Raw genomic sequence first — 42,514 nt, forward strand, 5'->3', positions numbered from 1 at the left:
GATATACCCTTTTTTTGCTATCTTTGATAGCTTTGGAGAAGTTAATCGAATAACTTCTCTCTTCTCTGAAAGGAGGTGATCCAACCGCAGGTTCTCCTACGGTTACCTTGTTACGACTTCACCCCAGTCGCTGAATCCACTGTGGAGGGTAGCTATCTTAGCATCCCCGCTTCGAATGAGTTCAACTCCCATGGTGTGACGGGCGGTGAGTACAAGACCCGGGAACGTATTCACCGTAGCATTGCTGATCTACGATTACTAGCGATTCCAACTTCAAGTAGTCGAGTTGCAGACTACTATCCGAACTGGGAGATATTTTTGAGATTTGCTCCACGTCACCGTATCGCTGCTCTTTGTATACCCCATTGTAGCACGTGTGTAGCCCTGGACGTAAGGGCCATGATGACTTGACGTCGTCCTCACCTTCCTCCTGGTTACCCAGGCAGTCTGTTTAGAGTTCTCAGCCGAACTGTTAGCAACTAAACACGAGGGTTGCGCTCGTTGCGGGACTTAACCCAACATCTCACGACACGAGCTGACGACAGCCGTGCAGCACCTGTATATAAGCTTCTGCAAGCAGACACCTTCTAATCTCTTAAAAGTTCTTACTATGTCAAGTCCAGGTAAGGTTCTTCGCGTATCGTCGAATTAAACCACATGCTCCACCGCTTGTGCGGGTCCCCGTCTATTCCTTTGAGTTTTAATCTTGCGACCGTACTCCCCAGGCGGTACACTTAATGTGTTTACTGCATTACTGCAAGGTCTAGCCTCACAACAACTAGTGTACATCGTTTAGGGCGTGGACTACCAGGGTATCTAATCCTGTTTGCTCCCCACGCTTTCGCGTCTCAGCGTCAATAATGTTCCAGTAGATCGCCTTCGCAATCGGTATTCCTTCTGATCTCTACGGATTTTACCCCTACACCAGAAATTCCATCTACCTCTCCCATATTCTAGGTGAACAGTTTTCAAAGCAGTTCTATAGTTGAGCTATAGGATTTCACTTCAAACTTATTCACCCGCCTACACGCTCTTTACGCCCAGTGATTCCGAGTAACGCTTGCGCCCTCCGTATTACCGCGGCTGCTGGCACGGAGTTAGCCGGCGCTTATTCATATAGTACCGTCATTATCTTCCTATATAAAAGGAGTTTACGCACCGAAATGTGTCATCCTCCACGCGGCGTTGCTGCATCAGGGTTTCCCCCATTGTGCAATATTCCCCACTGCTGCCTCCCGTAGGAGTCTGGACCGTGTCTCAGTTCCAGTGTGACTGATCATCCTCTCAAACCAGTTAGGCGTCATTGTCTTGGTGAGCCATTACCTCACCAACTAACTGATACCGTACAGGCCGATCCTAGAGCTATAAATATTTCCCTTGCAGACTTCTGTCTTAAAGGCATATAGAGTCTTAGCAGTCGTTTCCAACTGTTATCCTCTTCTCTAGGGCACATTACCTATATATTACTCACCCGTGCGCCACTTAGCTGACAAACTAGCAAGCTAGTTCCGTTCTCGTTCGACTTGCATGTGTTAAGCACGCCGCCAGCGTTCACTCTGAGCCAGGATCAAACTCTCCATAATTGAAAAATCTGAAACTGACAATTTTTATTAATTGTTACATTAACAAAACTATCACTCAAAATGTTTTTATAATCTTTTGATTGTAAAAAACTTAAATAGACAAGAATTGTTCTTCTTGTTTTTATATCGTTTATTCTATATTCGGTTTATAAAAATTACTTCTTATTAACCTTCGTTTTTAAAGATCTTAATCTCTTTAGAACTTTGTGTCGTTCCTCTGAAATTGGACGGGAATTATAGACAAATTTCTTCCCTTTGTCAAGAAGTTTTCCTAAATATTAACTTAAATTGCTCAATTTGTAATCCTTTTGTCTTTTTTTCTGCTTTTTACTATGCTTTTATTGGGTTTTTACTTCTCTTTTTGGTTTTTATTTAACTTTTTTTTGTTTGTTAAAGATTATATGCTGAAAGGTTATTATTACTAAAGAAAAAAATAAGAGTCCATAACCAATATTTTTAAGATTGGTTATGGGATTATTGATAACTAGTCTATTAACTTATCAACAATTTTTATCATATAATTTGCAGAGTTAACTGCTGATGATTTTAAAAACTCATCAAAATCAATATCAGCTCCACCGTCTGCTGTATCAGAAATAGCTCTTAATACAAAGAAAGGAATATTTAATGCATCACATACAACTGCAACACTTGCCCCTTCCATTTCTAAGGCATCAGCTTTAAAAGTAGTTTCTATAAATTCTTTTCGATCATTTGAATGTACAAATTGATCACCTGTAGCAATTGTACCTTCTATAACTCTTAAATCATTTTCTTTAGCTACTTTTTTAGCAATAGTTCTTAGTTTTTCAGATGTCTCAACAAAAACACTTCCCCCTGGAACGTATCCATTTGGATGTCCAAATGCAGTAATGTCTAAGTCATGTTGACATAATTTATCAGCAATTATTAAATCACCTATTTTTAATTCAGGGTTAATCCCTCCTGCAACACCAGAAAAAAGAAGTGCATTACATCCAAATTTTTCAATCATTGTTGCAGCTGTTAAACTTGCAAAAACTTTTCCTATTTTAGAATAAGCAATAACTATATCTATACCTTTATAGTTTACTTCATAATATTTATTATCAGCAAACTCTACAATATTTACATTTTCAAAATGAGCTAAAAGAGGTTCTATTTCTTCTTCCATAGCTCCCATAATTGCAATTTTAGTCATTTAAATCCTCAATTGTCTTTTCTAAAGACTTCATATCACTTACATTTAAAGTAGGTACTACTTTAACAATTTTTCTATTTAATCCTTTTAATACTATTCCATTTCCAAATTCTATAAAGGCATCAACATTTTTATGAGCTAAAATTGACTGCTTATATTTTACTGGTTTAACAAGTTGTGAAGCCAGAAGTTCTATTGCTTCATCTTTTGTAGTATAAACTTCTGTAGTAACATTTGAAACAACAGGAGAAAATTCATCTTTTAAATATTCTTCTAAATATGGTTTTAAATTCTCAACAGCACTTTCTAATAATTCACAATGACTTGCAACAGACATATCTAATACAATAGCTCTTTTTGCACCTGCTTCTTTGAAAGTATCTACTAAACTTTCTAAATCAGATTTAATTCCTGCTAAAACTAATTGTCCATCCATATTATAGTTCGCAGGCCATATTTGTTTACCTGCTTTTCTTTGTTCTTCACAAATATTTTCAACTATACTATCATCTAAACCAACTAAAGCCATCATTCCAGCACCTCCACCAGAACAAGCTTCAGTCATAAATAAACCTCTTCTATGTACTAATTCAATAGCGTCTAAATAATCAATTGCTCCCGCACTAACTAATGCTGAAAATTCTCCAAGAGAATGTCCTAAAACAAATTCTGGTTTAATATCACAATTTTCTTTAAAAATCGCATTGGCAATTGAACTTACTAATAAAATTGCAGGTTGTGTATATTCAGTTTTACCTAAGTTGTCATTCTCTTCAAATAAAAGCTCTTCAAAATTAACTCCTAATCTTTCACTAGCTTTTGAAATCATATCTTTTGCAATATCACTATTTTCAAAGAAATCTTTTCCCATTCCAATACTTTGACTTCCTTGTCCTGGAAAAATAAAAGCAACTTTTTTCATTGTAAATACCTTTTTATTTAAAATAATTAGTTTATAAAAACTATTTGTTAAAGTTTATAAAAAACAAACCTTAAGAAATAGTTTTGCCCAAGCGTAAAAAACACTTGGGCAAGAAATGATTTGTTATAATCAATTTACAAGTTAAACTTGTAGAATATTTTGCTAACCTAGCAACTATTAATTACAACCACAACCACCAGTAGATTGTTGCTGGCTTCCACCACCACAACATCCACCACTCATTGCAGCCATACCACCAACAACACCTGTTTGCATTTCTTCTTCTGTAGCAGCTCTCATTGAAGTAACTAATACTGAGAACATTAAAGTTTTTCCAGCCATTGGGTGATTATAATCAATAGTAACATCAGAATCAGTGAAAGATTTAACTACAACTTGTACAGTCTCACCATTTTCACCAGTTCCGTATAAAGACATTCCTTCTGTTAATTCAATACCAGCAAATTGCTCTTTTGGTAAAACTTGTATTGCTTCTTCATTGTACTCACCGTACCCATCTTTTGCTTCAACTAAAACATCTGCTTTATCATTTTCAGCCATTTCTACTAATTTAGATTCTAATCCTGGAATAATTTGACCTTTTCCAGCAATAAATTCTAAAGGAGCTTGCCCAACATTAGTGTCTAATTGTTCACCACTGTTAGCGTCTTTTAAAGTATATTCAATACCAATAACTTTTGACATATTTTTTCCTTATTAAGATTTATAATTTATTTAAATTTTTTTGAGCTATTTTTTTCTCATTTGAATTTGGATAAAGATCAATTAAAGTACTATAAAAACTTTTTGCATTTTCTTTATTTCCTATGTGTTCAAATGAAATAGCACTGTGCAATAATAATGATGGCATATAAGCTGCTTTATCATTTAGAATAGCAGATTTTTTAAAATGACTTATTGCAAGATCATATTTCTTTCTTACATACCACATTTCACCTAAGTAATAATTACTTTCAGCAGGTTTATAATTTAATGAAATTAACTTTTCAAATTTGGGAATAGCATATTTAAAATATTTTTTAGAATATTGCTCTTTTGCTTCCTTCATTATCTTAGCTTTTTGGGCTGTTGATAATTTTTTTGAAGAGTTTTCACTTTTTGAAGTTTTCTTAGAAACTTCTTCTATTACCTTTGAAGAATTTGAAACGCCTAGAGCTTTCTTTAAATTTTCAAATTCTGCACGAGTAATAAATTGATCCATATTTTTTCTAAGTTCACTTGCAGAAACATACTCTTTGTTTATTTTGTTAACAAGTTTTGATATTTTTGAAACTGCTTTTTTTAGAGTAACAATACTAGCTCTAACTTCTTTATCAGTTTCTTCTTTCATTGTTAAAAGTTGTTCAGAAACTGATTTTATTTCTGCTGTTTCAGTACTATTTTTAGAAGCTAATTCAGAAGACATTTCTACTTTTTTCATTAGTTCATTCATTCTTAATACAGTTGCATTAAGCTTTGATGAATCTCCTTCATAAATAGACTCTAGACCTTCTAATCTTTTCTTTAAAGAATCAATAAGTAAATTAACATCATTAATCTTAGAATTAATGCTATTTAATTTTTTTTGATTCTTTAATATATGTTTCTCAGCAGAGTTAAGACCGTATGGATTTTTTGAATTTAAATCACCTGCTCCAAAAACAGAAACCTCTTGGGCTCCTGCTATTGAAACTGTGATCAAAAAAGATGCAAGATATTTATTCATAGAATTATTTAACTAGAGTATGTTCAACTCTTCTATTTTTTGACCAACAATTTTTATTCTTCTCAGAACAAACAGGATTACTTTCACCTAATGTTACTAAAGCAATATTTGCTTCAACACCATTGTTTTCTAATACATTTTTTACAGATTTTGCTCTTTTTAAACCTAATGCATAGTTATATTCATCAGTTCCCCATTCATCTGTGTTACCAGTTACTTTGATTGTAGTTGATGAATTTAAAGCAGATAATTTAGAAGCATTAGACATTGCTTTTTCTTTCATATCAGCAGTTAAATTATACTTATCAAATCCAAAATAAATGTTTTCAATAAATACTTTTTTCCCATTAATCATGTAGTAAGCACCATTTTCTGCTTTTTCAATCATTGAAAAGCTACCGTCCATTACTTGTTCTACATTTGTATCAGGAATTGTATTTAACACTGTTTCTGAATTTTGTTCAGGTTCATTATTTACATTCATGTCTACATTTTTTTCACTACAACCTGTAAATAAAACAGATGCAATTAAGAAAGAGTAAATGCTAATTTTTTTCATAAATTTGTCCTTAGAATTAAAAATTTACTTTGATTTTACAAAATCAAAACTTAATTAATCATTATTCGTTACCAATCAATAGATTGTATTTTCCCATTATATAGTGGGAAAAGATACGATTTATTAAAATTGAGCCTTATAATTCCTACTGAACTTTGTCCATTTAAATTTTTTATAAATAACAAAGATTCTCCATTTTGAGAAAACTTAGGAAATTGATTAATTCCACTTGAAGTTAATCTTTTCAAATTATCTGATTTTGTTGACATTAAATATAAATTAAATGTCCTGTCTGCAAATTCATTTTCATTTTCTCTACTAACATAAACAATATTATCTTTATAAGAAGTAGCAGAAGAATTATTTCTACTATGGTAAACTAATCTTTCAACACCCCTTGAATTAAAAGATTTAGCAAAAACATTAGGATAACCTAATCTATCAGAAATAAATACCATTCTAGATTCATCATCAATAAATTGTGCACCCACATCAATACCACTATAATTTGTAACTTGTTTTGCTTTTTTACTCAATGTATTATATAAATAAATATCAGGTTGGTTATTTGGGGAAGCAGTAATTAAAACTTTTGAGCCATCTTTACTTACATCAGAAGCAACAATCATACCATCAGATTGCATAATTACATTTTTTTGTTGTGTATATATATTTAGCTTAACTAATGTAGGTTTTTCGTAATTATAAGAAGTGTAGTAAATAGATTTTTGTTTTGGATCTGCCCATTTAGGAAAAACATTTAAACCTCCTCTAATAATAGTTTTTTTATAAGTTAAAGTATAATCACCTATCATTATATTAGCTTTTTTACTTCCTACATAATTTGAAAATACTACAAATTTATCCATCCATGAAATACTTGGAGCTTTAAAATGATCATTTACACTAATTGCTGTTCTATGTGCCAAAAATGGATATCTATTCTCTTTTAAAGTAGTATAACTCTTTTGTAAAGTCAATGTTTTTGCATTAATATCATAAAGTTTTGTAAAAAGAGTATATGAACCATCTAAGTTCTTTTTTGCACTAAGACTAAGATATAAGTCTAAACTCTCATTAGCTAATCTAATAACATCAGGTTCATCTTCAAATTTAAGTTCATTATTTGATAAAGCAACATCAAAATGACCACTAATTATAAAATCTTTTACTAATATTTCTTTTATTTTACTTAATGTAGCAATTTCAGCTGAATCACTAGCAATATTAACTGCTATACTAGGTAGCGTTTTAGTTTTTTTTATAATTTCTAAGTTTGCATCTATTTGTGCAAATAAAAAAGTTGTTAAAATAAAAATTAAAGCTAAAATTTTTTTCATATATTATCCTTCTGATCTAAAGTTAACACTGATTGTAACAGTTTTACCTTTTTTAGGTTTAGGATATATTATACTTTTTTGTTCTTCTAAAAAAGCTTTTAAAGATTGATCAAAGCTGATATTTTCAGAAAATTTTATAAATCTATAACTAAATTCTCCACTAGGTGAAATATTAATAATAATTGTAGCAATTAAATTTTCTTCTCTTGTTGTAGGAGTCCATACTGAAAGCATTTCATTAATTTTTGAAAAATATTCATCACTCTCATCATTTTTACTTAAATTTTTTGAACTAACATTTGTAGTTGTAAGTTTATCATCTAAAATTTTATCTATTTTTACATTTGATGATTTTTTTTCTCTTTCAAATTTTGCTTTAAACCTTTTTGGATCAACAGATTTTTTAACATTATTTACTTCTTCTTTCTTAACTTTTATATCTTTTGTTTTAACATTACCAAATAGAGATTTTAAATCAGGCCTTTTTTTATTTGAAATAGATGCTGATTTATCAACATCTTTTTTAGGTTTATTTTCTTTTATTTTTTCTTTTTTAGCAACTCTTTTTTTATTACTTTTTTCAATTATCATATCTAATTGAATAACTGTTTGCTTAGTTTTAATATTAAAAGTTTTAGTTTTTGGACTTACTATATAGTAAATAAAAATAAAGCAAATAAAAATATAAATAAAAAAAGAGATTATTCCTGAAATAAATAAAAATGATTTCTTTTGCATAAATTAACCATCAGTGACTAATGAGACTTTATAAAACCCTGCTTCTTTTACAGATTTCAATATAAATATAACATCATTATAAATCAAGTCTTTATCAGCTCTAATATGAATTGGAGTTTTCTGATCTTTTCCATTTGAAAACAATAAAAAATTATCAGCAAATTCTTCAATACGAATAGTTTTTTGCTTATTAATTTTCACAATTCTATCTTTAGTAATAAAAATATTAATCTTTTTAAAATCTTGAATTTGTTTTGATTTACTTCCTTTAGGAAGATTAACAGGTTCTTCAAACTCTATTACAGGTGCAGTTACCATTAATATAGCTAGAAGAACTAACATAATATCAACTAAAGGTGTTATGTTTAAATCAGGTTTTTGGTTAAAATCGTACAAAATTAACCTTTAGCAATTAAAATTTCAGCTTGTGCCTTAATATAAGTATTTAATTCATATACTTTTCTAGTTAACACTTGATGGAATGTATAAGCAAAAATAGCCACAAAAATTCCAGCAGCAGTTGCAACAAGTGCTTCTGAAATAGCAGGTGCAATTAAAGAGAATCCAACTTTTGAATGTCCTGAAAATTTAGCAAATGACTCAAGGATTCCAACAACAGTACCAAATAAACCAATAAATGGAGATGTTGAAGAAATAATTGCTAACCAAGAAATACCAGCACTTGCTTCTTTAATAATATTAATTTCACAAGCATGAAGTAATTCTCTTGAAGAACTATTATTTGAACATTTATTTAAAGACGAAAAAGGAGAAAATGTAGCATCTCTTGAAGTTAAAGATTCAAGGGATTTTTCTTCATTAATTATTAAGCCTTTTAAAGAAACATATCTATAAATAAAAATCCAAAAAGTAATAAATAAGTACAATGACAATAGTGCTAAAACTATATAAGTTATAGCACTACTATTTGCCAAATAATTTAGTATTGTGTTTGTCATAAGCTATTATGCAAATGAATTAATTTTTGCTTCAACTGCAGCAACAGAAACGTTAGAATCTTTAACAGAATTAACTAATTCTTTTGCAGCATCTATATTTTTAGAGATTTCAGAATCAGCACCTTGAGTTAATGCGATTGCTCCATCTACTAAAACATCTACAGATTTTTCATCTACTTTAACATGTCCCCAGTTAATAGCAACAGCTTCAGTAGAGTCGTCTTTTTCAATTACGATTACTCCAACAGTTAAAGATGAAACTAATGATGCATGACCTGCTAAAACACCGAACTCTCCCTCTTTTCCGGGAAGAGTTACAGTTTTAACATCATCATTAAATATCTCACCGTTTGGACTAACGATTGATAGTTTAATTGTATCCATGTTATACCTTATGGTTATTATTTCATATTTTCAGCTTTTGCTAAAGCCTCATCCATTCCACCAACCATATAGAACGCCATTTCAGGGATATCATCATATTTACCTTCTAAAATCCCTTTAAATCCAGCAATAGTATCTTTTAATTCAACATATTTACCAGGAGAACCTGTAAATACCTCTGCTACGAAGAATGGTTGAGATAAGAATCTCTCAATTTTTCTTGCTCTTGCAACAACAAGTTTATCTTCTTCAGATAACTCATCCATACCAAGAATTGCAATAATATCTTGTAAATCTTTGTATTTTTGAAGAACTGATTGAACACCTCTTGCAACATCATAATGCTCTTGACCTATAACGTCTGCACTTAAGATTCTTGAAGTAGAGTCTAATGGATCAACTGCTGGGTAAATACCTTTTTCAGCAATTTTTCTGTTAAGTACTGTAGTTGCATCTAAGTGAGCGAATACAGAAGCAGGAGCTGGATCTGTTAAGTCATCCGCAGGTACATATACAGCTTGAACAGAAGTAATTGAACCTTTATTAGTTGAAGTAATTCTCTCTTGTAATTTACCCATTTCTGAAGCAAGTGTTGGTTGGTAACCAACAGCTGAAGGAATTCTTCCTAATAAAGCTGACATCTCAGAACCTGATTGTGCAAATCTAAAGATGTTATCAACGAACATTAGTACGTCAAGACCTTTTTCATCTCTAAAGTACTCAGCCATAGTAAGACCAGTTAATGCAATTCTATTTCTTGCACCTGGAGGCTCACTCATTTGACCATAACATAATGCAACTTTGTCAAGTACGTTAGAGTCTTTCATTTCGTAATAAAGGTCATTACCTTCTCTTGTTCTCTCACCAACACCAGCAAATACTGAATAACCAGAGTGTTTGAACGCAACATTATGGATTAATTCCATGATAATAACTGTTTTACCAACACCAGCACCACCGAATAGTCCAACTTTACCACCTTTTGAATATGGTGCTAATAAGTCAACTACTTTGATACCAGTTTCAAACATTTCTGTTTTAGTTGATTGCTCTTCAAAAGAAGGAGCAGATCTATGAATAGACCATCTTGGAGCATCTTCTGAAATTGCTTCACCTTCATCAACAGGGTCACCAATAACGTTAAAGATTCTTCCTAAAACATCTTCACCAACAGGAACCTTAATTGGTCCTCCTGTAGCAGTACACTCTTGACCTCTTGTTAAACCTTCAGTCATATCCATTGCAATAGTTCTAACTCTACTATCACCAATGTGTGCAGCAACTTCTAATACTAATCTATCAGCATTAGCATCTGCTAATGTAACTTCAATAGCTTCATTAATTTCTGGTAAGTATCCGTCGAATTCAACATCAACAACAGGACCCATTACCTGAATAATTTTACCTTTCATACGGGTAGCTCCTTTAAATTATTTTAACGATTCAACACCACTGATAATTTCTATCAGCTCTGTTGTAATTGCAGCTTGTCTAGCTTTATTATATTCAACTGTTAAAGAATCAACTTTTTCTTTTGCATTCTTTGTTGCAGCTTCCATTGCTTGCATTCTTGCAGAATGTTCAGCAGCTAAAGAATCAATTAAACCGTAATACATATTGAAATCAATATATTTACCTGTTAATTCATCTAACACTTCTTCATCATCATCTGGCTCAATATCTAACATAGATTCTGTATCACTTGATTCAACATTCTCTAAGCTAATTGGTAACAATTCTCTTACTCTAATTTCCTGAGTAAGCATGTTTAAGAATCCATTATAAACAACAATAACTTTATCTGTTTTCTCATTTTTAAAGTCTTCTACAACATCTTTAATAAAATCAGCCGCTCTGTCATAATCAGGAGCAGAAGAAAGGTCATTAACTGTTTGGTCTAATTCTACACCTTGGAAGTTAAAGAAATCAATTCCCTTTCTTCCAACAGCTCTTAATCTAACTGTAGCACCTTTTGCTTCTTGCTCAGCTTTAATTTTACTAACAGTTTTAATTGTTGCCATATTAAAACCACCACAAAGTCCTTTGTCAGCAGTAACAAAAACAATATCAACTGTTTTTGGGTTATCATTTGGAACAAATGCTCTACCGATATTTCCTTCATCTTGAACTTTGCTAACTCTAGCAGCAATATCAGAAAGTACATCATTTATCTTATTTGCGTAACTTTTAGCTTGCTCAGACAATTGTCTAGTTCTAGTAAGTTTCGCAGAAGATACAAGCTTCATAGCTTTAGTTGTTTTCTGAGTATTTTTTACACTACCAATTTGTAATTTAATTTCTTTTAAGTTAGCCATTAACTAATCCTTAGTTTGCACTAAATACTGTTTTAAACTCTTCTAAAGCAGCTTTTAACTCAGCTTCAGTCTCATCATCAATTTTTTTCTTAGCTTTAATTGCCTCTAAGATATTAGAGTATTTTTGTTCAAAGAATGCATGTAATTCAGCTTCAAATCTAACAACATCACCAACAGCAACATCATTTAAATAACCTTTTGTACCTGCATAAATAATTACAATTTGTTTTTCAATTACTAATGGAGCATTAACACCTTGTTTTAATACTTCAACCATTCTTTGACCAAGTTCAAGTTCTTTTCTTGTTGACTCATCTAGGTCTGATGCGAATTGAGCAAACGCTTCTAACTCTCTAAACTGTGCTAATGATAATTTTAAAGTACCAGCAACTTGCTTAGTAGCTTTAATTTGTGCAGCACCACCAACTCTTGATACTGATAAACCAACGTTAATTGCCGGTCTAATACCTGAATTGAAAAGGTTAGTTTCTAAGAAAATTTGTCCGTCTGTAATAGAAATAACGTTTGTTGGAATATATGCCGCAACGTCACCTGCTTGTGTTTCAATGATTGGTAATGCAGTCATAGAACCAGCACCCTTCTCATCTGACATTTTAGCAGCTCTTTCTAATAATCTTGAGTGTAGATAGAATACATCCCCTGGGAATGCCTCTCTACCTGGAGGTCTTCTTAATAATAATGACATTTCTCTATATGCAACTGCGTGCTTAGTTAAATCATCATATACGATTAATGCATGTTGACCATTATCTCTAAAATACTCACCAATTGTAACACCTGTATAAGGAGCTAAGAATTGTAATGCTGAAGAATCAGCAGCACCTGCATTTACAATAGTAGTATATTCCATTGCACCAGCTTCTTCTAATGTTCTAACAATAGCAGCAATAGTAGATGCTTTTTGACCAATTGCAACATAAATACATTTTACATCTTGATCTTTTTGGTTAAGAATTGTATCAACAGCAACTGTAGTCTTACCAGTTTGTCTATCACCAATAATAAGCTCTCTTTGACCTCTTCCGATTGGAACTAGTGCATCAATTGCTTTAATACCAGTTTGTAATGGCTCATGTACAGATTTTCTTGCCATGATTCCTGGAGCTTTTTCTTCAACAAATCTTGTTTCAGCAGCTTCTATAGCACCTTTACCATCAATTGGTTCACCAAGTGCATTTACAACTCTTCCAACCATATTAGGTCCAACTGGTGTTTCAAGTAATTTTCCAAGTCTTTTACAAGAAGTTCCTTCTCTTAATCCTTCACCTTTACCAAGTACAACAACACCCACAGAAGATTCTTCTAAGTTTAAAGCAACACCTTTTTCGCCATTTTCAAACTCTACAATCTCACCAGCCATTACATTTTTTAGACCGTAAACTTGAGCAACACCATCTGCAAAAGAGATGATCTTTCCAGTTTCATTTACATCTACATTTAATTCAAAGTTATCAATTCTCTCTTTAATTATAGAACTGATTTCATCAGCTTGAATTTTTGCACCCATTCAATTTCTCCTTTATAAGTTCTAAACTGCTTTTAAAATATGATCAATCATTTGAGATTTTAATCTATCTTTCGAGAAAGAGATTTCAACCCCAAGTCCATCAATATCTACTTTAATACCATCATAATCACAAACATTTTGAGATAATGATAAGTTAACATCAAATTTTTTACTAAATTGTTCTTCAATTGAAGAAACATATTCTTTTGAAAGTTCTTGGTTTGTATAAACAACACCAACATACTCATTATTTAATTTTGCAATTTGAACATCAAGTTCAGCTGCAATATCTGGTAATAAAGTAAGTCTTCTTTTTTCACCAAGTAATTTCACGAAGTTAGTTAAAGTTTCATCAGTTTTTTTAACTAATGATAATACTAACTCTACTTTTTTACTATCACTTACTTCAGGAGAAGAAACAATAGAATTAAACTTTTCATCAGCATAAGCTGTTGAAATAGTATTTAAGTTAGCACTTAATGCTTTAATAGTTTTACTATCTCTACCATCAACTAACGCTTTTACATATCTTTTTGCTATTAGATCATTCATTATGCTACCTTCTTTAGAACAATATTAGCTAACTCATCTTGAGAAAGTTTAATATTATCTGATTTTAATAGCTCTTCAAGAACTTCTGCAACAACTTCTCTTTTTGCTTTTGATGTTTCAACTTTAATCATTTCTTCTAGATTTTTTTCTAAATTAGTGATATCAGAATTAACTGCAACAGCAACTTTTTCTTTAACTGAATCAATATCAGCTTTTGCGTTTTCAACAATTTCAGCTGCAAGTTTTTTTGCATCATCAAGTTGTTTTTGAGCCTCATTTACTTTATCTTCAGACGCTTTTAAAGTATCTTGTACTTTGTCAAGCTCTGCTTGAATAGATAGAGTTCTATCAGCAAAAAATGCTTTAATTTTATCAGCAAGTAAATACCATAAAATTCCAGCAAAAATTATAAAGTTAACGGTTCTCTGTACGATATCGTAATCAGTTTCCGCACCAGCAGCAGCAAATAATGAAAGTGGAGCTAAAGCAGCTACACCAAGTACTAAAAGTTTCTTCATATCATTTTTCCTAATTAAATTGAGCTAAGCTTAGCTTTTAAGCTCTCATTGAATTGAGGCATTGACGATACTAAAGAATCTTTTAATGCTTTAGTTTCCTCTTCCAAATTCTTAGCAAATTCTGCAGATTTTGCTTCCAAATTAGACTTAGCGCTAGCAAGTTTTGCATCAGCACTCTCTTTTGCTTCCTTATAAGCTTGTTCTCTAATAGCAGCTGCTTCTTTTTTCGCATCTGCAATTACTTTATTTGCTTCAGCGATCATACCATCTACATCTGCACCGTTTGATTTTGCATCTTCTAAATCTTTTTTAATAGATTCTGCTCTATCATCCATGTGCTTTAGTAAAGGCTTGAACAGACAGCTGTTTAGCCTAGCAACAACTAAAAGAAAGATGATACCAGAGCTAAGCAATAATACAGGACTTATGTCTAACATTCATTCCTCCATATTTTTTACAGTTTAGTTTAACTAAAACTCGTATATTTTAGCAAAGTTAAATATAAAGTAATATTAAAGGAATAAATTACGTTTTAAAATTTTATTTTTTGTTACTATTGTAACTTAAAGTAAGAAGAAATCTTATCAATATCTTCTTGTGAGTTTATTTCTATTTTGAAGTAGTTCTTTTCAGCTTTTACCTTTAAATCGCTACTTTTAAGTGTTTCTACTACATCTTTAAGTGGATTAAAGTCATAAGTTGTTACTTTTTTACTCTTTTTTACTTCAGGATTGTTTTTTGACTTCAAATCTTTAATTAATTTTTCTGTTTCTCTTACAGATAATTTTTGACCAATTACTGAATCTGCAACCATTTTTTGATCTTCATCAGTAAGACCAAGCATAACTTTTGCATGTCCTGCACTAATTTTACTATTAGCTAATAGTTGTTGTACATAAGACGACAATTGTAATAGTCTTAAAGTATTTGTAATTGATGTTCTTGACTTAAAAACTTTTTTAGATAATTCTTCATGTGTTAAATCATGTTCATTTATTAATTGAGCATAAGAATATGCAAGTTCAACAATATTTAAATCATCTCTTTGAATATTTTCAATTAAGGCAAGTTCTCTTAATTTCATTTCATCAGCATCTATTATAAATGCTTTAATTTTATCAAGGTTTGCTAACTTATGAGCTCTTAATCTTCTCTCCCCTGCAACTAAAACATATTCAAAATCATCTTTTTGAATAACAATAATAGGTTGTAACAAACCATGTTCTATGATAGAATCACTTAATTCTTTTAACTTTTCTTCATCAAATATTTTTCTAGGTTGATATGGATTTGTACTTATTAATGATACATCCAATTCCATTGTGTCTTTACTTTCATTATTTGTATTTGAAGTTTCATAAGCAGTTTCAACTTCACCTAATAATTCTCCTAATCCTCTACCTAATGCCATATTTTCTCTTCCTAATTAGATTTTTAACCTGCAATTGCTTTTGCAAGATTTGTATAAGCTTTTGTACCTGTTGCACTTGCATCATATAACATGATTGGTTTCCCAAAACTTGGACTTTCTGCAAGTTTAATATTTCTTGGGATAACAACATAAGAACTATCATCAATTTTAAATAGTTTACTCTCAAAATGCTGTGCTAAGTCAGCAAAGACTTGCTTTGATAAGTTATTTTGAGAACTATACATAGTTGGTAAAAAACCTCTTATTTGTAATGATTTATTAATAGTTTGTTTCACTAATTTAATTGTGTTTAATAATTGAGCTAATCCTTCTAATGCAAAAAACTCACATTGAATTGGAATTAATACAGAATTTGAAGCACTTAATGTATTAATAGTGATTGGTCCTAATGCAGGAGGTGAATCAATAATAATATAATCAAAATCTTTTTTTACAGGATCAATTTTTCTTTTTAAAACTAATTCTCTATCTTTCATATTTTTATAGAACTCTTTTTCTATTCCAACTAATCCAATATTAGAAGGAGCTACTTTTAAGTTTTCTATTTCTGAGTCTAACATAATTTCAGGTAACTCTTTTGTACCTAACATTACATGATAAATGTTATATTCATAAGTATCTCTTTGGAAACCTAATGATGTTGTTGCATTAGCTTGTGGGTCAGCATCAATTAATAGTACTCTTTTACCTTCTAGGGCAAGTGCAGCACTTAAATTTACAGCTGTAGTAGTTTTACCTACTCCACCTTTTTGGTTAGCTATTGAAATAATTTCTGTCATCGTAAACTAAATACCTTTTTATTATTTAAGTTAATTGAACCATCACTATTGAGTATTGCATTTTTTAATGGAATTTTTTCGTTATCAATGGTTGCTTGGAATTTTCTACTCTTATCGAATTCTATCTTATAGTCGCTAAAAATTTGCTTCCATGAAATTTGTTTTTTTAATTCAAAAAAATAGTTTTCTAATAATACCTCCCTATCTATGGCAATATCTAATTTTCCAAATTCTTTACTTACTTCAATCAAATTTAATCCAATACCACATAAAACAATATCTTTATTTAAATTTGTAATAGTACCACCAATTTTTTTATCATCAATATAAAAATCATTAGGCCATTTTAGCCATACTTTTGAACCACTTTTCTTTAATATTATTTTCAATAAAAATGAAAAATATATTGAAGATGTTTGTAAAGGCAAATCTTGGGGCAAAGAGTTTTTACATAATGCAAAAGAAAAGAAAAGATTTCCTTTTTTTCCTGTCCAAGAATTTCCTCTACTTCCTATACCATTAGTCTGTTGATCTGTTACGATACAAGTTATTTCATCTAACTCATTATTATTTATATAATTTTTTAAGTATGAATGAGTAGAATCTACTTTATTTAATCTTATAATTTTCATTTGATTATTATACATTATTGCTTTACAAGATTGTATTAAATATAATCATTTAAAAAGGCACTTATGTTAGATCCAGTTTTACCAATAGCTTTATATCTTTTTCTTGGGTATTTATTTAAAGTTGTTTTTCATGACAATTCTAAACAATTAATTGAATTTATAATTTACTTTTCACTTCCTGCAATAGTATTTTCTAAAATTTATCCTTTAACACTTGATGATAGAATTCTAAGTCTTATATTAATGTTTATTGGTTTTATTTTATTTAATTTAGTTCTTGCATATTTTATTGGAAGATTAATGAAATTAGATAAACTAATACTTGCTACTTTTATGATTATGGCAACATTTGGTAATACTTCTTTCATAGGCTTTTCTTATATTGATGCTTTTTATGGTCAAGATTATATTGTATATGGGTTAATATATGATTTATTTGGTTCTTTTTTATTATTAGTTTCTATTGGTATGTTTATAATTACTTGGGGTAGTGGAAGAAAAAATAATGTTAAATCAATATTTAAAAGTGTGTTTTTATTTCCACCTTCAATTATGTTCTTAATTACTGTAATAGCAAAAAATTTTGAAGTACCAAACTTCTTAATTCTTACATCTGAAACATTAGGAGCAACACTTGTTCCTATTGCAATGATTGCCATAGGAATGAAACTTGAGTTAAAACATATTTTTTCAAAATTTCATGTGGTTTCAATGGTAATGATTTTAAAAATGTTAATTGTTCCTATTATTGTACTTTTAGGATTTCAGTTATTCTATGGAATTGAGGAAACATGGGTTAAAGTTACAATTATTGAAGTTGCTATGCCACCTATGACAATGGCTACTGTGCTTGCTATAAAAGGTGGTTTAGATGAAAAAATTGCTATTAACTCTTTAGTATTGGGAGTACTATTAAGTCTGTTTACTATTACAGCATATACAACATATTTAGGATAAATATGTTGTATTTTAGTTTAAGATAAAATATCTCTTAAATTTAATCTTTGTCCTCTTATATAATCAACTGATGATACTGCTTTTTTAGATGGTGCTTGAATTGTTAGAATTTTTAAAGAGCCATATTTACACCCTACTACAATATTATCAGAATTAATTTCTAATATTTCCCCTTCTTTATTTAAAGATTGTGTTTCTATAAGTTTTATATCTTTTATTTTAAGTTTTGATTCTAAAAAAACTCCTGGCCAAAAACTATATGCTTTATATTTCAAATATACTTTTTTTGCATCCACAAAAGAAATTAAACCATCTTCTTTTTTGATTTTACCACAAAAACTAACTTCAGCATTGTTTTGTTTTTTAGGTTTTATATTTTCAAAGTTATCTAAAGTAGTTATAGTTAACTTTGCTGCGATTACAGAAAGTTTATTAAAAGCTTCTGTAACTTCCATCTCAGGCGTTATTTTTAAATATTGTAAGCCTAAAATATCTCCACTATCTAATCCTTCTTCCATTAACATAGAAGTAACACCGGTATATTTATCATCATTAAGTAGTGATTCTTGAATTGGACTTGCTCCTCTATATTTAGGAAGTAAAGATGCATGAAGATTTATACAAGGGGCTATTTCTAAAATTTCTTTAGGTAATATTTGTCCATAAGCAGCAACAATAATAAAATCTGGATTAAAACTTTGAATTTGATTTTTAGCTTCATCATTATTTCTTAACTTTTCTGGTTGAAAAATAGGAATATCTAAATTTTTATCGATACAAAATTGTTTTATATGAGGAGGAGTTAAGACCTGTTTTCTACCTACTTTTTTATCTGGCTGAGTAAATAAAGCTACAACTTCATAAGCACTATTTAGCAACTCTTCAAAAATCTTAGTTGCATAATCAGGTGTTCCCATAAATAAAACTTTTTTTGACATTTTAAACCTTTATTTCTTAAAAATTGTTCCACTTTTATGATTTTCATCAACTAAAAAATCATAAGCATTTGTTAAATCGAATCCTGAGGATAAATACATTGGTATATTATGTTTCATTAAAAAATCAGCAGCTTTTAACTTTGTAACTATTCCACCTGTAGCAAACTCAGAGTTTGCAGTATGTTTCATTTGTAACTCTTCCTCATTTATAGATGAAACAACCTTTAACATAACTGCATCACTGAATTCTCTAGGATTTTTATTATAATACCCATCAATATCACTTAATATTGCTAACATATCTGCTTTAAAATGATATGCTACATGAGCTGCTAATTGATCATTATCACCAAAAAGAAGTTCATCATTTGCTATTACGTCATTTTCATTTATAATAGGTAAAATTTTATTTTCAAGTAAAATTTTCATTACATTTTGTGCATTTTTTGTTCTTTTTCTAGAATCAAAATCATCTGCAATTAAAAGCATTTGTGCACAAGTAATATTGTGTTCTTTAAATCTTTTTTTATAATTTTTTAATAAAAGAGGCTGACCTATTGCAGCTAAAGCTTGTCTATTAGCAATTTGAGTTTTATCAAGTTGCAATGATGTAAAACCAGCTCCAACAGCACCTGATGATACTAAAATCACTTCATAATTCTTATCATTTTTTAATTTTGCAATTAAATCAACTAAAGCTGATAGTCTTTGGATTGCTAGTTGTCCATTTTCTGTTAATACAGCAGTTCCTACTTTTATTACAAGTCTTTTCATTTTCCTTGTTCCAATAATTTGTATAATGAGAATTTAATAGCTTCAATATTTTTTCTTGTGATAGAAGAAATTGGTAAAACAAAAAAAGGCTTACTATTATCAAATCTATTATAAGTTAAATCTTGAACATAATAAGGTAATTCTTTATCAAATCCAAACTCATTTGATTTTGATTCTTCTAAACCAATATCAGTAATAAATTTTTTAATATCACCCTCTAAATCTTCTCCATAATATCCATCTGTTTTACTTAATGCAATTGCAAAATTTCTTGTTGATAATTCATTTGAAAATTTACTAACTTCTTCTTTTAATACATTATATTGATCAAGCATAGTTCTATAATTAGCTACATCAATTAAGAAAAGCAGTGTTTTTGTTCTTTCTATATGTTTTAAAAACTCTAAACCTAATCCTCTACCATCAGCTGCACCATCAATAATCCCTGGAATATCAGCCATTACAAAAGAGTTATAATCACCAACTTCAACAACTCCTAACTTTGGAGTTAATGTTGTAAATTCATAATTAGCTACTTCTGGACTTGCATTTGATGTAGTCGAAATAAGAGTTGATTTACCAACATTTGGATATCCAACTAAACCAACATCAGCAATAAGTTTTAACTCTAATCTAATATTTTTAGTTTGACCTGGAAGACCTGGTTGAAAATAAGTTGGTCTTTGATTTCTTGAGTTTTTAAAGTGAACATTACCTAATCCACCTTTTCCACCTTCTAAAAGTTTTACCTTTTCACCTTCATTTAATAAATCTAATAAAAGTTCACCTGTATCTTCATCAATAACTTGAGTTCCAGGAGGAACAGTAAGAATTAAAGGATCAGCTGATTTTCCTGTCATTCTTGATCCCATTCCCTGTTTTCCATTATCAGCTTTAAAAACTTTTCTTCCTTTATAAAAAGATAAAGTATCAGTGTTGTTATCTACTATAAAGTAAACATCTCCACCTTTTCCACCATCTCCCCCGTCAGGACCACCTTTTACTACAAATTTTTCTCTTCTAAATGAAGCACATCCTTGTCCACCTTTACCTGATGAAACTGAAAATTTGGCACTATCAATAAACATTATAAACCTCCACGGTATATGTAAAATAAAAAATCAACTACTATTAACTTTTTATTTTACATTGTTATATAAAAAAAGGGTGCAGGCAAAAAGCCATACACCCTTTAAAATCATTTTTCTTTTAGAAATTATGAAGCGTAAACTGAAACTTTTTTTCTTTTTTTATCTTTAGTTTCAAATTTAACAACACCATCAATTAAAGAATAAATTGTATGATCTTTTCCAATTCCAACGTTTGCACCAACGTGTACTTTTGTTCCTCTTTGTCTTAAGATGATGTTACCAGCTCTTACTGTTTCTCCACCATACTTTTTAACACCAAGTCTTTTTCCAGCTGAATCTCTATTATTTTGTGTAGATCCTTGACCTTTCTTGTGAGCCATACTATTATCTCCTTGAATTTATTGCTTAAGCAGCAATTTTAGTGATTCTAATTTTTGTGAAGCTTTTTCTAAAACCTCTTTTTAATTTTGAATCTTTTCTTCTTCTTTTTTTGTAAATAATAACTTTTCTATCTCTATTTACACCAGTACCATCTAAAACTACTTCTGCTTCAACTTTTGCAGCTGATACAGCATCACCAGTTTTTAATTCACCATCGTTTACAGCTAAAACATCAGTGATTTCTAAAGTTTCTTTAGCAGCTTTACCAGTATAATCAATGTTAAGGATATCTCCCTCAGAAACTTTATACTGTTTTCCACCACACTTAATAATTGCGTACATTTTTCTTCCTCTAATATTCAGTTCTATGTGCTAACTTCTCGTTGACAATTCATGCTAACTTTATTTTTCGAACCGGAATACTATCTTATTTTACTTTAAACTTTGTTTAAGTCAGGTTGATTATTTGCTTAATGATAGTCACTTGCAGTAGCAACTGCATCAATCATTATTAAAGAATTCAATGGTAATCCTTGAGTAGATATTGTACTTCTTGCAGGTTTATGATCACCAAATGCTTCAGCAAATAATACATTTACAACTCCAAAGTCTTCAATATTTTCTAGATAAATAGATACTTTTACAACATTATTCATTCCACTTTCAGCATCTTCTAATAATGTTCTTAAGTTTGATAAAACTTGTCTAGTTTGTACTTTTATATCTCTTTCTACTAAAGTCCCATCTAAAGTCACTGGAACCTGTGCTGATGTATAAATCATTCCATTTACTTTTACAGCAGGTGAATATGGTCCAATAGCAGCTGGTAAATTATCACTTTCTATAAATTTCATTTTAATTTCCTTCTTTCTTTATCTTTTACAGCAATTCTACATAAATTATTCTACTAAAAAAATTAAAAGAAAAATTAATTATAAATCATAAGTTACAAGCCTACCTTGTTTAAGTTGTCTTAAAGCATCTTGCGTTTTTCTTAAAAGCGATCCTTTTTCTCTTAAAGATAATGTTTTATCATATTTTAATTCATTTAATTTTTTAGTATAAAACTTATATAAAAGAATTAAAAGTTCTTTTTCTAATCTTTCATCATTATAATCTTCTAGTTTTTCATTTAAAACTATCGAATTTAATGAAATATTATTTATATCAGATAATAATAATTCAAACTCATTTTTATGTATTTCAAACATTGAAGAATCAACTAAATCTAGTACTGTATCTAATCTTTCTGGTTTTTCTAAAATAGCTTTTATAATACATAGTTCTTGAATATTTACTTTTGATAAATCAACTTGAATAGGTCTACTTATGTCAGTTGAAACTTTTACTAAATTTTCCCTAATATTTAACTTTTGAGCTATATAACGTTTATACTCATCTTGATATAGAATACCTAATGATTTTAAATAATCATTTGCTTCAATTAATGCTTTTTGCTTTTGGGAAGCATTATTTATATCGTACTTAGACACAATGTAATCAATACTATAAGAAATAAAATCTTGAGGAGTATTAAACATTTTATCAAGCTCTTCAATCTTAGCATCTTTAACCATGTCAGCAGGATCTTTGCCTTCGCCAAAAATAACAACACCACCCTCAAATTCACTTTGTGATAACATGACAGAAGCCTTAAAAGCTGCTGCAAGACCTGCTTTATCACCATCATAAGCAAGAATTACTTTTGGCTCTCCCCTTCTAATAAGAGGTAAGTGCTCTTTTGTTAAAGCTGTACCTAATGTGGCAACTGCGGTATTAAAACCAGCTTGATGAAGCATAATAACATCTAAATATCCTTCACAAACTATTAGTCTATTTTTTTTATAAATATTCTCTTTTGCTAAGTGATATCCATAAAGTAATCTTGATTTATTAAAAAGTTTAGTTTGAGGTGAATTTACATACTTAGCATTATGTCCTGTTATAGTTCTACCTCCAAAACCTACAATTCTTCCATTTATTGCATAAATAGGAAATGTGATTCTTTCAATAAATCTTGAATATAAGCCATTTGTTCCTGTATCAATTACACCTAAATCAATTGCTTCATTTAAATTATAATGGTTTGCTTTTAAAAAATTAATTGTATCATTGGATTTAGGAGCATAACCTATTTCAAATTTTTCAATAAAAAACTCAGAAATACCTCTACTTTTAATATACTCTTTGGCAGTCTTATTATTTATAAATAACTTTTGATAAAATCTATTAACATCTTCAAGTACTCTAACATCTTGTTTTTTTTGTTTTACATTGTCATATTCAAGTTGAACATTGTACATGGAAGCTAATTTTTCTAAAGTTTCTGGATATGACAATTTTTCATATTCCATTACAAACTTTATAGCATCACCACCTACCCCACAACCAAAGCAATGATAGATTTGTTTTGCTGGGCTTACCACAAAAGAAGGTGTATCCTCTCCATGAAAAGGACAACAAGCTTTGAAGTTTGCTCCTGATTTTTTTAATTCTAAAAATTGAGATACTACATCTACAACATCAAGGTGATTTTTTAAATTATCTATTGATTCTTTTTTTATCATAAGGTATTATACACTTTTATTATTTTATATGAACTTTTATGTTAATATACCTACTTATATTAAAAGTATGGTAAAAGGTAAGCGTTGGACAATATAGTTTTAGAGTATAGAGACCCACTCTTTGGGCTTATTATACTTGTTGCATTAATCTTTTTAATCTCATTTTTTACCTACTCTTATGGTATTTATAAAGAAAGAGTAGCTAGAAAAGATTATAGAAAACTTTCTCGTAGATTTGAACTTGGAAAATTAAAAGAAGAAGATTATGTTCATCTTTATAAAACTTATAATTTACCTTTTGATTCAATTTTACTTTTGGCTTCAACATTTTTACATAAAGGGAATTATAATAAAGCAATAAATGTATATTTAACTTTACTAGAACATGTAAAAGATAGAGTTAAAAAAGAAGAACTTTTAGAACTACTTGGAGCTACATATTTCAAAGGTGGTTTTTTACAAAGATCAAAAGATATATTCTTAAGAATTTTAAAATTTTCCCCAAGAAATAAAAATGCTTTAACACAGCTTCTAATTATTCATGAGAAATTAAAAGAGTTTGAAAAAGCTAAAGAAGTTACTGCTTGTTTAGAAGAATTAAATGAAAATATGCAAAAAGATAAAGTATATTTGGATGCTTTAATAATTATAAATGACCCTGTTTATTCTTATGAAAAAAGAAGTGATTTATTATATAAAATATTTTTAGATAATCCAAGTATTCAAAGATTATTTGCAGAGTTCCTATTACAATTTAATAAACCTTTTTTTTGGGAAAATGTAGATAAATTTGATGTTAAGAACTTCACTGATTTAATGTGGTACCTAAATTTTGACGATATCAATTTTGAAAAAGTTTACAAAAATGAATTTCTTGTAGAACTTTATAATGCAAAAGGATATCTTGATAATTTAAACCATAGTGAAGATTTTGTTTTTGATATACTTATTGCTTTAAATAAGCATGAACATAAAACAAATGCTACTTTAGATTTTGAGTTTATTTGTTCAAGTTGTAAAAATGTTCATCCTGTTTATGATACAAGATGTCCACATTGCCATAATATTTTAACTTTTAATGTAAAACATAATTTATCTAAGGGATTTGATGAAGCAAATCAATCTTTACAGTGATGGTTCAAGTTTAGGTAATCCAGGCCCTGGTGGTTGGGGTACAATTCTTGAATTTAAGGGAAAAGAAAAAGAACTTTGTGGTGGAGAAATGAATACCACAAATAATAAAATGGAATTAAAAGGTGTGATTGAAGGACTGAAAGCCTTAAAAGAGCCTTGTGATGTTCACGTGATATCTGATTCAACGTATGTAGTTAAGGCTATAAACGAATGGCTTACAGGATGGGTTAAAAATAACTGGAAAAATGCTAGTAAAAAACCTGTTAAAAATGTTGAATTGTGGAAAGAGTATATAGAAGTTTCAAAACCACATAGAATACGTGCAACATGGGTAAGAGGTCATGATGGTCATGAACATAATGAAAGATGTGATATACTTGCAAGAACCTTTGCAGAACAATTAAGAGATAATCAATAAAGAGAGGAAAAAAATGAGCGATTATACAAAATTAGAAAAGTGTTTGGGTTATCAGTTTAAAGATAAAAATCTGATAATCGAAGCACTTACTCATAAAAGTTTTAAAAAACCATATAATAATGAAAGATTAGAATTTTTAGGAGATGCCGTATTAAACTTAATAGTTGGGGAATATTTATTTAAAAAATTTCCAAAATCAAATGAGGGTGAATTATCAAAAATTAGAGCTTCTTTAGTAAATGAGACTGGGTTTACAAAATTAGCTAATGAGATAAAACTTGGAGAATACATATTTATATCTACAGCAGAAGAAAGAAATAAGGGTAGAAGTAAAGCTTCAATTTTATCAGATGCTTTTGAAGCAATTATGGGTGCTGTTTATTTAGAATCAGGTTTAGAAACATTAAAACCAATAATATTAAAACTACTAGAAGAGTCTTATGATAAAATTAATCTTGATGTATTATTTAGTGATTATAAAACAGCTTTACAAGAGATAACACAAGCTAAATTTGGTTCAATCCCTGTTTATAAAATAGAGGGTTCTTACGGTCCTGATCATAAAAAAGAGTTTGAAGTATCTATTTGGATTGATGGTGAAACTTATGGAACAGCAAAAGGGAAAAGCAAAAAACTAGCACAACAAGCCGTAGCTAAAATTGCGATAAATAAGTTAAAAGGAACTAACTAATGAATAGCTTTGGACATAAATTTAAGTTTACTACATTTGGTGAGTCACATGGAAAAGCTTTAGGTTGTATTGTTGATGGTGTTCCAGCAGGTATAAAAATAGATGAAGATTTTATTCAAAGTGAAATGGATAGAAGAAAACCTGGACAAAATAAATACGCAACAGCTAGAAAAGAAGGGGATAAAGTTGAAATTCTTTCTGGTGTATTTGAAGGAATTACTACTGGTACTCCAATTTCTATGGTTATCTTTAATGAAAACCAAAAATCAAAAGATTATTCAAATGTAAAAGATTTATTTAGACCAGGTCACGCAGACTTTACCTACTTTAATAAATATGGCACAAGAGATTATAGAGGTGGAGGAAGATCAAGTGCTAGAGAAACAGCAGCAAGGGTTGCAGCAGGAGCTATAGCAAAACTAATGCTAAAAGAACTTGATATTAAAGTTCAAAGTGGTATTTGTGCAATTGATGGAATTGAAGCAAATAACTATGACTTCTCAAAAGTAGCAGATTCAGAAATTTTTGCATTAGATAAAGATGTGGAGCAAGCACAAAAAGATGCAATTTTAGCAGCAAAAAACAAACACAATTCTGTAGGTGGGGTTGCTCTTGTAAATGTCCAAGGTGCACCTATAGGTTTAGGAGAGCCACTATATTTTAAACTTGACTCACAAATAGCAAATGCAATGATGAGTATAAATGCTGTTAAAGCTGTAGAAATTGGAGATGGAACTCTAAGCTCAAAAGTAAAAGGTTATGATAACAATGACCAAATAAGAAAAGATGGTTTTAAAACAAATCATTCAGGAGGAATTCTTGGTGGTATTTCAAATGGTGATAATATAAATGTAAAAGTATATTTTAAATCAACACCATCAATTTTTATAAAACAAGAAACAGTTGACATACATAATAATGAAGTTGACTGTGAATTAAAAGGAAGACATGACCCTTGTGTAGCAGTTAGAGGAAGTGTAGTTGCTGAATCTATGATGGCACTTGTATTAGCTGATATGGCTTTACTTAATATGTCTTCAAAAATAGAAAACGTAAAAAAAGTATATAAAAAAGCATAGTTTAAACTTTTTTATATATAATTATATTCTTAAGCATCTCTTTGGTCAAGGGATGCTTTTTTTATGTCTAAAATTATTTATATTAAAGCTCTTGTTTTAATTCTTCCAATCTAGCAATTCTATCTTCTGTACTAGGATGTGTTTTAAAAAAATTAGAAAAAGAAGCATTTTTAGCCGAAAAAGGGTTTACTATAAACATGTGTGCAGTTTGTTGTGTAGCATTATGAACTTGCCCTCTTTTAGCATAACTTTCAAGTTTTGATAAAGCACTTTGTAAACCCGAAGGATTATTTGTCATTCTAGCTGCGCCCTCATCTGCCATATATTCTCTACTTCTACTTACACTCATTTGAATAATTGTTGCAGCAAGAGGAAGTAGAATGGCCATTATAATCATCATTACTGGATTAGAGTTTTGTCTATTACTTCCAAATACTGCACTAAATTGCATCATATTTGCAAGCATTGCTATTGCACCTGCAAAAACAGCAGCTATTGTTCCAATTAAAATATCATAATGTTTAATATGAGATAATTCATGAGCAATTACTCCTTCTAATTCTTGTTCATTTAGCATTTCATATAACCCCATAGTAACAGCTACTGCAGCATTTTCATAGTTTCTTCCTGTAGCAAAAGCATTAGGAGTATGATCTGGAATTAAATATACTTTTGGCATAGGTAAATTAGCTTTTTGAACTAACTTTTGAGTAATTCTATATATAGGGTGTCTAATATCTTCTATAGGTGTCGCATTAAACTGTTTTAATACTTGCTTATCAGAATAATAATAAGCATAAAAATTCATACCTGCTGCTATTAGAAATGCAAATAACATACCTGTAGTACCTGCAAAGGCATAGCCTATAAAAACAAATAAGACTGTTAATAAACTTAATAAAAATACTGTTTTAATTTGTTCCATAATTACTCCTTTTATCTATGTTTATTCTAGCAAATATTTTTTAATAAATATTTAACAAGCAAAAATAAATACATAAAGACTTATTTTTTATATTAATGATAAAATTTTACCTCAAAAAAAGCTAACTTTCTTTAAAATTTATCAAGATTATTTAAAGAGTAAAAAATGAAAAAATTGTATATTGTAAGACATGGACAAAAAGAAATAAAAAAAGAAAAACAAGATGATTATGATAGACCTCTAAGTCAAAAAGGTATAGAAGATTGTAAAAAAATGGCAAAACATCTTTTTAATAAAAGTGTAAAAATAGATTTAATTGTTTCTAGTCCAGCACAAAGGACAAGACAAACTTCTGAAATATATGCTGAAACTTTAAGGTATACTAAAAACATTATGTATAATGAAGTTTTATATATGGCATATTTAAATGAACTTCAAGAAACAATAACATACACATTCGATACAGTTGAAAATATGATTTTAGTAGGACATAATCCATCTTTAACAGCTCTTGCTCTAACATTGGCAGGATTTAAAGAAGAAATACAAATGGGTGCTATTGTAGAAATAGAGTTTGACTGTAATTCATGGATAGATATTTCAAAAGAAAATGCAAAACTTGTATCTTATATACAACCTGAAGAATAAAAAGAGATTAACTCTTTTTATTTACCTAAACAAAACTCCCCAAACATTACATCAAGCATCTGATCATTTTCATAAGGTCTTGTAATATTTGAAATAGCTTCTAATGCTTCTTTTATATGATGAGCAAAAAATTCAAATTCTCCACTTTCTAATGGAAATAATGAAGTATTAATATGACTTAAAGTATCTTCTACAGCCTGCACTTGTCTTTTTGAAATAAGAGTCATTTCATCACTATGAGTATTGTTGTCTAAAATATTTTCAATATTATTAACTAAATTTTTTATACTATTTTTTGTAGATAATTCTATAAAATTTGAAATTTTATTTTTGTCAAAATGATTATCTAAATCTGTCTTATTTAAAACTTTTATTATTTGTTTATGTGAATTTTCTTCTAATAGTGAAATAATCTTTTCATCTTCACTATCACATATCTTACTATTATCGAACAATGCAATAACAATATCAGCTTCATTTATTGCTTCAATTGACTTTTCAATTCCTATTTGCTCAATAACATCACTTGCATTTCTAATACCAGCTGTATCTACTATTTTAATTATATGAGAACCTATTTTTACCGATTCTTCAATAGTATCTCTAGTAGTTCCAGCAATATCTGAAATAATAGCTCTTTCAAAATTTAATAATTTGTTTAACAATGAAGATTTTCCAACATTAGGTTTACCAATAATTGCTACTTTAAAACCTTCAATCATTCCTTCTCTTCTTTTACTTGCATCTAAAGTTTCATTTAGTTTTAATTGGATTTTATCAATTTTATTTTTTATTTGTTCTAAAATATCATTAGGTAAATCATCTTCTGCATAATCTATAGAAACTTCTGTATATGCCAACATAAAAAGTAAATCTTCTCTAATATCATTTACAAAATTACTTAACTCACCTTTTAATTGTTTTGCTAAAAGTTTAACTGCATCTTCACTTCTTGCTTCTATCATTTTTGATATAGCTTCTGCTTTTGATAAATCTATCTTATTATTTAAAAAAGCACGTTTTGAAAACTCACCAGGATTTGCCATCCTTGCACCATAGTATAAAACTTCATTCACAATCATATTTGCTATGGCAATTCCACCATGACATTGAAACTCAACTATATCTTCCCCCGTAAATGAAAAAGGTGCTTTAAAATATAAAACTAAAGATTCATCAATTAACTCATCTTTACTATTATATACAGTACTTAATGTAGCAAGTCTAGGTTTGAAATTTTCTTTTTTGGTAATTTTTGAAGCAATTTCAAGGGCATTTTGCCCTGAAATTCTAACTATAGAGATTGAACCAATTCCATTGGCAGTTGCTATAGCAACTATCGTATTATCATCTAATAACAATTTATTGCTCTTTACTTCTATATTCGTTTACAAGTACATACTTGTCGCCTCTAACATTTGTTTTTACAGCAACATATTTATCAGGGAATTCATCTCTTAATCTTTTAAGTGCGATATGTACTAATATTCCATCTAAAGGTTTTGTTTTAAACATACCTTTTTCTTTTATAGTTTCAATAACTGGTTCTAAATATGCATGAATAGCTGTTTCTTGATTTTTTAAAAACTCAGCAACTTCTAATCTTAGCATTAAACCATATTTTTCATTTATCCAATTAAATAAAATGTATGATAAAGCCTTATATCTATATCCTTCTTTACCTATAAGTAAAGCTGAATCTTCACCTGTAAATTCAATATATAAAGTCTCTTCATCATAAAACTCTATTTTAATATTTTCAATACCATAACAACTTTCACTAAATAAAGTATTAATACCAGTTCTTACTTCATCTAAAATATCTTGTTTATCTTTTTTTACTATTAAGTTTGAAACTTGAGTTTGTGATTCATCTTCATTATAAAAGTTATCAAATATTTTTTCTTTTGATTCTACTTTTCTAACTTGAGAAGGAACTACATCCTCTTGTTTTTTTATTTCTTTTGGAGTGTTTGAGTCTTCTACTCTTTTTGAAAAATCATCAATTTTAATATCTTTTTTTTCAAAAGAGTTATTAGAATGATCTTTTTCATAAGTATTACAATTATTTTTGTAACAAACTTGAATAATAGCTTTCTTCTTTCCAAAGCCAAGGAACCCCTTGCTTGGCTGTTGGATAATCTCAATCTCTAAATCTGTAATAGAACAATTAAAATCAGCGGTAGCTAATTCATAAACCTCTTCTAAACATTTAGCCTCAAATTTTTTCATAGTAAATCCCTATTTTTTTGCAGCTCTTTTTTTCTCGAACAATTTGTTAATGTAATACTGTTGTCCAATTGTAAATACGTTATTTACGAACCAGTAAAGAGTTAAACCTGCTGGGAACCATAAGAAGAAGAATGTAAATACAATTGGTAACATTTGGAAAATCTTCTTTTGCATCTCATCTTGCATTGTATTAGGTGTAATCTTTTGTTGAATGAACATTGAAGCACCCATTAAAATTGGTAATACAAAATATGGATCCATTTCAGCTAAATCTTCTACCCATAAAATCCATTCTGCACCTTTTAACTCAATAGCATTTAATAAAACTCTATAAATAGCAAAGAATACAGGGATTTGTAAAATAAGTGGTAAACATCCACCCATTGGGTTTGCACCATGTTTCTTATATAGTTCCATCATGTGCATAGATTGTTTTTGTTTATCATCTTTATATTTAGCTTGGATTTCTTTCATTTTTGGAGCTAATTCTTTTAGCTTATTCATAGAAACCATACCTTTATAAGATAAAGGATATAAAACAAGTTTAATTAAAATTGTTAATACAACAATAGTCCAACCCCAGTTACCTACATAAGATTGAATAAATTGAAGTAATAAGAACATAGGCTTAGCTATAAATGTAAACCATCCATACTCTATAACATCTGTTAATTCAGGATGTAATGCTTTAAGATCTTTAAAGTTTTTAGGCCCCATATATCCTGAAAAAGAAATATTATCTCCTCCATGAATAAAAGCTTGTGGATTACCTTCGTTATCTGGCATTAATGTTAAAGCAAGAGATCTTTCAAAGTTATAAATTACTGTAGCATAGTATCTATCAAAATTTGAAACAAACTTTATACCTTCAAAATTTTTATTTTTTTCTAAATCTCCATCTTCTGTAAGATCCATAGTACCATCATTTAATTTTAAATATAAACCATGATCTGCATACATATCAGCTAATACATTTGGTCTAAAACCATTTGTTATAAAGAATTTTTTACCATTAGTTGAACTTGTAGTTAAATCATAATGTCCATTTGGATAGAAAGTAAATTTTTTAGTTAATACTGTTTCACCTAAATCTTGCGTAATAATTAATTCTTGTTTGCTACTTTGAGCATCAATTTCTTTCTTATTTGCTACTGCATTTACGTTAAAAGCTTTTACATTAATATTTGTATCTGCAAATCTAACTTCTAAAGGTCTTAATTGATTAGCTTCAAATAACTTAATTTGATGTTTTTCTTCATCTTTATAAATAGTATCTGATAATGTAACTTGTGCTACTCTACCTTTGCTATCTATTTCTATTATATTTTTAGCAGTTTTAATCACTGTGATAATATCTTGTGTGGCAATTGCTTTAGATGATAGTGATTGAACAGATTTTGACATATCTATAGGATTACCTGAAACATCAGTTTCTTTCATTCCTTCAACTGGTGTTGATTTTGCATTTGCAACTTGTTCTTGTTTTGCTTGTGCTTCTTTCGCCTCTTTTTGAGGTTTTAACACTAAAAATTCGTATGCGATAAAAAATACAAAAACAACCAATGTCATAATTAACATTCGTTTTTGCATACCGTTATTTTGATTCATATTGTTCATTCCTACTTTTCCACTCCCGATTTTTAACTACAATAAATTTATTGTCATTTGTTGGCACAAACCAATAAACGACTTTTATTTTTTTATAATCCACTTTTTTAATTCTATTTTTTGAAATAACTGGATAATCAAACCCACCATCAAAAAGTTGATTACATTTTAATACGCGTGTAATTGTAAAATAAATAGCCTTAAAAAATGTATTATTATCAAGTTGCCATAGTGCATATTGTGAACATGTTGGGTAATATCTACATGAACCAAAAGAAATTACACTTAAATATCTTTGATAAAACCTTATTAAATACTTAAATATTGTTTTCATTTGAAAAGGTTTAATCTTTTAAAGGCAAAATCAAAATCTTTTTTAAGTTTATTAAAATCATTTTCATTTATATTGTTTTTAGCAACAAAAATATATTTACCTGTTTGAATTTGATTTTCATAAGAGGCAAATAAAGCTCTTAATCTTCGTCTAGCTTTATTTCTTAAAACTGCGTTACCTACTTTTTTAGAAGTAACAAAAGCAGCTTTTAAATTTGTGTCAGAACTAAAAAAAGCGACAAAGGAGCTTGTATGCCACTTATTGCCGCTTTTATATAGTTTGTTAAAATCTCTTTGACTATTTAGTCGATGTTTTTTGCTTAAACAGCTAATCTTTTTCTACCTTTAGCTCTTCTTGCTTTAATAACTTTTCTTCCGTTTTTAGTCGACATTCTAACTCTAAAACCATGTGTTCTCTTTTTAGGAGTATTGTGTGGTTGATATGTTCTTTTCATGATAGTTTTCCTCTACATTCACTAATTAAGTTGCGGATTATAGTTAAACCTAACTTAAATCTACATTAGTTTTATTGTCGTTTAAAGGCAAATTAATAATAAATTTTGCACCTTTATATTTTATATTTTCTATAAAAAAATCACTGTTTTGAACAAATATTTTGCCATTTAAATGATTTTCAATTATTTCTTTACACATAAACAGTCCTATACCTAAGGCATCATTATCATGTTTCGTTGTAAAATGTGGTTCAAAAACTTTTTGTATATTTTTATCTTCTATACCGCCTGCATTATCTAAAAAACTAATTTCTAAAAATTCATTTTTCTTTTGACATTCAATTTTAATATATCTTTTTGTATTTAATCTTATTAATTCATCTTTTGAATTAGAAATTATATTTATAAATACTTGAATAAGTTCATTTTCTAAGCTTTTAATTTTTGTATTACAAATATCTGAAACAACATTGATATATTTATTATCAAGTTGATACTTAACTAATTCAAAGGTTTTATCAAAAGTTTTTTTGATATAAAACTCTTCAAAATCTTTTTTAGGTTTAAAAAAGTCTTTAAATATGTCTAAAGATTGATGAGATAAAATATTATCGAGTTTGAGTTTTTCGTCAATTTTCTTTTGTATTTCAAGTTGATAAGCTTTTATTTTTTTTTCAAGAAGAGCTGAAATATAAACAAATATTACTAATAAAAGAATTGTTATAAAAATACTAATTACTAAAAGTTTAGATAGGGACTTTTGATTTGATTGCTTTAATAATTGTCTTTTTTCATTTATTTGCATATACAAATCATCCATATAAAAGCCTGTTCCTATAATCCATTCCCATTCTCTAATAGTATTTACATAACTAATTTTTGATACCTTATTATCACTATTTGGCTTTTGATTATGAACGTAAGAAATAAAACCTCCACCATTTTTGGCAAGTTTCAACATTTCATTTTGTGTTTTAACTACATCATCATTTATTTTTAAACCTTTTATATTTTTACCTACAAAACCATCTAAATAATAACTCAAAAATTTTCCTTCATAAGTTAAAGCAAAAATATAACCATTTTCTTTATATCTAATTTTAGAGATTGATTCTGCAATATCATTTTTTAACTGTTCTTGCGCATCATAAAGATATTCACCTGTTCCAATAAACCAATCTAAGGGTTCAAATAATTTAAAATAGCCTATCTTTTCATACTCTTTTAAACTATCAGGCTTTGTCCAATACCAAGAATAAAAAGTTGAATTTTGTTTTTTAAGTATTCTATTCATTTCATGAAGTAAGAAAGTTCCTTTTTTATCTTGATAATTCCATAAGTCCTTTTCTTCTAGCTCTGGTTTAATAGGATGTAAGACATTTTTTCCACTCATTTCATATATAAAAAGATAACCTCTATTATCGTTAAATCTAATATCTCGTAATGAGTCTTTAATCATTCTTTTGATTTCATCTTTTGATTTGTCTTTGTTGTTTTTATAAATAGAAAGGGCTATTTTATAAGCATTATTAACTTGTTCTCTTAGATTTTTTTTTAATCTTTCAAAAGAGATTTTTTTCTCATAATTAATAGTATCAATAACTTTTTTTACTTCAAATTCAATTTCATTTTTATTTAATTCAATATATTTCTTTTCTAAATTTTTCAATTCTAATTCGAATCTATGTTGATATTCATTGTATAAAAAACTTGTAATAAAAAAAGAAAAAAGGATTATTAATAAAGCAGGTAAATATTTTATAAGATTTACAATATCTTTTTCATTTTTAAACATAAGTAACTCTTTTTTGTTTTTTTTATTATAACAAAAAAGAGTTGTTTTTAATATAATATAAAAATTATTCTATATCCACTTTAATTTCATCATTTTGGATACCAAAAGTAATCTTTGAACCTTGTGTTATCTTATCTTCAAGTATTAAATCAGCAAGTCTATCTTCAACTATTTCATAAATTGCTCTTTTTAAAGGTCTTGCTCCATAAACAGGATCAAAACCTACTCTTGCGATATATTCTTTTGCTTCATTAGTTAAATTTATTTCAATATCTTTTTCTTCTACTTTTTTTCTAATATTTTCAAATAATATATCAACAATATTTGTAATCGCATCTAAATTTAGCTGTTCAAATATTACAATATCATCTAGTCTATTTAAAAACTCTGGTCTAAAATGAGATTTTAAATCACTTAAAACTTCATCTTTTCTTTTAGTTTTATCTTCAATTTCAATAATTTTCGCACTTCCAATATTTGATGTTAAAATAATAATAGTATTTTTAAAATCAACTGTAACGCCTTTATTATCAGTTAGCCTTCCATCATCTAAAACTTGAAGTAAAATATTAAATACATCTGGATGTGCTTTTTCAATCTCATCAAAAAGTATTACACTATATGGTTTTCTTCTTACCGCCTCTGTTAACTGACCACCTTCATCATACCCAACATAACCAGGTGCTGCACCAATTAACCTTGAAACAGCATGTTTCTCCATATACTCACTCATATCAAATCTAATTAATGATTTTTCATCATCAAATAAGAATCTTGCTAATGTTTTTGCTGATTCAGTTTTTCCAACTCCTGTAGGTCCAAGGAACATAAAAGAACCAATTGGTCTACTATCTTCTGAAAGTCCGGCTTTATTTCTCTTAATAGCTCTTGAAATTGCTTTTAGTGCGTCATCTTGTCCAATTACATCTTCTTTTAAAACAGATTCGACTTTTAATACTTTTTGTTTTTCACTATCCATCATTTTATTTACAGGAATACCTGTCCATCTTGAAACAATACTTGCAATAGCTTCTTCATCTACTGAATTTCTAAGAAGTGTTCCCTCTTCTTGCATTCGATTCCACTTTTCTTCATTTTCTTTGATTTTTGCTTCAAGTGTTGGTATTTCACCATACTCAATTGAAGCAGCTTCTTCAAATTTTGACTCTCTTTTTGCTCTTTGTGCTTTTGTTTTTAATTGATCAATTTTTGCTTTTAATTCACTTGTAGCATTAAAAGTCTGTTTTTCATTTTCAAATCGTGCTTCAAGATTTTGCATTTCTTCATTTAAGTTTGCTAATTCTTTTTCTATTTCTATAAGTCTTTCTTCATTTCTCTTAGACTTTTCCATTTTAAGAGCTTCTTTTTCAACATTTATTGTTTGAATTTCTCTTTTTATTTTAGATAAAGCTATAGGTTCACTCTCTATTTGCATTTTTAACTCAGCTGCTGCTTCATCTATAAGATCAATAGCTTTATCAGGTAAAAATCTATCTGTAATATATCTATTTGATAATTTAGCCGCACTTACTAAAGCACTATCATTAATCGTTACATTATGATGTGTTTCTAATTTTTCTTTTATACCTCTTAGAATTTGAAGTGCTTCATTTACACTTGGTTCATCCACATTTACTGGCTGAAATCTTCTTTGCATTGCTGCATCTTTTTCAAAATATTTTCTATATTCTTTTAATGTAGTTGCACCAATTGTATGAAGTTCTCCCCTTGCTAATGATGGTTTTAGAATATTTGCAGCATCCATACTACCTTCACTAGCACCTGCTCCAATAATCGTATGAATTTCATCAATAAAAAGTATAATATTTCCAGCTTTTTTCACCTCATCAACTACTTTTTTTAATCTATCTTCAAATTCACCTCTATATTTAGCACCTGCAATTAATGCACTCATATCTAAAGTTACTACTTTTTTATTTTGAAGACTTGTAGGAACTTGTTTTTCTACAATTCTTTGAGCCAAACCTTCTGCAATTGCTGTTTTACCAGTACCTGGTTCACCTAATAAAATTGGATTATTTTTTGTTTTTCTAATCAAGATTTGCATCATTCTATTTATTTGCTCATCTCTACCTATAACAGGATCAAGCTCTCCATCTATAGCTTTTTTATTTAAATCAATTCCATACTTATCTAAGGCTTCTAAATTTTCATCACTTGTTGCGCTATCAATAGTACTTCCTGCTCTCATTGCTTCAAGTTGTTTTTTTGCATCAAGTAAATTAATATATTTACCTAGTACATCTTTTAATACTTGAGAATCAAAATTTGAAATAAGCCAAGTATCAACAGCAATAAACTTGTCACCATTTTTAACCATTAAACCTTCTGCGTTTTCTAAACTTGTAACAAAATTTCTTGATAGTTTAATATTCTCTTTTGTAACACTAGAAACTGATGATAATTTTGAAGCATAAGATTTTGCCTCAAGTTCAATTGCTGCTTTATCAACATTCATTTTATTTAATAATTGGTTTAAAACTGAGTTTGTATTTGTTAATAAAGCCCAAAGAAAATGAATTACTTCAACTTCTTGATTCTTATTATGTAAGGCTAAAGCAACTGATGAATCAATGCTTTCTGCCATTTGGTTAGTTAACTTTTCAAATAATTTATTCATTTTTAGCACTCCTTTATATTAACTGCTAATAAAATTATAGCAAGTTGAGTGTTTATTTGTCAAGTTATATTATATAATCTAAAATATATTCATTTTTATTAAGTGGAATATCTAAAATAAAACTAGTTCCCTTATAACTTTTATTGTCAATCATAAAACTACAATTTTTAACTTCAATATTCCCTTTAAAATGTTCATTAATAATTTGATGTGACATATAAAGCCCTATTCCTGTACCTTTTGACTTGTGTTTAGTTGTAAAATACGGTTCAAATATTTTATCAATTATTTCTTCTTTTATACCTCCTGCCCCATCAGTAACTTCGATTAAGACTTTATCTTCTAGTCTTTTTGTTTTTATTATAATTTTTCTTCTTTTTATATTGTTTAGTATAAAAGCATCTTTTGAATTATTTATCAAATTTATAAAAACTTGCATAAACTCACTAGGTACACCTTTTAAATATATTTGTTCTCTTTCAAAATCAAGTTCAATATCAATATCATTGTTTTTAAGGCTAGAGCTTACTAGTTTTAAAACTTTTTGAATATAAGTATGTAAACAAAACTCTTCTATTTTTCTATCTTGTTTAAAGAAATTCCTAAAATCATCTATAGTTTTAGATAAATATTTACAATTATCAACAATATGTTCTATACTTTTTTCAAAATTTTCATCATTTAAAGTTTGCATTTCTTTTTCAAGCCTAATTCCACTAGCACAAGTAGTAATAACACTTAAAGGTTGTCTCCATTGATGAGCTATATTTCCTATCATTTCTCCCATAGATGCCATTTTTGATTGTTGAAAAAGTAATCTATCTTTTTGTTTTATTTCTGTAATATCAATAATTGCTGTTACTCTAATATTTTCTCCTAAAAACTTAAGACATTTACTCTGAACTATGGTATTAATTTTTTCATCATTAAATTTTATAAATTCAATTTCATAAGGCTCAGTATTTTTAGTTATATTTTCTTTCATTAAAAGTTTATATTTACTATCAATAAAATCTAAAATATCTTTTTCTATAAAATCTTCTTTTCCCTTTGCTTCAAAAAGATTTAATGTAATATCATTTACATCAATGATTTTTGTATTTTTTATTAATATTATTGACTCAAGAGTTGAGTTAAATAAGGCCTTAAAACTTTCAAGAGATGCTTCAAGGTATTCTTCTCTTTTATCAATCTCTTTTTGCATTACATTAAAACTATTGATAAAATTATTAAGCTCAATATAATCACTTTTAGGAACTTTTATCTCATAATTACCATTAGATATTTTTGTAGTTGTATTTTTTAATTGATCAAAAACTTTAAATATCTTTTTAGACATTTTTAAAGAAAAATAAATTGAAATTAAAATAAATATAATTATAAAAAAAAGAGTTATATACATAATATTACTTAAAGCACTTATTACATTTGTATAATCTTCTCTTGCTATTACCTTCCAGTTAGTTTTATCAATATTTATGTATGTACCATATTGAGTTTTCTTACCTTTTATAGGCTTAAATTTTTTTTGTTCATAAGCTTTTACTTTATTTATTAAACTAGTATATACATCAGAATAACTTGCATTAAATCTTTGTAATACCATATCTTCATTATCTGGATTAATAATAATTGTTCCATCTTTATCAATAACTCTAATCATGTGTGATTTATCTATATTTTTAAACCTTTTTATAAAACTAGAGATATCTTCAAAATTTATAAGAAAAACAAAAACCTTATTTTCATATTTAAAACTATAAGATACAGAAGGTTCATCATCAATGCTTGATAAAAAAACACTTGACCAGTAAGAGTTTTTTTCATCATTTAGATTTTTAAAATAGTTTTTATTAGAATAATCAAAGCCTTTATAGATATTTAAATTATTTAAAGCAGAAAAGTTTACTATAGTACCCTTATCATCTAAAACTAATATAGCTGTGACATTTCTATCAATTTTTACAATATTTTCAATAATAGAATTATCACTATCATAATTTGATTTTAACAAATTAGATATTTTGATAATTTTATCAATAAAGTTATTTATTTCAAACTCTACTTGTATTAATACTTGCTCTTGATTATGATCTATGCTATTAAGTTTATTCTTATATAGATTAAAAGCTGAAAATATTCCTGTGATTACAATAACTGTAACACAAATTAATATTAGCAATAATAAAATTTCTTTTTTTAAACTTTTTGATTTTTTCATTTAATTATTACAAACTCACCATTTTTTATTTCAAATGTATAATAATTTCTAACTACATCTCCATAATCATCAAAAAATATATCATCAATCAAACCTTTAAATTTTTTATTTTTCAATAAATATTCTTTTACTTTATCTTCCTCTACTTCTTTAAGTACTTCTATTAGTATTTGAGCTAATTCATAAGCCTTTGAAGCATAAATAGAAGGTTCTAAATTGTATTTATCTTTGTAAGCTTTGACAAATTTTAAGTAATTTGTTTTTTTAGATTTAGGATTAAAATCTATATTAAAAAGTACACCCTCTGATGATTTCCCAGCATTTTCTAAAAAAGATTTTGTCATTGCCCATTCAGCTAGTGCTACTTTTGTTTTTATTTGATTTAATCTTAAATATTGTATTACTTTAGCAGAATCAATCGAGTTTGCACACATTAAAATTAAGTTAGGATTTTTATTTTTTATATCTTTAACTAATTCATCAAAATTTACATCTGTTGTATTGTATGTTAAAAGTTTTTTACCTGTTTTAGAAAAAAGACTTTTTTCAAAATTAATTAAATAATCTTTTGTATATGTTTTATTTTTAGGATCATAAATCCCATAAATTTTATCATATTTTTTTTCTTTTATAAATTCAGAAAAAGAATCAAAACGAGAAGGATTATTAGCTACATGAACTCTAAAAAACTGATCATTCTTACCAGTAAATTCATTACTAGCAGAAGCGGCTGAAATCATAAACATATCTTTATGCTTATTTATTATGGACATAGAAACTTTTGACATGGTACTTGTTACATTACCTATTACAATTTTAATGTCATTTTCTATAAAATCATTTATAATCTGTTTATTAATATTTGGATCATTTTTATCATCTTTAAAAATTAATTCAATATTTTTATTTCCAACTTTATAATCAACTTCATCAAATGCTAAAAGAACACCATTCATCATAGCATTTCCTAAAACTGAATATTTTGAAGTCAAAGAACCTACAAATCCTATTTTTATATTTTGCATTTTGTTTACTGAATAAAGATAATAAATTATTAAAATTAAAAAAAGGAAAAAAGCCACCATAAATTTGATCATCTGTTGCATATATATAATACCTTAAAAAAATATATACATTATATACTTTTTATCCTAATTATATTCTATTTGTTATGTTAGTTGTATCAAAACCTCTAAGCCCTTTAAATTTTTATTCTCTATTAAAAAATCCTTATTTTTGATTTTTATACTACCTTTCATGTGTTTTGTAATAATATAATGTGCCATATATAAACCTATACCTGAACCTACTTCTTGTTCTTTAGTTGTAAAATAAGGTTCAAAGATTTTATGAATTTTATTTTCTTTTATTCCTAAACCTGAGTCTTGAATTCTTAAAACTATATCATTATTTACTTTTTTTGTTTCAATTAATATATACTTATCTTTTACACCTGAATTCAATATTGCATCTTTTGCATTTTCTAATAGATTAAAGATAATTTGTGAGAATTCTGCTATATATCCATTGATAAAAAGTTCTTTATTTCTATGTCTTAAAACTAGATTTATTTCATTTTTTTGAAGTAAAGGCTCAATAAAAAGTAATGTAGAATTTAAACTTTCTATCAAATTAAACCTTTCTTGATTTTTATTAAGTTCAAAATATGCTGAACACTTATCAATAATTGAAGATAACTCTTTTGTAGTTTTATTGATTTTATCTAATCCTTCAAGTAAACTTTTATCATTTAATATATCTAGTTGTTTTTCAAGTTTCATACCAGAAGATAAAACACTTATTGTTGATAAAGGTTGTCTCCAATGATGTGCAATATTTTTAAGCATTTCAGAAATAGATGTAAACTTTGATTGTTCCATTATTATTTTATGTTGTTCTTTTAAGTCTGTTATATCCAAAAACAAAGTAATTCTTAATTTTTTATTTTTAAAATAAATTGCTTTATCCTTAGCTAATACATAAATAATAGAATTATCTTTTTTTAAAAGTTTAAACTCTTTAGGTTCATCTATATTAACATCTTTTCTAAAACATTCTTTTATCACATTTCTGTATTTAGAAGGAATTATTTTAAGTACTTTTTTACCTTTTAAGTCTGATTTATTATCATAACCTAATATTTTAACAGCAGAATTATTTACAGTTAAACATGACTCTTTATCATGAATAACAATTCCTTCCATAGTAGAGTCCACTAAAAGTCTAAAGTTTTCTAAGTTTTGAGTTAAAATATCTTCCCTTTTATTTAACTCTATTCGCATTTTATCAAAAGACTTGATAAAACTATTTAATTCAATAAACCTTGTAAAAGTAACACTATTTTGATATTGACCATTTGAAATATTTTTAAATTCTGATTTAAATTTATCAAGTTTAGAAAATATTTTTTTCAAATATTTATTAATAAACAATAATACAATTAAAGAAATAATACAAATACTTATAATAATTAATAAAA

Annotated in this window: 44 protein-coding genes and 1 rRNA gene; 6 read left to right on the plus strand and 39 right to left on the minus strand. The window is 28.2% G+C overall.

From position 1 onward, the window contains the following. Positions 1–68 precede the first annotated feature (68 nt). The 20 genes from ACH5BH_RS07515 to ACH5BH_RS07610 form a co-directional block, all read right to left on the minus strand. A 16S ribosomal RNA gene (locus ACH5BH_RS07515) occupies positions 69–1,583 on the minus strand. Between the two features lie 484 nt (positions 1,584–2,067). Next, a complete protein-coding gene (locus tag ACH5BH_RS07520; protein WP_423297950.1) occupies positions 2,068–2,763 on the minus strand; it encodes a 5'-methylthioadenosine/adenosylhomocysteine nucleosidase in 696 nt (231 codons plus the stop codon). Then, positions 2,756–3,685 (minus strand): ACP S-malonyltransferase, encoded by a 930-nt coding sequence (gene fabD / locus ACH5BH_RS07525; protein ID WP_404305288.1) that lies wholly within the window; start codon positions 3,683–3,685, stop codon positions 2,756–2,758. The genes ACH5BH_RS07520 and fabD overlap by 8 nt, the downstream gene beginning before the upstream one ends. Positions 3,686–3,862: 177 nt before the next feature. Further along, positions 3,863–4,390: an FKBP-type peptidyl-prolyl cis-trans isomerase gene (locus tag ACH5BH_RS07530; RefSeq protein WP_404305290.1), complete on the minus strand. Its 528-nt coding sequence runs from the start codon at positions 4,388–4,390 to the stop codon at positions 3,863–3,865. 19 nt (positions 4,391–4,409) lie between these two features. Then, complete coding sequence (locus ACH5BH_RS07535) at positions 4,410–5,411, minus strand: tetratricopeptide repeat protein (protein WP_423297951.1); 1,002 nt, start codon at positions 5,409–5,411, stop codon at positions 4,410–4,412. A gap of 4 nt (positions 5,412–5,415) precedes the next feature. Continuing rightward, a complete protein-coding gene (locus tag ACH5BH_RS07540) occupies positions 5,416–5,970 on the minus strand; it encodes an OmpA family protein (RefSeq protein WP_404305294.1) in 555 nt (184 codons plus the stop codon). A 68-nt stretch (positions 5,971–6,038) separates the two neighbouring features. Beyond that, entirely contained in the window at positions 6,039–7,310 is a 1,272-nt protein-coding gene (gene tolB, locus ACH5BH_RS07545; RefSeq protein ID WP_423297952.1) for a Tol-Pal system protein TolB, read from the minus strand. A 3-nt stretch (positions 7,311–7,313) separates the two neighbouring features. After that, positions 7,314–8,048: a TonB C-terminal domain-containing protein gene (locus tag ACH5BH_RS07550; protein WP_404305298.1), complete on the minus strand. Its 735-nt coding sequence runs from the start codon at positions 8,046–8,048 to the stop codon at positions 7,314–7,316. 3 nt (positions 8,049–8,051) lie between these two features. After that, positions 8,052–8,444: an ExbD/TolR family protein gene (locus tag ACH5BH_RS07555; RefSeq protein ID WP_404305300.1), complete on the minus strand. Its 393-nt coding sequence runs from the start codon at positions 8,442–8,444 to the stop codon at positions 8,052–8,054. 2 nt (positions 8,445–8,446) lie between these two features. Further along, positions 8,447–9,007: a MotA/TolQ/ExbB proton channel family protein gene (locus ACH5BH_RS07560; RefSeq protein ID WP_404305302.1), complete on the minus strand. Its 561-nt coding sequence runs from the start codon at positions 9,005–9,007 to the stop codon at positions 8,447–8,449. Between the two features lie 6 nt (positions 9,008–9,013). After that, positions 9,014–9,391, minus strand: a complete 378-nt coding sequence (gene atpC / locus ACH5BH_RS07565; protein WP_404305304.1) for an ATP synthase F1 subunit epsilon — start codon at positions 9,389–9,391, stop codon at positions 9,014–9,016. A 17-nt stretch (positions 9,392–9,408) separates the two neighbouring features. Further along, positions 9,409–10,803 (minus strand): F0F1 ATP synthase subunit beta, encoded by a 1,395-nt coding sequence (gene atpD / locus ACH5BH_RS07570; RefSeq protein ID WP_404305306.1) that lies wholly within the window; start codon positions 10,801–10,803, stop codon positions 9,409–9,411. An 18-nt stretch (positions 10,804–10,821) separates the two neighbouring features. Continuing rightward, positions 10,822–11,706: an ATP synthase F1 subunit gamma gene (gene atpG / locus ACH5BH_RS07575; protein ID WP_404305308.1), complete on the minus strand. Its 885-nt coding sequence runs from the start codon at positions 11,704–11,706 to the stop codon at positions 10,822–10,824. A 10-nt stretch (positions 11,707–11,716) separates the two neighbouring features. Next, a complete protein-coding gene (gene atpA / locus ACH5BH_RS07580) occupies positions 11,717–13,234 on the minus strand; it encodes a F0F1 ATP synthase subunit alpha (RefSeq protein WP_404305310.1) in 1,518 nt (505 codons plus the stop codon). 21 nt (positions 13,235–13,255) lie between these two features. Next, positions 13,256–13,786, minus strand: a complete 531-nt coding sequence (locus tag ACH5BH_RS07585) for a F0F1 ATP synthase subunit delta (RefSeq protein ID WP_404305312.1) — start codon at positions 13,784–13,786, stop codon at positions 13,256–13,258. Further along, on the minus strand, positions 13,786–14,304 hold the full coding sequence (locus ACH5BH_RS07590; RefSeq protein ID WP_404305314.1) for a F0F1 ATP synthase subunit B: 519 nt from the start codon (positions 14,302–14,304) through the stop codon (positions 13,786–13,788). The genes ACH5BH_RS07585 and ACH5BH_RS07590 overlap by 1 nt, the downstream gene beginning before the upstream one ends. A 14-nt stretch (positions 14,305–14,318) precedes the next feature. Further along, the gene (locus ACH5BH_RS07595; protein WP_404305316.1) at positions 14,319–14,741 is read right to left on the minus strand and encodes a F0F1 ATP synthase subunit B family protein; all 423 of its coding nucleotides are present in this window, start codon (positions 14,739–14,741) and stop codon (positions 14,319–14,321) included. A gap of 116 nt (positions 14,742–14,857) precedes the next feature. Then, positions 14,858–15,715, minus strand: a complete 858-nt coding sequence (locus tag ACH5BH_RS07600; protein ID WP_423297953.1) for a ParB/RepB/Spo0J family partition protein — start codon at positions 15,713–15,715, stop codon at positions 14,858–14,860. Between the two features lie 23 nt (positions 15,716–15,738). Further along, entirely contained in the window at positions 15,739–16,515 is a 777-nt protein-coding gene (locus ACH5BH_RS07605; RefSeq protein WP_404305320.1) for a ParA family protein, read from the minus strand. Continuing rightward, positions 16,512–17,147, minus strand: a complete 636-nt coding sequence (locus ACH5BH_RS07610) for a biotin--[acetyl-CoA-carboxylase] ligase (RefSeq protein WP_404305322.1) — start codon at positions 17,145–17,147, stop codon at positions 16,512–16,514. Before ACH5BH_RS07610 ends, ACH5BH_RS07605 begins: the two co-directional genes overlap by 4 nt. Positions 17,148–17,210: 63 nt before the next feature. On the opposite strand from ACH5BH_RS07610, the gene ACH5BH_RS07615 reads away from it, so the two are divergent. Beyond that, on the plus strand, positions 17,211–18,104 hold the full coding sequence (locus ACH5BH_RS07615) for an AEC family transporter (protein WP_423297954.1): 894 nt from the start codon (positions 17,211–17,213) through the stop codon (positions 18,102–18,104). Between the two features lie 17 nt (positions 18,105–18,121). Here the strand turns inward: ACH5BH_RS07615 and fmt are convergent, their stop codons facing one another. The 7 genes from fmt to dnaG all read right to left on the minus strand — a co-directional run bounded on the left by fmt (position 18,122) and on the right by dnaG (position 23,855). Next, complete coding sequence (fmt, locus tag ACH5BH_RS07620; RefSeq protein ID WP_423297955.1) at positions 18,122–19,042, minus strand: methionyl-tRNA formyltransferase; 921 nt, start codon at positions 19,040–19,042, stop codon at positions 18,122–18,124. A gap of 9 nt (positions 19,043–19,051) precedes the next feature. Then, the gene (proB, locus tag ACH5BH_RS07625; RefSeq protein WP_404305327.1) at positions 19,052–19,816 is read right to left on the minus strand and encodes a glutamate 5-kinase; all 765 of its coding nucleotides are present in this window, start codon (positions 19,814–19,816) and stop codon (positions 19,052–19,054) included. Beyond that, positions 19,813–20,904 carry a GTPase ObgE gene (gene obgE, locus ACH5BH_RS07630; RefSeq protein ID WP_404305329.1) on the minus strand — a complete coding sequence of 364 codons (1,092 nt, stop codon included), beginning with the start codon at positions 20,902–20,904 and terminating at the stop codon, positions 19,813–19,815. Before obgE ends, proB begins: the two co-directional genes overlap by 4 nt. A 128-nt stretch (positions 20,905–21,032) precedes the next feature. Continuing rightward, on the minus strand, positions 21,033–21,287 hold the full coding sequence (gene rpmA, locus ACH5BH_RS07635) for a 50S ribosomal protein L27 (protein WP_404305331.1): 255 nt from the start codon (positions 21,285–21,287) through the stop codon (positions 21,033–21,035). A gap of 25 nt (positions 21,288–21,312) precedes the next feature. Continuing rightward, complete coding sequence (gene rplU / locus ACH5BH_RS07640) at positions 21,313–21,630, minus strand: 50S ribosomal protein L21 (RefSeq protein ID WP_254576007.1); 318 nt, start codon at positions 21,628–21,630, stop codon at positions 21,313–21,315. Positions 21,631–21,758: 128 nt separating this feature from the next. Further along, the gene (locus ACH5BH_RS07645; protein ID WP_404305333.1) at positions 21,759–22,142 is read right to left on the minus strand and encodes a Rid family detoxifying hydrolase; all 384 of its coding nucleotides are present in this window, start codon (positions 22,140–22,142) and stop codon (positions 21,759–21,761) included. A gap of 78 nt (positions 22,143–22,220) precedes the next feature. Continuing rightward, positions 22,221–23,855: a DNA primase gene (gene dnaG / locus ACH5BH_RS07650; RefSeq protein ID WP_423297956.1), complete on the minus strand. Its 1,635-nt coding sequence runs from the start codon at positions 23,853–23,855 to the stop codon at positions 22,221–22,223. 84 nt (positions 23,856–23,939) lie between these two features. Here dnaG and ACH5BH_RS07655 point away from each other — a divergent pair, with 84 nt between their 5' ends. The 4 genes from ACH5BH_RS07655 to aroC are packed head-to-tail and all read left to right on the plus strand — an operon-like array spanning position 23,940 to position 27,177. Next, positions 23,940–24,989, plus strand: a complete 1,050-nt coding sequence (locus ACH5BH_RS07655; protein ID WP_423297957.1) for a tetratricopeptide repeat protein — start codon at positions 23,940–23,942, stop codon at positions 24,987–24,989. Then, the gene (gene rnhA / locus ACH5BH_RS07660; protein ID WP_423297958.1) at positions 24,964–25,407 is read left to right on the plus strand and encodes a ribonuclease HI; all 444 of its coding nucleotides are present in this window, start codon (positions 24,964–24,966) and stop codon (positions 25,405–25,407) included. The genes ACH5BH_RS07655 and rnhA overlap by 26 nt, the downstream gene beginning before the upstream one ends. Before the next feature lie 13 nt (positions 25,408–25,420). Then, positions 25,421–26,098, plus strand: a complete 678-nt coding sequence (gene rnc / locus ACH5BH_RS07665; RefSeq protein ID WP_423297959.1) for a ribonuclease III — start codon at positions 25,421–25,423, stop codon at positions 26,096–26,098. Then, entirely contained in the window at positions 26,098–27,177 is a 1,080-nt protein-coding gene (gene aroC, locus ACH5BH_RS07670) for a chorismate synthase (RefSeq protein ID WP_423297960.1), read from the plus strand. The genes rnc and aroC overlap by 1 nt, the downstream gene beginning before the upstream one ends. Positions 27,178–27,259: 82 nt before the next feature. Here aroC and htpX read toward each other — a convergent pair whose 3' ends face one another. After that, positions 27,260–28,102 (minus strand): zinc metalloprotease HtpX, encoded by an 843-nt coding sequence (gene htpX, locus ACH5BH_RS07675; RefSeq protein ID WP_423297961.1) that lies wholly within the window; start codon positions 28,100–28,102, stop codon positions 27,260–27,262. 165 nt (positions 28,103–28,267) lie between these two features. Between htpX and ACH5BH_RS07680 the strand changes: the two genes are divergently transcribed. Next, entirely contained in the window at positions 28,268–28,750 is a 483-nt protein-coding gene (locus ACH5BH_RS07680) for a SixA phosphatase family protein (protein ID WP_404305346.1), read from the plus strand. A gap of 17 nt (positions 28,751–28,767) precedes the next feature. Here ACH5BH_RS07680 and mnmE read toward each other — a convergent pair whose 3' ends face one another. The 11 genes from mnmE to ACH5BH_RS07735 all read right to left on the minus strand — a co-directional run. Next, positions 28,768–30,111, minus strand: a complete 1,344-nt coding sequence (gene mnmE / locus ACH5BH_RS07685) for a tRNA uridine-5-carboxymethylaminomethyl(34) synthesis GTPase MnmE (RefSeq protein WP_423297962.1) — start codon at positions 30,109–30,111, stop codon at positions 28,768–28,770. A 1-nt stretch (position 30,112) separates the two neighbouring features. After that, on the minus strand, positions 30,113–30,982 hold the full coding sequence (locus ACH5BH_RS07690) for a Jag N-terminal domain-containing protein (RefSeq protein ID WP_423297963.1): 870 nt from the start codon (positions 30,980–30,982) through the stop codon (positions 30,113–30,115). A 9-nt stretch (positions 30,983–30,991) separates the two neighbouring features. Next, positions 30,992–32,599, minus strand: a complete 1,608-nt coding sequence (yidC, locus tag ACH5BH_RS07695) for a membrane protein insertase YidC (protein WP_404305352.1) — start codon at positions 32,597–32,599, stop codon at positions 30,992–30,994. Then, on the minus strand, positions 32,577–32,924 hold the full coding sequence (gene yidD, locus ACH5BH_RS07700) for a membrane protein insertion efficiency factor YidD (protein ID WP_404305354.1): 348 nt from the start codon (positions 32,922–32,924) through the stop codon (positions 32,577–32,579). Before yidD ends, yidC begins: the two co-directional genes overlap by 23 nt. Then, on the minus strand, positions 32,921–33,256 hold the full coding sequence (gene rnpA / locus ACH5BH_RS07705; protein ID WP_404305830.1) for a ribonuclease P protein component: 336 nt from the start codon (positions 33,254–33,256) through the stop codon (positions 32,921–32,923). The genes yidD and rnpA overlap by 4 nt, the downstream gene beginning before the upstream one ends. Further along, positions 33,244–33,378: a 50S ribosomal protein L34 gene (rpmH, locus tag ACH5BH_RS07710; protein WP_404305355.1), complete on the minus strand. Its 135-nt coding sequence runs from the start codon at positions 33,376–33,378 to the stop codon at positions 33,244–33,246. The genes rnpA and rpmH overlap by 13 nt, the downstream gene beginning before the upstream one ends. 49 nt (positions 33,379–33,427) lie before the next feature. Further along, positions 33,428–35,173, minus strand: coding sequence for a sensor histidine kinase (locus ACH5BH_RS07715; protein ID WP_423297964.1), 1,746 nt, complete (start codon positions 35,171–35,173; stop codon positions 33,428–33,430). Between the two features lie 64 nt (positions 35,174–35,237). After that, on the minus strand, positions 35,238–37,814 hold the full coding sequence (locus ACH5BH_RS07720; RefSeq protein WP_404305359.1) for an ATP-dependent Clp protease ATP-binding subunit: 2,577 nt from the start codon (positions 37,812–37,814) through the stop codon (positions 35,238–35,240). Between the two features lie 64 nt (positions 37,815–37,878). Continuing rightward, positions 37,879–40,035, minus strand: a complete 2,157-nt coding sequence (locus ACH5BH_RS07725) for an ATP-binding protein (protein WP_423297965.1) — start codon at positions 40,033–40,035, stop codon at positions 37,879–37,881. Then, complete coding sequence (locus ACH5BH_RS07730; RefSeq protein ID WP_423297966.1) at positions 40,032–41,060, minus strand: ABC transporter substrate-binding protein; 1,029 nt, start codon at positions 41,058–41,060, stop codon at positions 40,032–40,034. Before ACH5BH_RS07730 ends, ACH5BH_RS07725 begins: the two co-directional genes overlap by 4 nt. A gap of 144 nt (positions 41,061–41,204) precedes the next feature. Next, positions 41,205–42,514, minus strand: a 1,310-nt coding sequence (locus ACH5BH_RS07735; protein ID WP_423297967.1) for a PAS domain-containing sensor histidine kinase, incomplete at its 5' end; no start/stop codon positions are given.

The organism is Arcobacter rhizosphaerae, from assembly GCF_049472155.1.
Classification (GTDB): Bacteria; Campylobacterota; Campylobacteria; order Campylobacterales; family Arcobacteraceae; genus Arcobacter_B.

What these genes read in the sequence shown, in the direction of transcription:
- ACH5BH_RS07520 (WP_423297950.1), bottom strand. Translation starts at nt 2,763, where the DNA reads ATGACTAAAATTGCAATTATGGGAGCTATGGAAGAAGAAATAGAACCT.
- fabD (WP_404305288.1), bottom strand. Translation starts at nt 3,685, where the DNA reads ATGAAAAAAGTTGCTTTTATTTTTCCAGGACAAGGAAGTCAAAGTATT.
- ACH5BH_RS07530 (WP_404305290.1), bottom strand. Translation starts at nt 4,390, where the DNA reads ATGTCAAAAGTTATTGGTATTGAATATACTTTAAAAGACGCTAACAGT.
- ACH5BH_RS07535 (WP_423297951.1), bottom strand. Translation starts at nt 5,411, where the DNA reads ATGAATAAATATCTTGCATCTTTTTTGATCACAGTTTCAATAGCAGGA.
- ACH5BH_RS07540 (WP_404305294.1), bottom strand. Translation starts at nt 5,970, where the DNA reads ATGAAAAAAATTAGCATTTACTCTTTCTTAATTGCATCTGTTTTATTT.
- tolB (WP_423297952.1), bottom strand. Translation starts at nt 7,310, where the DNA reads ATGAAAAAAATTTTAGCTTTAATTTTTATTTTAACAACTTTTTTATTT.
- ACH5BH_RS07550 (WP_404305298.1), bottom strand. Translation starts at nt 8,048, where the DNA reads ATGCAAAAGAAATCATTTTTATTTATTTCAGGAATAATCTCTTTTTTT.
- ACH5BH_RS07560 (WP_404305302.1), bottom strand. Translation starts at nt 9,007, where the DNA reads ATGACAAACACAATACTAAATTATTTGGCAAATAGTAGTGCTATAACT.
- atpC (WP_404305304.1), bottom strand. Translation starts at nt 9,391, where the DNA reads ATGGATACAATTAAACTATCAATCGTTAGTCCAAACGGTGAGATATTT.
- atpD (WP_404305306.1), bottom strand. Translation starts at nt 10,803, where the DNA reads ATGAAAGGTAAAATTATTCAGGTAATGGGTCCTGTTGTTGATGTTGAA.
- atpG (WP_404305308.1), bottom strand. Translation starts at nt 11,706, where the DNA reads ATGGCTAACTTAAAAGAAATTAAATTACAAATTGGTAGTGTAAAAAAT.
- atpA (WP_404305310.1), bottom strand. Translation starts at nt 13,234, where the DNA reads ATGGGTGCAAAAATTCAAGCTGATGAAATCAGTTCTATAATTAAAGAG.
- ACH5BH_RS07585 (WP_404305312.1), bottom strand. Translation starts at nt 13,786, where the DNA reads ATGAATGATCTAATAGCAAAAAGATATGTAAAAGCGTTAGTTGATGGT.
- ACH5BH_RS07590 (WP_404305314.1), bottom strand. Translation starts at nt 14,304, where the DNA reads ATGAAGAAACTTTTAGTACTTGGTGTAGCTGCTTTAGCTCCACTTTCA.
- ACH5BH_RS07595 (WP_404305316.1), bottom strand. Translation starts at nt 14,741, where the DNA reads ATGTTAGACATAAGTCCTGTATTATTGCTTAGCTCTGGTATCATCTTT.
- ACH5BH_RS07600 (WP_423297953.1), bottom strand. Translation starts at nt 15,715, where the DNA reads ATGGCATTAGGTAGAGGATTAGGAGAATTATTAGGTGAAGTTGAAACT.
- ACH5BH_RS07605 (WP_404305320.1), bottom strand. Translation starts at nt 16,515, where the DNA reads ATGACAGAAATTATTTCAATAGCTAACCAAAAAGGTGGAGTAGGTAAA.
- ACH5BH_RS07610 (WP_404305322.1), bottom strand. Translation starts at nt 17,147, where the DNA reads ATGAAAATTATAAGATTAAATAAAGTAGATTCTACTCATTCATACTTA.
- ACH5BH_RS07615 (WP_423297954.1), top strand. Translation starts at nt 17,211, where the DNA reads ATGTTAGATCCAGTTTTACCAATAGCTTTATATCTTTTTCTTGGGTAT.
- fmt (WP_423297955.1), bottom strand. Translation starts at nt 19,042, where the DNA reads ATGTCAAAAAAAGTTTTATTTATGGGAACACCTGATTATGCAACTAAG.
- proB (WP_404305327.1), bottom strand. Translation starts at nt 19,816, where the DNA reads ATGAAAAGACTTGTAATAAAAGTAGGAACTGCTGTATTAACAGAAAAT.
- obgE (WP_404305329.1), bottom strand. Translation starts at nt 20,904, where the DNA reads ATGTTTATTGATAGTGCCAAATTTTCAGTTTCATCAGGTAAAGGTGGA.
- rpmA (WP_404305331.1), bottom strand. Translation starts at nt 21,287, where the DNA reads ATGGCTCACAAGAAAGGTCAAGGATCTACACAAAATAATAGAGATTCA.
- rplU (WP_254576007.1), bottom strand. Translation starts at nt 21,630, where the DNA reads ATGTACGCAATTATTAAGTGTGGTGGAAAACAGTATAAAGTTTCTGAG.
- ACH5BH_RS07645 (WP_404305333.1), bottom strand. Translation starts at nt 22,142, where the DNA reads ATGAAATTTATAGAAAGTGATAATTTACCAGCTGCTATTGGACCATAT.
- dnaG (WP_423297956.1), bottom strand. Translation starts at nt 23,855, where the DNA reads ATGATAAAAAAAGAATCAATAGATAATTTAAAAAATCACCTTGATGTT.
- rnhA (WP_423297958.1), top strand. Translation starts at nt 24,964, where the DNA reads ATGAAGCAAATCAATCTTTACAGTGATGGTTCAAGTTTAGGTAATCCA.
- rnc (WP_423297959.1), top strand. Translation starts at nt 25,421, where the DNA reads ATGAGCGATTATACAAAATTAGAAAAGTGTTTGGGTTATCAGTTTAAA.
- aroC (WP_423297960.1), top strand. Translation starts at nt 26,098, where the DNA reads ATGAATAGCTTTGGACATAAATTTAAGTTTACTACATTTGGTGAGTCA.
- htpX (WP_423297961.1), bottom strand. Translation starts at nt 28,102, where the DNA reads ATGGAACAAATTAAAACAGTATTTTTATTAAGTTTATTAACAGTCTTA.
- ACH5BH_RS07680 (WP_404305346.1), top strand. Translation starts at nt 28,268, where the DNA reads ATGAAAAAATTGTATATTGTAAGACATGGACAAAAAGAAATAAAAAAA.
- ACH5BH_RS07690 (WP_423297963.1), bottom strand. Translation starts at nt 30,982, where the DNA reads ATGAAAAAATTTGAGGCTAAATGTTTAGAAGAGGTTTATGAATTAGCT.
- yidC (WP_404305352.1), bottom strand. Translation starts at nt 32,599, where the DNA reads ATGAACAATATGAATCAAAATAACGGTATGCAAAAACGAATGTTAATT.
- yidD (WP_404305354.1), bottom strand. Translation starts at nt 32,924, where the DNA reads ATGAAAACAATATTTAAGTATTTAATAAGGTTTTATCAAAGATATTTA.
- rpmH (WP_404305355.1), bottom strand. Translation starts at nt 33,378, where the DNA reads ATGAAAAGAACATATCAACCACACAATACTCCTAAAAAGAGAACACAT.
- ACH5BH_RS07715 (WP_423297964.1), bottom strand. Translation starts at nt 35,173, where the DNA reads ATGTTTAAAAATGAAAAAGATATTGTAAATCTTATAAAATATTTACCT.
- ACH5BH_RS07720 (WP_404305359.1), bottom strand. Translation starts at nt 37,814, where the DNA reads ATGAATAAATTATTTGAAAAGTTAACTAACCAAATGGCAGAAAGCATT.
- ACH5BH_RS07725 (WP_423297965.1), bottom strand. Translation starts at nt 40,035, where the DNA reads ATGAAAAAATCAAAAAGTTTAAAAAAAGAAATTTTATTATTGCTAATA.
- ACH5BH_RS07730 (WP_423297966.1), bottom strand. Translation starts at nt 41,060, where the DNA reads ATGCAAAATATAAAAATAGGATTTGTAGGTTCTTTGACTTCAAAATAT.